Annotated in this window: 55 protein-coding genes and 3 pseudogenes; 20 read left to right on the forward strand and 38 right to left on the reverse strand. The window is 63.6% G+C overall.

Annotated features, from left to right (window positions below; all coding sequences use genetic code 11):
- The 7 genes from NOF55_RS08615 to NOF55_RS08645 form a co-directional block, all read left to right on the forward strand.
- Positions 1 to 1032: methyl-accepting chemotaxis protein (locus tag NOF55_RS08615; RefSeq protein ID WP_306410963.1), on the forward strand; the 1032-nt coding region annotated here is incomplete at its 5' end.
- On the forward strand, positions 1032 to 1505 hold the full coding sequence (locus tag NOF55_RS08620; RefSeq protein ID WP_306410964.1) for a chemotaxis protein CheW: 474 nt from the start codon (positions 1032 to 1034) through the stop codon (positions 1503 to 1505). The genes NOF55_RS08615 and NOF55_RS08620, both read left to right, overlap by 1 nt.
- Before the next feature lie 65 nt (positions 1506 to 1570).
- A complete protein-coding gene (locus NOF55_RS08625; RefSeq protein ID WP_306410965.1) occupies positions 1571 to 2977 on the forward strand; it encodes a methyl-accepting chemotaxis protein in 1407 nt (468 codons plus the stop codon).
- A gap of 50 nt (positions 2978 to 3027) precedes the next feature.
- Positions 3028 to 3471, forward strand: a complete 444-nt coding sequence (locus NOF55_RS08630; protein ID WP_306410966.1) for an antitoxin VbhA family protein — start codon at positions 3028 to 3030, stop codon at positions 3469 to 3471.
- A gap of 73 nt (positions 3472 to 3544) precedes the next feature.
- A complete protein-coding gene (locus NOF55_RS08635; RefSeq protein WP_306410967.1) occupies positions 3545 to 5047 on the forward strand; it encodes a sensor domain-containing diguanylate cyclase in 1503 nt (500 codons plus the stop codon).
- A gap of 14 nt (positions 5048 to 5061) precedes the next feature.
- On the forward strand, positions 5062 to 6024 hold the full coding sequence (locus NOF55_RS08640) for an amino acid ABC transporter substrate-binding protein (RefSeq protein ID WP_306410968.1): 963 nt from the start codon (positions 5062 to 5064) through the stop codon (positions 6022 to 6024).
- A gap of 10 nt (positions 6025 to 6034) precedes the next feature.
- Entirely contained in the window at positions 6035 to 6940 is a 906-nt protein-coding gene (locus tag NOF55_RS08645) for an amino acid ABC transporter substrate-binding protein (RefSeq protein ID WP_306410969.1), read from the forward strand.
- Between the two features lie 144 nt (positions 6941 to 7084).
- Here NOF55_RS08645 and NOF55_RS08650 read toward each other — a convergent pair whose 3' ends face one another.
- The 15 genes from NOF55_RS08650 to NOF55_RS08720 form a co-directional block, all read right to left on the reverse strand.
- Positions 7085 to 8161 carry an ABC transporter ATP-binding protein gene (locus tag NOF55_RS08650; RefSeq protein WP_306410970.1) on the reverse strand — a complete coding sequence of 359 codons (1077 nt, stop codon included), beginning with the start codon at positions 8159 to 8161 and terminating at the stop codon, positions 7085 to 7087.
- Positions 8158 to 8958 (reverse strand): ABC transporter permease, encoded by an 801-nt coding sequence (locus NOF55_RS08655; RefSeq protein WP_306410971.1) that lies wholly within the window; start codon positions 8956 to 8958, stop codon positions 8158 to 8160. The genes NOF55_RS08650 and NOF55_RS08655 overlap by 4 nt, the downstream gene beginning before the upstream one ends.
- Before the next feature lies 1 nt (position 8959).
- Entirely contained in the window at positions 8960 to 9835 is an 876-nt protein-coding gene (locus NOF55_RS08660; RefSeq protein WP_370868960.1) for an ABC transporter permease, read from the reverse strand.
- A gap of 123 nt (positions 9836 to 9958) precedes the next feature.
- Entirely contained in the window at positions 9959 to 10969 is a 1011-nt protein-coding gene (locus NOF55_RS08665; protein WP_306410972.1) for an ABC transporter substrate-binding protein, read from the reverse strand.
- Positions 10970 to 11068: 99 nt separating this feature from the next.
- Positions 11069 to 11398 carry an NIPSNAP family protein gene (locus tag NOF55_RS08670; RefSeq protein ID WP_306410973.1) on the reverse strand — a complete coding sequence of 110 codons (330 nt, stop codon included), beginning with the start codon at positions 11396 to 11398 and terminating at the stop codon, positions 11069 to 11071.
- Positions 11399 to 11402: 4 nt separating this feature from the next.
- On the reverse strand, positions 11403 to 12866 hold the full coding sequence (locus NOF55_RS08675) for an aldehyde dehydrogenase (RefSeq protein ID WP_306410974.1): 1464 nt from the start codon (positions 12864 to 12866) through the stop codon (positions 11403 to 11405).
- A gap of 6 nt (positions 12867 to 12872) precedes the next feature.
- Entirely contained in the window at positions 12873 to 13910 is a 1038-nt protein-coding gene (locus NOF55_RS08680; protein WP_306410975.1) for an LLM class flavin-dependent oxidoreductase, read from the reverse strand.
- Positions 13911 to 13916: 6 nt separating this feature from the next.
- Positions 13917 to 14843 (reverse strand): flavin reductase, encoded by a 927-nt coding sequence (locus NOF55_RS08685; RefSeq protein WP_370868973.1) that lies wholly within the window; start codon positions 14841 to 14843, stop codon positions 13917 to 13919.
- On the reverse strand, positions 14837 to 15670 hold the full coding sequence (locus NOF55_RS08690) for an alpha/beta fold hydrolase (RefSeq protein ID WP_306410977.1): 834 nt from the start codon (positions 15668 to 15670) through the stop codon (positions 14837 to 14839). The genes NOF55_RS08685 and NOF55_RS08690 overlap by 7 nt, the downstream gene beginning before the upstream one ends.
- Before the next feature lie 16 nt (positions 15671 to 15686).
- A complete protein-coding gene (locus tag NOF55_RS08695; protein WP_306410978.1) occupies positions 15687 to 16289 on the reverse strand; it encodes an amino acid synthesis family protein in 603 nt (200 codons plus the stop codon).
- 114 nt (positions 16290 to 16403) lie between these two features.
- Positions 16404 to 17582 (reverse strand): iron-containing alcohol dehydrogenase, encoded by a 1179-nt coding sequence (locus tag NOF55_RS08700; RefSeq protein WP_306410979.1) that lies wholly within the window; start codon positions 17580 to 17582, stop codon positions 16404 to 16406.
- A gap of 51 nt (positions 17583 to 17633) precedes the next feature.
- Positions 17634 to 18365, reverse strand: a complete 732-nt coding sequence (locus tag NOF55_RS08705; protein WP_306411672.1) for an amino acid ABC transporter ATP-binding protein — start codon at positions 18363 to 18365, stop codon at positions 17634 to 17636.
- 29 nt (positions 18366 to 18394) lie between these two features.
- A complete protein-coding gene (locus NOF55_RS08710) occupies positions 18395 to 19084 on the reverse strand; it encodes an amino acid ABC transporter permease (protein WP_306410980.1) in 690 nt (229 codons plus the stop codon).
- 75 nt (positions 19085 to 19159) lie between these two features.
- Positions 19160 to 20020 (reverse strand): transporter substrate-binding domain-containing protein, encoded by an 861-nt coding sequence (locus tag NOF55_RS08715; RefSeq protein ID WP_306410981.1) that lies wholly within the window; start codon positions 20018 to 20020, stop codon positions 19160 to 19162.
- A 188-nt stretch (positions 20021 to 20208) separates the two neighbouring features.
- Complete coding sequence (locus tag NOF55_RS08720; protein ID WP_306410982.1) at positions 20209 to 20904, reverse strand: GntR family transcriptional regulator; 696 nt, start codon at positions 20902 to 20904, stop codon at positions 20209 to 20211.
- Positions 20905 to 21312: 408 nt separating this feature from the next.
- Here NOF55_RS08720 and NOF55_RS08725 point away from each other — a divergent pair, with 408 nt between their 5' ends.
- The 10 genes from NOF55_RS08725 to NOF55_RS08770 all read left to right on the forward strand — a co-directional run bounded on the left by NOF55_RS08725 (position 21313) and on the right by NOF55_RS08770 (position 31986).
- Positions 21313 to 22008 (forward strand): HAD family hydrolase, encoded by a 696-nt coding sequence (locus NOF55_RS08725; protein ID WP_306410983.1) that lies wholly within the window; start codon positions 21313 to 21315, stop codon positions 22006 to 22008.
- 4 nt (positions 22009 to 22012) lie between these two features.
- On the forward strand, positions 22013 to 22972 hold the full coding sequence (locus NOF55_RS08730) for a sugar-binding transcriptional regulator (RefSeq protein ID WP_306410984.1): 960 nt from the start codon (positions 22013 to 22015) through the stop codon (positions 22970 to 22972).
- Between the two features lie 120 nt (positions 22973 to 23092).
- The gene (locus tag NOF55_RS08735; RefSeq protein ID WP_306410985.1) at positions 23093 to 24406 is read left to right on the forward strand and encodes an ABC transporter substrate-binding protein; all 1314 of its coding nucleotides are present in this window, start codon (positions 23093 to 23095) and stop codon (positions 24404 to 24406) included.
- Positions 24407 to 24624: 218 nt separating this feature from the next.
- The gene (locus tag NOF55_RS08740) at positions 24625 to 25497 is read left to right on the forward strand and encodes a carbohydrate ABC transporter permease (RefSeq protein ID WP_306410986.1); all 873 of its coding nucleotides are present in this window, start codon (positions 24625 to 24627) and stop codon (positions 25495 to 25497) included.
- A gap of 4 nt (positions 25498 to 25501) precedes the next feature.
- Positions 25502 to 26332, forward strand: coding sequence for a carbohydrate ABC transporter permease (locus tag NOF55_RS08745; RefSeq protein WP_306410987.1), 831 nt, complete (start codon positions 25502 to 25504; stop codon positions 26330 to 26332).
- 8 nt (positions 26333 to 26340) lie between these two features.
- A complete protein-coding gene (locus NOF55_RS08750; RefSeq protein ID WP_306410988.1) occupies positions 26341 to 27342 on the forward strand; it encodes an ABC transporter ATP-binding protein in 1002 nt (333 codons plus the stop codon).
- Entirely contained in the window at positions 27339 to 28115 is a 777-nt protein-coding gene (locus NOF55_RS08755) for an L-iditol 2-dehydrogenase (RefSeq protein WP_306410989.1), read from the forward strand. Before NOF55_RS08750 ends, NOF55_RS08755 begins: the two co-directional genes overlap by 4 nt.
- A 1-nt stretch (position 28116) precedes the next feature.
- The gene (locus NOF55_RS08760) at positions 28117 to 29583 is read left to right on the forward strand and encodes a mannitol dehydrogenase family protein (protein ID WP_306410990.1); all 1467 of its coding nucleotides are present in this window, start codon (positions 28117 to 28119) and stop codon (positions 29581 to 29583) included.
- 7 nt (positions 29584 to 29590) lie between these two features.
- Positions 29591 to 31042 carry a xylulokinase gene (gene xylB, locus NOF55_RS08765; RefSeq protein ID WP_306410991.1) on the forward strand — a complete coding sequence of 484 codons (1452 nt, stop codon included), beginning with the start codon at positions 29591 to 29593 and terminating at the stop codon, positions 31040 to 31042.
- A gap of 17 nt (positions 31043 to 31059) precedes the next feature.
- Positions 31060 to 31986 (forward strand): carbohydrate kinase family protein, encoded by a 927-nt coding sequence (locus NOF55_RS08770; RefSeq protein WP_306411673.1) that lies wholly within the window; start codon positions 31060 to 31062, stop codon positions 31984 to 31986.
- Here the strand turns inward: NOF55_RS08770 and NOF55_RS08775 are convergent.
- From NOF55_RS08775 to NOF55_RS08850, 16 genes and pseudogenes are all read right to left on the reverse strand, one after another.
- Positions 31983 to 32733 (reverse strand): annotated as a pseudogene (locus tag NOF55_RS08775) (integrase core domain-containing protein). The gene NOF55_RS08770 and the pseudogene NOF55_RS08775 sit on opposite strands and share 4 nt — an antisense overlap.
- Before the next feature lie 57 nt (positions 32734 to 32790).
- A complete protein-coding gene (locus NOF55_RS08780; RefSeq protein ID WP_306410992.1) occupies positions 32791 to 33600 on the reverse strand; it encodes an HpcH/HpaI aldolase/citrate lyase family protein in 810 nt (269 codons plus the stop codon).
- On the reverse strand, positions 33600 to 34466 hold the full coding sequence (locus NOF55_RS08785; protein WP_306410993.1) for an HTD2 family dehydratase: 867 nt from the start codon (positions 34464 to 34466) through the stop codon (positions 33600 to 33602). The genes NOF55_RS08780 and NOF55_RS08785 overlap by 1 nt, the downstream gene beginning before the upstream one ends.
- Before the next feature lie 2 nt (positions 34467 to 34468).
- Positions 34469 to 35662, reverse strand: a complete 1194-nt coding sequence (locus NOF55_RS08790; RefSeq protein ID WP_306410994.1) for a CaiB/BaiF CoA transferase family protein — start codon at positions 35660 to 35662, stop codon at positions 34469 to 34471.
- Positions 35659 to 36840, reverse strand: coding sequence for a CaiB/BaiF CoA transferase family protein (locus tag NOF55_RS08795; protein WP_306410995.1), 1182 nt, complete (start codon positions 36838 to 36840; stop codon positions 35659 to 35661). Before NOF55_RS08795 ends, NOF55_RS08790 begins: the two co-directional genes overlap by 4 nt.
- Before the next feature lie 26 nt (positions 36841 to 36866).
- Positions 36867 to 38087 carry an FAS1-like dehydratase domain-containing protein gene (locus NOF55_RS08800; protein ID WP_306410996.1) on the reverse strand — a complete coding sequence of 407 codons (1221 nt, stop codon included), beginning with the start codon at positions 38085 to 38087 and terminating at the stop codon, positions 36867 to 36869.
- Positions 38088 to 38474: 387 nt separating this feature from the next.
- Positions 38475 to 39053, reverse strand: a complete 579-nt coding sequence (locus NOF55_RS08805; protein ID WP_306410997.1) for a cysteine hydrolase family protein — start codon at positions 39051 to 39053, stop codon at positions 38475 to 38477.
- 78 nt (positions 39054 to 39131) lie between these two features.
- The gene (locus tag NOF55_RS08810; protein ID WP_306410998.1) at positions 39132 to 39773 is read right to left on the reverse strand and encodes a GntR family transcriptional regulator; all 642 of its coding nucleotides are present in this window, start codon (positions 39771 to 39773) and stop codon (positions 39132 to 39134) included.
- A 60-nt stretch (positions 39774 to 39833) separates the two neighbouring features.
- On the reverse strand, positions 39834 to 40667 hold the full coding sequence (locus NOF55_RS08815; protein WP_306410999.1) for an N-acyl homoserine lactonase family protein: 834 nt from the start codon (positions 40665 to 40667) through the stop codon (positions 39834 to 39836).
- A gap of 15 nt (positions 40668 to 40682) precedes the next feature.
- Positions 40683 to 41414, reverse strand: a complete 732-nt coding sequence (locus NOF55_RS08820; RefSeq protein WP_306411000.1) for an ABC transporter ATP-binding protein — start codon at positions 41412 to 41414, stop codon at positions 40683 to 40685.
- Entirely contained in the window at positions 41392 to 42189 is a 798-nt protein-coding gene (locus NOF55_RS08825) for an ABC transporter ATP-binding protein (RefSeq protein WP_306411001.1), read from the reverse strand. The genes NOF55_RS08820 and NOF55_RS08825 overlap by 23 nt, the downstream gene beginning before the upstream one ends.
- Positions 42186 to 43169, reverse strand: coding sequence for a branched-chain amino acid ABC transporter permease (locus NOF55_RS08830; protein WP_306411002.1), 984 nt, complete (start codon positions 43167 to 43169; stop codon positions 42186 to 42188). The genes NOF55_RS08825 and NOF55_RS08830 overlap by 4 nt, the downstream gene beginning before the upstream one ends.
- Positions 43162 to 44073 carry a branched-chain amino acid ABC transporter permease gene (locus tag NOF55_RS08835; RefSeq protein WP_306411003.1) on the reverse strand — a complete coding sequence of 304 codons (912 nt, stop codon included), beginning with the start codon at positions 44071 to 44073 and terminating at the stop codon, positions 43162 to 43164. Before NOF55_RS08835 ends, NOF55_RS08830 begins: the two co-directional genes overlap by 8 nt.
- Positions 44070 to 44966: an NAD(P)-dependent oxidoreductase gene (locus NOF55_RS08840; protein ID WP_306411004.1), complete on the reverse strand. Its 897-nt coding sequence runs from the start codon at positions 44964 to 44966 to the stop codon at positions 44070 to 44072. Before NOF55_RS08840 ends, NOF55_RS08835 begins: the two co-directional genes overlap by 4 nt.
- Positions 44967 to 44970: 4 nt before the next feature.
- Positions 44971 to 45720 carry an SDR family NAD(P)-dependent oxidoreductase gene (locus tag NOF55_RS08845; RefSeq protein ID WP_306411005.1) on the reverse strand — a complete coding sequence of 250 codons (750 nt, stop codon included), beginning with the start codon at positions 45718 to 45720 and terminating at the stop codon, positions 44971 to 44973.
- Between the two features lie 78 nt (positions 45721 to 45798).
- Positions 45799 to 47013: an ABC transporter substrate-binding protein gene (locus tag NOF55_RS08850; protein ID WP_306411006.1), complete on the reverse strand. Its 1215-nt coding sequence runs from the start codon at positions 47011 to 47013 to the stop codon at positions 45799 to 45801.
- 599 nt (positions 47014 to 47612) lie between these two features.
- On the opposite strand from NOF55_RS08850, the gene NOF55_RS08855 reads away from it, so the two are divergent.
- Positions 47613 to 48848, forward strand: a complete 1236-nt coding sequence (locus NOF55_RS08855) for a CaiB/BaiF CoA transferase family protein (protein WP_306411007.1) — start codon at positions 47613 to 47615, stop codon at positions 48846 to 48848.
- Between the two features lie 202 nt (positions 48849 to 49050).
- Here the strand turns inward: NOF55_RS08855 and NOF55_RS08860 are convergent.
- Positions 49051 to 49924, reverse strand: a pseudogene (locus NOF55_RS08860) (IS630 family transposase); the annotation flags it as partial.
- A gap of 256 nt (positions 49925 to 50180) precedes the next feature.
- On the opposite strand from NOF55_RS08860, the gene NOF55_RS08865 reads away from it, so the two are divergent.
- On the forward strand, positions 50181 to 50321 hold the full coding sequence (locus NOF55_RS08865; protein WP_306411008.1) for a hypothetical protein: 141 nt from the start codon (positions 50181 to 50183) through the stop codon (positions 50319 to 50321).
- Here the strand turns inward: NOF55_RS08865 and NOF55_RS08870 are convergent.
- The 5 genes and pseudogenes from NOF55_RS08870 to NOF55_RS08890 form a co-directional block, all read right to left on the reverse strand.
- Positions 50321 to 50647, reverse strand: a pseudogene (locus NOF55_RS08870) (exonuclease domain-containing protein); the annotation flags it as partial. The gene NOF55_RS08865 and the pseudogene NOF55_RS08870 sit on opposite strands and share 1 nt — an antisense overlap.
- 17 nt (positions 50648 to 50664) lie before the next feature.
- Positions 50665 to 51837, reverse strand: a complete 1173-nt coding sequence (locus NOF55_RS08875) for a Fic family protein (protein ID WP_306411009.1) — start codon at positions 51835 to 51837, stop codon at positions 50665 to 50667.
- A gap of 604 nt (positions 51838 to 52441) precedes the next feature.
- On the reverse strand, positions 52442 to 53155 hold the full coding sequence (scpB, locus tag NOF55_RS08880; protein ID WP_306411010.1) for an SMC-Scp complex subunit ScpB: 714 nt from the start codon (positions 53153 to 53155) through the stop codon (positions 52442 to 52444).
- Between the two features lie 2 nt (positions 53156 to 53157).
- Positions 53158 to 54111 carry a DUF1403 family protein gene (locus tag NOF55_RS08885; RefSeq protein WP_306411011.1) on the reverse strand — a complete coding sequence of 318 codons (954 nt, stop codon included), beginning with the start codon at positions 54109 to 54111 and terminating at the stop codon, positions 53158 to 53160.
- A 235-nt stretch (positions 54112 to 54346) separates the two neighbouring features.
- Positions 54347 to 55255, reverse strand: coding sequence for a DMT family transporter (locus NOF55_RS08890; protein WP_306411012.1), 909 nt, complete (start codon positions 55253 to 55255; stop codon positions 54347 to 54349).
- A 78-nt stretch (positions 55256 to 55333) separates the two neighbouring features.
- Between NOF55_RS08890 and NOF55_RS08895 the strand changes: the two genes are divergently transcribed.
- A complete protein-coding gene (locus tag NOF55_RS08895) occupies positions 55334 to 55786 on the forward strand; it encodes a helix-turn-helix transcriptional regulator (RefSeq protein ID WP_306411013.1) in 453 nt (150 codons plus the stop codon).
- Between the two features lie 38 nt (positions 55787 to 55824).
- Here the strand turns inward: NOF55_RS08895 and repC are convergent, their stop codons facing one another.
- Positions 55825 to 57039 (reverse strand): plasmid replication protein RepC, encoded by a 1215-nt coding sequence (gene repC, locus NOF55_RS08900; protein ID WP_306411014.1) that lies wholly within the window; start codon positions 57037 to 57039, stop codon positions 55825 to 55827.
- Positions 57040 to 57079: the final 40 nt, after the last annotated feature.

The raw sequence follows: 57079 nt of genomic DNA on the forward strand, positions 1-57079 counted from the left end.
CTGGCCGCCGGCCTTTCGAAGCTGTCCGACGGCGACGTGTCCTACCGCATCGCCCAGCCGTTTGCGGCTACGCTCGACGCCGTGCGCAACGACTTCAACGCTTCGGCGGAGAAGTTGCAGTCCGCGCTGAGCCGGGTGGCCGAGAACGCCCGCGGCATCGATGCCGGCGCCAACGAGATCAAGTCGGCGGCCGACGACCTGGCCAGGCGCACCGAGCAGCAGGCCGCCGCCGTCGAGGAGACCGCCGCAGCCCTCGAACAGATCACCACCACCGTCAAGGATTCGACCCGGCGCGCCCAGGAAGCCGGCCAGCTCGTCAGCCGCACCCGTTCCGGCGCGGAACAGTCCGGCGAGGTGGTGCGCCGCGCCGTCGTCGCGATGGAGCGCATCGAGAAGTCGTCGAGCGAGATTTCCAACATCATCGGCGTGATCGACGAGATCGCCTTCCAGACCAACCTTCTCGCGCTCAACGCGGGCGTCGAGGCGGCGCGTGCCGGCGATGCCGGCAAGGGCTTCGCTGTCGTGGCGCAGGAGGTGCGCGAGCTGGCCCAGCGTTCGGCCAATGCCGCCAAGGAGATCAAGGCGCTGATCACCGCCTCGAGCGAACAGGTGCAGGAAGGGGTGCAGCTCGTCGGCGACACCGGAAAGGCACTGGAAACGATCGTGGCGGAAGTTCAGGAGATCAACCGCCACGTCGCGGCGATCGTGGAGTCGGCGCAGGAACAGTCTTCCGGCCTCCAGCAGATCAACACCGCCGTCAACCAGATGGACCAGGACACGCAGAAGAACGCGGCGATGGTGGAAGAGACGACCGCCGCCACGCACAGCCTGACGAAGGAGGTCGCCTCGCTCAACGCGCTGCTGACGCTGTTCAGGCTGTCGTCGGGTGCGCCGCAGGCGGCGGCGCCCGTGCGCCGGGCAACGGGTGGGGAAGCCCCCGCCCCGTCGCCGGTGCGCGCGCTCGGCCGCAAGATCGCCGGCGCCTTTGCCGGCAATGCCGCCGTCCGCAAGGACGAATGGGAGGAATTCTGATGAATGCCGGCAACACCGTAACGGACGACACGCTCGAAATCATCGCCTTCATGCTGCATGAGCAGCAGTTCTGCGTGAAGACGACCTCCATCCGCGAGATTCGCGGATGGGCACCGGTGACGCCGCTGCCGCGGGCGCCGGCCGACGTCATGGGCGTGATGAACCTGCGCGGCACGGTCATCCCGATCGTCGACCTGGCGGTCAAGCTGGGCATGGCGAAGGCCGAGACCAGCGAGCGCAGCGCCATCGTCGTCACCAGCATAAAGGGGATGACGGTCGGCCTGATGGTCGACCGGGTTTCCGACATTCTCACCGTCGCCGCCGGCGAGCTTCAGCCGGTTCCCGCCGGCATCGGAACCGATACCTCCTACGCACAGGGAATCATCGCCCGAGACAAGGCCATGATCTGCTTCCTCAACCTCGAAGCCATCTTCGCAGACACCGATCCAGAAGAATGGAGCGTCGCCGCGTGACGGGCATCGGGCCCCCGGGACCGCCCGTTTCCAGTTCATCGAAATCAGCATCCAGGATCTGAAAAATGAAATTCTTCAAGGAAAAACGCTCCCTGCGCGACATCGCCTCACGGCTTATCTTCGAGCACTCGCCGGACGGCATATACGTTATGGACGGTGAGAAAATCATCGATTGCAACCACGGTGCGGAGGTTCTCATGAACCTGCCGCGCGAGAAGTTCATCGGCATTCATCCCGCTCGGCTATCGCCGGAGTTCCAGCCGGACGGGCGCTCTTCCAAAACGGCCTCCGACGAACATCTGGCCGATCTCGCACGAACCGGAATGGCCCGCTTCGAATGGCGCCACCAGCGGCCCGACGGATTCCCGCTCGACGTTCTCGTCACCCTGTTCACCGCCAAAGTCGACGGGGTCGACTTCATGATCTGCCTGTGGAGCGATATTCGCCACATTGTCGCCCTGCGGGACGCGGAAGCCAGTCACCGGAAGAAGGAGGCCGCCCGGGCGGCGGAACTGGCCGAGGTCGTCAGCATGCTCGGCGAATCCCTGCGCAAGATGGCGACCGGCGATCTCGATTGTTCGATCTCGGCGAGCTTCCCCCCGGAGTTCGAGGAACTACGCAACGATTTCAATGAAGCTGCCCATCGCCTTTCCGGCGCGATCGACCAGGTTGCGGGCAAGGCCGACGCGGTGCTTGCCGCGGCGACCGGCATCAGCCACACGACGGACGATATCTCCCGCCGGACCGAGCAGCAGGCGGCTTCCGTCGAGGAAACTGCCGCGGCCTTCACCGAACTGCGCGAAGCGGTATCGGAAACGGCACAGGCTGCGGACAGGGCCGCGACCGTGGCGACCTCGGCGCGTCATCGTGCCGAACAGTCCGGCGCCGTCGTCGAGGATTCCATTCGTGCGATGGACGACATCGTCTCCTCCTCGCGCCAGATCGGCCAGATTCTCGGCGTCATCGACGAGATCACGTTCCAGACCAACCTTCTGGCGCTGAACGCCGGCGTCGAGGCGGCGCGGGCGGGCGAGGCCGGCAAGGGCTTCGCGGTCGTCGCGCAGGAAGTGCGCGAACTGGCGCGACGCTCGGGAGAGGCTGCCAAGCAGATCAAGACCCTGATCGACAATTCGGACCGGCAGGTGCAGACCGGCGTCGTGCTGGTCGGCCAGACGGGAGAAACGCTGAAGAGCGTCATCGGCAGCCTGACCGAAATCGCCGGGCTGGTTTCGGAGATCGCCGCCTCGGCGCGGGAACAGTCGACCGCTCTCGGGGAAACGACCGCGGCGGTCAACCAGATCGACGGCACCACGCAGCACAATGCCACAATGGTGCAGGAGACCGCGTCCGCCGCCCGCGACCTCGCCGGCGAGGCGGAAGCGCTGGGGGCGCTCGCCTCGGCATTCAAGACCGGCGCCCGGGATCATTCGGCTTCCGGCTGGTCATCCGAACGGTTCAGGAACGTCGCCTGAACCAGCGATCCGCCCTCCCGCAACACATTTACACTGTCCGGAGTATCGGCATGAGCATGCAGCACCGGTTCACCCAGATCGAAGTCGTCGACAATGCCCTTTCCAATCTCAGGCTTTCCGGTCATGAGCCGGACGCCGAAACCATCGCCTTCATCTGGAAAATCGCCCGAGGCGAGGTGTCCGGCGAGGAAATCGATCGATGGAAGGCGGATGTATCCCGATGGATGAGGGACAATAACGAATCCTGCTGTGCAGGATTATCGGGAACGGCCCTGCCCGCAACCCTCGATGTCGGACCGATCATGGTCGCCGCCATATCGCGTATCCGGGAGCTGAGCGGCGAGGCAATTCCGATTCCGGGCTGCACGATTCCGGAACCGGAGGCGCTTCGGGGGCGCGCGACAAGGACGTTTCAACGACACCCGGGACCTGCCCGCCTTTGCGGCGGCGAACAGGTCCATAATCTTTTATCAAATCCGCAAAAGCAGCGTTAAACTGTTTGAAATACAGCTTCCAATCATTGTCTGAAACATCAATTCCCATAGCGCGATGCAGCAAGACGAGACCATGTCGCACCCGGAACCGGCCCTGACAACGGCGGGAATATCCTCGTCGCCGCCCCCCGGGACCGGCGGCAAGCTGAACTGGCGCCACTCCCTCCTCGGCAAGGTCGCGGTGTTCATGCTGCTGGGCGTCGTCTTCGCCTATGGTGTCGGCGCCGCCGCCGGCCTGATCATGCTGGAGCGCGGTTCGCGCGAGCAATGGCGACGGCAGGCGGAAATGAACGCCCAGATCGCCAGTTCCACCATCCGGGGCATCTACACATCCGTTTCCGTCGAAACCGATTCCTCCGGCCAGATCGTCCGCCTCGTCACCGAACGTCCGATCGGGGACGAGGATTCGGTGCTCAATACCGGCTTCGCCCCGGCCGACGTGCTGGCGCTGGCCGGCGCGCAGACCCGGCAAAATGTCTGGCTGTTCCGCTTCTCGGGCGTGGACGGTTTCGTCGCCATCGCCGACTCCCTTGCAACCGCAAGGGGCAGTTCCCTCGAGTACGGCGAGCCTGAAGCCATGCGGCCGGCGGCGCTGAAGGACTTTTTCGTCGGTTTCGCACGCATCGGCGGCGAAGAGCATTTCGTCAGCTCCCTGCCGGTCGTCACGCCCGACGGGGAACTGCTCGGCGCGGTGGTATCCAGCATCGGGCAGACCGCAGAACTCCACCGGATGCGGGACTCGCTCGTGCAGAACTCGCTGCTGGCGCTTCTTGCCGTTCTGGTCGCAACGGCCGTCCTCGTCACGGCGCTGATGCGCAGGCTGTTCCGGCCGGTTCCGGTACTGATCCAGGCTCTGACGCGGATCGCCCACAACGACACGGGGGCCATCACGCCCTTCCGCAACCGGCAGGACGAGATCGGCCGTCTGGCGGCCGCCATCGAGACGCTTCGCGAGGCCGTCGTCGAGCGTGAGCACCTGCGGCAGGTCAAGGAAGCGGCGATGCACCTGGAACACATGGCCCATCACGACACGCTGACCGGCCTGCCCAACCGCGCCTTCCTCAACAAGGCGCTCGACAAGGCCATGCAACTGCTGCCCACCGGCCGGCAGGTCAACTTCATGCTTTTCGACCTCGACCGCTTCAAGGCGGTGAACGACAGCTTCGGTCACGCGACCGGCGATGCGCTTCTCGTCGCGGTCGGCAACCGGATCACGCTGCTGCTCGGTCCCGAAGACATCGCCAGCCGGCTCGGCGGAGACGAGTTCGCCATCGTCCAGCAGGTTTCGCGCGATGCGGCCACGGAAGCGCGCCGTCTGGCAGGACGCATCGTGGAGGAGATCGGCACGCCCTTCGCGATCGAGGGCCGGGCGCTGAGCATCGGAGCAAGCGTCGGGATAGCCTGCGCTCCCGCCGACGGGAACACCTCCCACGACCTGCTGACCAATGCCGACGTGGCTCTTTACGCAGCCAAGGACGCCGGCCGCGGCAATTTCGTTTTTTACCGGAACGGCATGACCATGAGGAAGGGTTCTGCGCGGCCCGGCTTCAGCCGGCGTACCGGACCGTCTTTCTGAAGGAGTGGATCGAGATGCTGACAAGGATTTCCAGTCTTCGTATTGTTCTTGAACGCCTTCGGGGCCGGATCATTCCGGGGCGACCGTCGCGGGCCGGAACGGTCGCCTTCTCTTCCATCCTGCTGGCGGCGCTCCTGCCTTCGGCAGGTGCGGCCGCGGCCGACACGCTGGCCAAGATCGCCGCAACCGGAACGATCGTCATCGGCCATCGACAGAACGAGCTGCCCTTCTCCTATGTCGTGGACGACAACGTCGTCGGCTATTCCACGGACATCTGTCTCAGGATCGTCGAGGGCATCCAGCGAGAACTGCGGCTCGACAGCATCGAGATCGTCTATATGCCGGCGACGACGGCCACACGGTTCATCCTCATCGGCAATGGCAGCGTCGACATGGAATGTGCGGCGACAACCAACAACGCCGAGCGACGCCAGCTTGCCGAATTCTCCTATCCGCATTTCGTGACGGCGACGCGGTTCGTCTCCAAGAAGAAGGACGGCATGGACACCATTGCCGATCTTGCGGGCCGCAGCGTCGTTTCGACAACCGGGACGGTCAACATCGAACAGCTAAACGAGCTGAACCGGACGCGGAACCTGAACATTTCCGTCATCCTGAGCCGCGGTCACAAGGAAGCCTTCGAAATGGTGGCAGCCGGAAGCGCCTCCGCTTTCGTCATGGACGACATCCTGCTCGCCGGCCTCGTGGCTTCATCGCCGACACCTTCCGATTTCACCATCTCCAGCGAGACGCTGAGCCGGCCCGAACCCTACGGCATCCTGATGCCGCCGGGCGATCTCGCCTTCAAGGACCTCGTGAACCGGGAGATGCGCCGGATCTTCGAAAGCGGCGAAATCAACGCGATCTACGAGAAATGGTTCATGCAGCCCGTTCCGCCGACCGGACAGAACCTCAACCTTCCCATGTCGGCGGACCTGAAAGCCGCTTTCGCGAATCCGCAGGAATATGAGGATTGAGGAGATGACGATGCGTTCTTTCAACGCCCTTCGCCGGACCCTTCTCGGACTTGCCGCCTTCGTCCTGGCGGCGGTCGGTGCCGGCGCGCCCCAAGCCCAGGCCGAAGCGCCCGCCTCGACGCTCGACCGCATCAAGCAGACCGGCGTGCTGCGGATCGGCTATGGAGACACGCCGCCCTTCTCCTATCGTCACACGGACGGAACGGTGATGGGCTATTCGATCGATCTGTGCAAAAAGGTCGCGGAGGATCTGGGCTCCACACTCGCCCTCCCCCATGTCGAAATCGAATACGTTGCCCGCACACCCAGCAACCGGGTGCAAATGCTCAACAACGGCGAAATCGACATCGAATGCAACGCCAGCACGAACACGGAGGAGAGACGGCGCAGCGTCGCTTTCGCGGCCAGCCATTTCTTCGTTTCCACCCGCTACGTATCCCTCGCGAAGAACAGGTTCCACACCATAGACGACCTCGCCGGCAGAAGCGTCAGCGTCACGCTCGGCACTGTCAATGTAGCACATATCACGGCGGTCAACCGCGAAAGAAAACTGAATCTTTCCCTCATGCGGGCGGATTCGCTGCGGGCGGCGTTCGACCTCGTCACGCAGGAACGGGTGTCCGCCTTCGCAATGGACGATATCCTTCTGAGCGCCATGATCGCCGAATCGGACGATCCTCATGCCTACGCGCTTTCCGAAGAGACGCTGACCGATCCCGAACCCTACGGGTTCATGATGCGTCTCGGGGACCGGGATTTCGAGGAAGCCGTCAACGCGGCGCTGGAGCGGATCTACCGAAGCCCCGAAATGCCGGCGATCTACGACCGGTGGTTCAACCAGCCGATCCCGGGAAGGAACATCCATCTCCAGCTTCCGATGAGCGATGCGCTGAAACAGGCCTTCTCCGGAAAGTGACAACCGAAGCGCCCCAGCCTGCAAACCGCTTTCCCCGACGTCGCCCAGCAGGTCGTTGCCAGGTTTCACCAGCCGATAATTTTGCGCCATTGCCCTGTCCGCCAGAGGGGTGGCGGGCTGTCCGGAACGGTCACGATCGCTCTTTCAGGCAGCGAAGACGTGAGCCGCGCCGGCCTCGAAACTCAGCCAGACCGGCATGCCGCGCTCGATACCGGAGACGGCTTCGTGACCGAAGGGAACGCGCACGGAAACCGGTGTGCGATCGGCAATGCGGGTTGCGACGAGGATGTTGTTGCCGAGAAAGGTGATGTCCTCGACCGTGGCCGCAAGCGCCCTTTCCTTCTTCTCCCGGGAAAGCGAGATGCGTTCGGGGCGGAGCATGAGTTCAACGCCGGCGCGTTCGCCGGCCGTCCCGTGCAGAGGCACGTCCGACACGGTCAGGTCGTTGCCGAGCGAAACGTCCGCCCGCCCGTTGCGGGAGGCCAGAAGCCGGCAGGCGATGAAATCGCTGTCGCCGACGAACTCGGCCACGAAGCGGGTCGCCGGGTTGGAATAGAGCTCTTCGCCCGTGCCGATCTGGTCGATCACCCCCCTGGAGAACACCGCGATGCGGTCAGAAAGACGCAAGGCCTCCTCCTGATCGTGGGTGACGTAGAGGATCGTCACTTCCGTCTGCTGGTGAATGCGGCGGATCTCGTGCTGGATTTCCTCCCGCAGCTTCTTGTCGAGCGCCGAAAGCGGCTCGTCCATCAGCAGGACCGGCGGATCGTAGGCCAGCGCACGGGCAAGCGCCACCCGCTGCTGCTGGCCGCCCGACATCTGCGCCGGACTGCGATCCTCGAAGCCTTCGAGCCGCACCAGGGAGAGCATTCTGCGCACCTGCCCGGTGATATCGGCCTTGGACCAGCCGCGCACCTTGAGCGGAAAGGCGACGTTTTCGCCGACCGAAAGATGCGGGAAGAGCGTATAGCGCTGGAAAACCATGCCGATATTGCGCCGGTGCGACGGCGTATCCAGAATGGTCCGGCCCTCGAGCAGGATATCGCCTCCCGTCGGCCGTTCGAAGCCGGCGAGGATGTAGAGCGTCGTGCTCTTGCCGGAGCCGGACGGCCCGAGGAAGGTCATGAATTCGCCGCGGCCGACAGTGAGCCTGACGTCGTGGACGGCGACGACCGGGCCGTATTCCTTGCGGATGTTACAGATTTCGAGAAACGGCGTCATGCTTTCAGTCCTTTCTTGAGGGCCGCGGCAAGCAGCATCAGGATCAGCGTGATGAGGATGAGCAGCGTCGAGGCGGCGGCGATCACCGGCGTCAGATCCTGGCGCAGCGTCGCCCAGATCTTCACCGGCAGCGTCTGGAGCGTCGGGCTGGCCATGAAGATCGCCAGCACCACCTCGTCCCACGAGGTGAGGAAGGAGAAGATGGCAGCGGAAAACAGGCCGTGGCTGATGCAGGGCAGCGTCACCAGCATCTTCGCCTTGAGCGGCGAGGCGCCGCACAGCACGGCGGCATCCTCGATGGACTTGTCGAACCCCTCCAGAGCGCCGGTCAAGACCAGAATGGAGAACGGCAGGGCGACGAGCAGGTGGGCGATGACGAAACCCGTCGTCGTTCCCGCAAGGCCGATCTTCAGGAAGAAGGCGTAGAGCGCCACCGCCAGCACCACCACCGGCAGGATCATCGGCGTCATGAACAGCGCCCGCATGGTATTGCGGCCGAGGAACGACCCGCGCACCAGCCCGAAGGAGGCGACGAGGCCGATCGCGACCGAGAGAACGGTGACGATGAGGGCGATGCGGAAGCTGGTCCAGGCGGCCTCCAGCCAGCGCGGATCGGCAAACAGCGCGCCATACCAATCCAGCGTCCAGGAGGGCGGCGGAAAGATCAGCCATTGCGACGAGCCGAAGGAGAGCGCCGCAATGAAGAGGATCGGCAGAAGCAGGAAGGCGCAGGTCAGCGTCGTGACGACGATCAGGAACCATTTCCAGCTTCCGAGCGTGCTGAAATTCAGGAGCATGTCAGTTCCTCCCGTTGCCGGCGGCGCCGAACAGGCGAAGCTGGAGGGCGTAAAGGCTGAGTGTGACGACGAGCAGGACGAGTGCGGCGGCACCGCCCATGCCCCAGTTGACCAGCGACTGGACGAATTGCGCTATGAGTTCGGCGAGCATCATGTTGGCGGTGCCGCCGAGAAGCGCCGGGGTGACGAAATAGCCGAGCGACATGACGAAGACCATGAGTGCGCCGGAGACCATACCCGGCATGGCAAGCGGCAGGAGAACGCCGGTGAAGGCCTGCCGGCGGCTCGCGCCGCACAGCGCCGCGGCCTGAAGGATCATCGGGTCGATCTTGCGGATGACGCCGTAGAGCGGAATGATGATGAAGGGCAGCATGATGTAGGTCATGCCGATGGTGACGCCGACGAGGTTGTTGACCATCGCGAGCGGCGTGTCGATGAGGCCAAGGTTCATCAGCGTCTTGTTGATGGCGCCGGTGCGCTGGAGAAGGACCATCCAGGCATAGGTCCTGGCCAGAAGATTGGTCCACATGGAAAGCAGTACGATGCCGAACACGATATTGGCGGCCCGCCGCGGCATGATCGCCAGCGCCCAGGCAACGGGAAAGCCGACGAGAAGAGAGATGACCGTGACCAGCGCCGACACGAAGAACGTGTTGAAGAAGATCTTCAGATAGGTCGAACTGCCGAGAAGCTCCACATAGTTCTGGAGGCCGGTCACGGGTTCGGTGAAGCTGCGCGTCAGAAGCGCTGCGACGGGCAGAACGAAGAAGACGAGAACGAGAACCAGCGCCGGGAGCGTGGCCCCGAGACCGACCGGCAGGGACCGGCGTTTTCGAACGGTCGCAATGTCCCTCTGGGGCTCCGATGAAGCGATCATGGCCGACACCTCGGATTTCTCCTGTTTTCAGGGCGAATGCGCGCCCGACCGCCCATTAGGGCGGAAAGGCCGCAGGACGCGCCGGGCCGGAAGCAATGTCCGGCCCGGCGCGTCCCGCCTGTGTTACCTGGCCTGCCAGGCGTACCAGCGCTCGCCGATCTCGTCGCGGTGCCTGGCCCAGTAGGCCATGTCCGCATTGACCTGGGAAGCGGTCTGCTGGTCCGGCAGCGTCTTGGCGACGGCCGGGTCCATCAGCTCGGGAGACTTGAGGTTGGTCGGCGCGTAGCCCGTGCCGGCCGCCATTTCCGCCTGCCCTTCCGGCGAGACGGCGAAGGCGATGAACTTCATGGCCGCCTCCTTGTTCTTCGCACCCTTCGGCACGACGAGCGCATCGGCGGCGGTGATGTTCTCGGCCCAGGAGGTTTCGACATTGACGCCGGTCGCCGCCAGCGCCGTCAGGCGGCCGTTCCAGAACGAACCGAACGGCGCTTCGGCGGAAGCGAGCAGTTGCTGCGACTGCGCGCCGCCCGACCACCAGACGATATCGGCCTTGATCGTGTCGAGCTTCTTGAAGGCACGGTCGAGATCGAGCGGGTAAAGCGCGTCGGCGGCGACACCGTCGGCGAGCAGCGCAGCCTCGATCACGCCCGGCGCGGACCACTTGTAGAAGGTGCGCTTGCCGGGAAACGTCGCCGTGTCGAACAGGTCGGCCCAGCTTGCGGGGCAGGCCTTCACGGCGTCCCTGTTGCAGCCGATCACGAAGGAATAATAGAATGAGCCGACGGAATAATCGGTGACGAAGCGCGGATCCAGCGAGGCCTTGTCGATGACGGAAAAGTCGAGCTTTTCGAGCAGGCCGTTCTCGCCGGCCTGGATGGCGTAATCGCCCTCGACATCGACGACATCCCAGGTCACGCTTCCGGCCTCGACCATCGCCTTGATCTTGCCGTAGTCGGTCGGGCCGTCCTGGAGGATGTCGATGCCCGCCGTGGCGGTGAACTTGTCGGCCCAGGCGCTCTTCTGAACATCCTGGGTGGTGCCGCCCCAGCTCGTGAAGACGAGATCGGCGGAAAGGCCCGGTCCGGAAACTCCCAGAAACACGGCGAGCGATGCGATGACGGTTTTGGTTTTCATGTTCAGTTCCCTTGTTTTTTGCTGACGCTGTTTCCACTGCGCATTTTCAAGGGCAACCGGGAAACCTCTTCCGGGCTTCTTGGGTCCGGCGCCGCATTCTCACTGGCCCGCCCTGCCTCCTTCGTCGAAGAAGGGAGCGGGCTTCATGATCTTGTTTTCGGCCACTTCGATCAGATCGCGAATCCGGGGCAGGAAGGCTTGCCAGGCCGGATCGGCGGCCAGCCGGGCGCGACGCGCCTCGCGGTCGTCGAGGCTTTCATAGGCCCAGATGTGGACGATCTCGTTGATCGGCCCGATCTCGGAGAAGAAGTAGCCGACGAGCTTGCCCAGATGCGTCTTCTGGATCGCGATGCCCTCCTCCCCCACGGCCGTGAGGTAGCCGGGAATCGTGCCGTTCTTCAGCCGGTAGGTGCGGATCTCATAGAACATGGGCTCACCGCATCACGAAGGGGTCGGGGAAAGGCGCATCCGACGTATCGAGCCAGACGGTCTTGGTGCGGGTGTAGTCGAGCACGGCCGCCATGCCGCCCTCGCGGCCTTGGCCGGAAAGCCCGAATCCGCCGAAGGGCGCGATCGGCGAGACGGCACGATAGGTATTCAGCCAGACGATCCCGGCGCGGATCGCCCGGCTCATGCGATGGCCACGCGCCAGATTCTGCGTGAAGACGCCGGAGGCAAGCCCGAAGCGGGTATCGTTGGCGAGCCGCAGCGCCTCCGCCTCCGTCTCGAAGGAGACGACCGAAAGAACCGGTCCGAAAAACTCCTGTTCGAGCGAGGGAGAGGCGATATCGTCGCAATCGAGAATGGTCGGCGGATAATAGTTGCCCGGTCCTTCGGGGCGAACGCCGCCGGTGACGAGCCTCGCGCCGGCCGCCACCGAAGCCTGGACCAGCCGGTCGGCATGATCCTGCTGGCGGCGGGTGGCGAGCGGGCCGACTTCCGTCGCCATGTCGAGCGGACTTCCGATCCTGATGGCCTCGGCCTTGACCTTCAGCCGCGCCAGGAAATCGTCCTTGATCGAGCGTTCGACGATGAGGCGCGAGCCGGCGACGCAGGACTGTCCGGTGGCCGCGAAAATGCCGGCCACCTGTGCATTGACGGCGCTTTCGATATCCGCATCGGCAAAGACGACGAAGGGCGACTTGCCGCCGAGTTCCAGCGAGGTGGAGGCAAGGTTCTCCGCCGAATTGCGCACCACGTGCCGCGCCGATTCCGGCCCGCCGGTGAAGGCGATATGCGCCACGTTCCGATGGCCGGTGAGCGCAGCGCCGCAGGTGGCGCCGAAGCCGGTGACGACGTTGACGACGCCCGGCGGGAAGCCGGCCTCATGGACGAGTCGGGCGAATTCGAGCAGCGGCGCCGGCCCGTCCTCCGAGGCTTTCAGCACCAGCGTGCAGCCGGCGGCGAGCGCCGGCCCGACCTTGACGGCAGACAGGAAAAGCTGGCTGTTCCACGGCACGACCAGCGCGACCACGCCGACCGGTTCCCGGCGGAGCCATACGTCCATGTCCGGCTTGTCGATCGGCAGGAAGGAACCTTCGATCTTGTCGGCAAGACCGGCATAATATCGGTAGTAATTGGCGACATAGGCGATCTGCGTGGAGGTCTCACGGATGATCTTGCCGGTATCGCGGGTTTCGAGCTCGGCCAGCACCTTCGCATTGGCGGCCACGAGATCGGCAAGCCTGTAGAGAAGCTGGCCGCGCTGCGTGGCGGTCATTTTCGCCCAGGGCCCTTCGTGCAGGGCCCGGTGCGCGGCATCGACCGCCTTGTCCACCGCCGCCTCGCGCGCCTCCGGCATCACGGCCCATGCTTCACCGGTCGCCGGGTCGAGGCTCTCGAATCCGCCGTCTCCGTCCTCGAAGGTTCCATCGATATAAAGCTGGAAGCGCTGCATGATCCCTTACCCCTCGAATGCCGGCATGACGTCGCGAATGAAGCGCTCGAGCGACGCTTTCTTGCGTTCGAAACTCATGCCCGTGTCGATCCAGAAGGCATATTCGTCGTAGCCCATGTCTTCATAGGCCTTCAGGCTGGCGATCACCGCGTCGGCCGTGCCGATGGGCAGGTTCGTCTTCATCACCTCGGGCGACAGGTTGGCGTTGGCGGCCATGTCTTCCTCGCTCAGACGCTCGATGAGCCCCTGATGGATAGGGCGCTCGTTCTTGAACCAGGCAAAGAAATAATTGTAGTAAACGCTGATTTCCCTGGCCGCCTGCTCGATATCCGCGGCATCCGAGGCGACATAGGCGTGCTGCAGCAGCATGATCTTCGGGCGCGCCACATCCGGCGCTTTTTCGCACGCGGCATTGAAGCGGCCCATCAGGCTCTCGATCTCCGGAGCGCCGTTCCACAGCGGCGTCACCTGCACATTGCAGCCGTTCGCGACCGCGAATTCGTGCGAGTTCGGATCGCGCGCCGCCACCCACAGCGGAATGTTCTCCTGCAACGGCTTCGGTGCGGACGTGGTGGAAGGAAACTTCCAGAATTCGCCGTCATGGGCGTAGTCGCCGGCCCAGATGCCCTTCACGGCGGGAAGGAGTTCACGCATGCGCTGGCCGGCGCCCCACGGGTCGAGACCGGGAAGCAGGCGTTCGTATTCGAAAGAGTAGGCACCGCGCGCGATGCCGAGTTCGAGACGGCCATCGGCGATGATGTCGGTCATCGCCGCCTCGCCTGCGAGCTTGATCGGATGCCAGAACGGCGCGATCACCGTTCCGACGCCGAGGCGCGCCGTCTTCGTGCGGCGGGCCAGATCGGCGATGTTGACGAAGGGATTCGGGGCGATGGTGAAATCCATGCCATGATGCTCGCCCGTCCAGATGCCGTGCATGCCGCCCTCGTCGGCGATCTCGCACAGTTGAACGAACTCGTCATAGAGTTCCTTGTGCGTCTGGCTGGCATCCAGCCGTTCCATGTGGACGAAAAGCGAAATCTTCATGGCCTTCTATGCCTTTCTGGCAATCGCGTGAACACGCCCGCTGGTTTCGTTGCCGAAATAGACGCCGAAATTGCCCTGCAGGCTTTCCGATGAAAACCGGGTGACGATGTCGGCCGTCGCCGGACTGTCGAAGGATTGGGCGGCGAGACTTCCGAGGGGAATGAAAGCCCCGCCGCCGGGCGCGCCCTCGCCGGCGAAGGCGCGGTAGACGATATGCTGGCGACCGTCCTTCTGGTCTTCATAGACGGAGTAGAGGAAGCCGATGGTGATCGGCAGGCCCGTGAGTTTTTCCAGCGCGGCCTGAAGCGCCCCGAGCGGCTCGCCACCCTCGACATCGCATCCCGGCAGGATTTTCCGCTCGTCGCCGAACAGCAGGATGGCCCCGTCGCGTTCGATGACCGCGCTCAGCCGAAGACGGCCCTCCGTTGCGGCGGAGACCGCCTTCTCCGCCAGGGTCGGCACGAAATATCCGCCCCGCACATAGCCGAGACCGTTGCGGTCACTGTTTTCGAACGCCTCGATCCGGCCGAGAAGGATCGCGTGATCGCCGGCTTCGATGACCTGCCGGAGGCTGCAATCGAACCACGCCGCCGTTCCGGCGAGCACCGGCGAGCCACAGGGCCCCGCGCTCCAGTCGATGCTCACGAACCGGTCCTCGCAAGGCCGGGCGAAGGTGTTCGAGACGTCCTTCTGGGTATCGGCGAGGATGTTGACCGCAAAACCGCGCGCCGTCGTCACGGTTTCGAAGTTGCGGGACGTGCGCGCCAGACAGACGAGCAACAGCGGCGGATCGAGCGACACGGAGGTGAAGGAGTTGGCGGTGAAGCCGAGCGGCCTGCCCTCCTCGTCCATCGTCGTGACGACGGTGACGCCGGTGGCAAAGGCCCCGAAGGCGGAACGCAGGGCACGTGGATCGAAAGGCCGGGTCATGATGCGGGCTCCGGAGTTGCCAGCCATTCGCGCAGCAAGGCATTGACGGCTTCAGCGGCGGTCAGATTGACCATGTGCCGGTGCCCCTGAATGATGCGCGCCACACCGCGGGGGGTAAGCGCCGCCATCTGACGGGCCATGTCCGGTGTCGAATTCGGATCGCCGCTGCCGGTGAGAAACAGCGCCGGGCATTTCACCCCGGCCCATTCATGGGCATAGGTCGCGTCACCGCCGGCAAAAGCGCCGTAGGCCGTGGCGTAGGCCTGCCGGTCCATGCCGCTCAGCCAGGCGCGGGTCAACGCGCGCGGCTTCCGGCTCGCCTCGCCGTCATCGAACCAGCGCTGCACCGGACCGTCCACATCGATGCCGTGCGCCTCGATCGAGGCCGCGCGGGCAAGAACCGCCTTCTTCGCTGCGGTGTCGCGGCAGAAGACGCCATTCAGGAGAGCGACGCGGCGAATGCGCTCCGGAAAGACGGCGACCGCACCACCCGAAACCAGCGCTCCCATCGAGTGTCCCGCGACGTTCACACGGTCGAGGGACAGCACATCGAGAAACGCGCCGAACCAGGCGACGAAGGCGACAAGATCGCTGCCGGGAGGCAACGGCGCGCTCTGGCCGTGACCGGGCATATCGACGGCAATCACCCGATGCGTGGCGCCGAACACCTCGATCTGCGGCGCCCATGCCTCCAGACGCATGCCGACACCGTGGATGAGAACGAGCGGCTCGCCCTTGCCGCATTCGTGATACGCCGCGCCGTTCGCGGCAATGCGACGCTCGAAGACCGGGATCGGGACGGTCTGGTCCGGCAAGGTGGCGACCGCCATTGTCCGCTCCATCGCCTTAAACGCCAGCGGGATTGGCGACGTCCTGACCGAGATCCTTCAGATCCTGGTAGCGGTCGCCGATGCGGTGGTGCGGGCGTCCGCCCACGGAAGCGCCGAGACCGACGACAATCTCGTCGGCAGCGGGTGCATCGGGAATGGAGGTCTGGATCGTCAGGTAATGGGAGCGGCGGCCCTCGTCGTTCTTGTCCATGAGCGGGATCATGATGGCCGTGTTCGCCGGCCCGCGCGTGTTGGTGAAGGCAAGGTAGGACTTCGCGCCGACGGCGGTGCGGTAATGATTGCCGAAGCGCAGCGTGTGGATCAGCGCCGAGGCATGCTCGACCTCACCATCGAGACCGACGACGGCAACCTTGCCATAGGCTTCCACCGCCTCGCCGGAGCCGACCGCATCGATGATCATTCCGGTCAGAAGCTCGCCGAGAACGGGAGCGGCAGCGTGGATTTCCGGCTTCAGATTCTCGACGAAACCCTGTCCGGCCCAGGGGTTCTTCACGACCGCGAAGGCGCAGAAAAGCTTCAGGGGAACAGGCGCGGTCTTGCCTCCCTCCATGAGCGTTGTTTCCACCTGAAGCAGCGTCTTGCGAATCTGGATGGGCATGAGCGTTCTCTCCATTATTTTGTCTTATGGTATGCCATAGTATTCCTCTGTCAAGCATCGATATGCCGCCTGGCCCGAACGATGAAAGGCAGAATAATTTCAGATACTTGTTTCTTAGAATCCGTCTGTACGGCCGTCATAGGCGAGTTCGTACAGACGCGCCATTTCCGCTTCGCTCGGCACACGGGGATTGTTGGCCGGCGTTCCGGAAGCAAGTCCCTGCCGGACCATTTCCGGTAAAAGATCGAAGTAGCGCACCCTGTCGACGCCGTATTCCTCGAGGGTCGGCACCTGGAGCCGATCGTTCAGGCCAATGAATGCGTCCACCAGCTTGCTGCTGGCGGCCTCGTCGCTGTCTGCTGCATCTGCGTAACCGAGCGCATGCGCGGCAGCGGCGTATTCCCGCATGGCGAAACCGCGGGAAAATCGCGTCACGAGTGGCAGGACCATCGCGTTCGACATTCCATGCGGAACGTGGAAGAAGGCGCCAATCGGCCGGCTGAGTCCGTGAATCAGGGCCGTTGACGTATTCGAGACGGCAAGACCCGCATGGGTCGCGCCGAGCATCATCGCCTCCCGCGCGTCCCGGTCGTCCGGATTGTTCGCTACTTTTTCCAGGTTCGCCCCGATCAGCTTCAGGGCAGACAGCGCCAGCGCCTCGGCATGTGCGTTGCCGTTGCGGTTGACCAGAGCCTCGAGCGCATGGGTCAGGGCATCGATGCCGGTATCGACAGTCACGCGATACGGGCAAGTCAACGTCAGTTCATAGTCGACGATGGCCGCAACGGGCAGCGCGGCGGTTCCGAGAATGAGCATCTTCTCGCTCGCTGTCGTATCCGTGACGACCGCGGCCCTTGTCACTTCCGATCCCGTCCCGGACGTCGTCGGAACCGCGATGACGGGCATCGCCGCGAAGTCGACGATCCGCGGAACCTTGAGCCGTCTCAAATCCTCTCCGCTCGTCGCAACGATCGCCCCGGCCTTGGCGGTATCCATCGCGCTGCCGCCGCCAAGCGCGACGAGGCAATCGTGGCCGCCACCGGACACGCGCTTCACCAGGGCCGTGACGGAGATATCCGTCGGATCCTCCACGACCTCGGAAAAAACCGCGGCATCGATGCCGTCTTTTTCGAGCACCTGCAAAAGCACACCGGCGTGGCCGAGTTTCTGCATGACCGGATCGCAAACCAGTAGCGGACGGCACACACCCAGGGACTTCAATAGGGAAGGCAGCCTGAAGCGGCTGCCGCCACCAATGAGCATTTCACGAGGCATTAAGACACGGTTTATCATTACGGGTCTCCGCCGATTCATCTTGGTTGTCGTGGGCAGGCGGCCGAAAGCCTAATGCGCCAGGATTTTCGACAGGAACGAGCGCGCGCGCTCCGTCCTGGGACTGGTGAAGAAACTGTCGCCCTCACCGATCTCGACGATCTCGCCCCTATCCATGAAAACGATGCGATCCGCCACCTTTCGGGCGAAGCCCATCTCATGCGTCACGACCATCATCGTCATGCCCTCCTGCGCAAGCGAAACCATGACATCGAGAACTTCGTTGATCATTTCCGGATCGAGCGCAGACGTCGGCTCATCGAAAAGCATGGCGACCGGGTCCATCGCCAGTGCCCGGGCGATCGCCACACGCTGCTGCTGGCCACCGGACAACTGGCCCGGATATTTCTTCGCCTGCTCCGTCAGGCCCACACGATCGAGCAGGGCGTTCGCCTTGGCGTGCGCCTCGGCCGTCGAGCGCCCCAGAACCTTTTCCTGCCCGATGCACAGGTTCTCGAGGATCGTCATATGCGGGAACAACTCGAAATGCTGGAAAACCATGCCGACCCGGGAGCGCAACTTCGGCATATCGGTCTTCGGGTCCGTCACCTCGACACCGTTGACGATGATGATGCCGTTGCCGACCGTCTCAAGGGCGTTAACGCATTTGATCAGCGTCGACTTGCCCGACCCGGACGGCCCGCAGATCACCACGACCTCGCCCTTGGCGACATTGAGGTTGCAGTTGGTGAGAACCTGGAAATGGGGCCCGTACCATTTGTTGACGGAATGAAGCTCGATCATGCTGCTTGTCTGAGACATCGGACCGCTCCCTAGTGTGCGTCAGCCGACATGGAGCCGTAAGCCTTGCCGAACCGCCGCTCGATGCGGCGCTGGATAAGCTCCCAGGCGGTCGTCATGGCGAGATAATAAAGGGCCGCGACCATGAACAGTTCCAGGACGAGAAACTTCTCCTGGATGAGGACTTGCGTGCGGCGCAAAAGCTCTTCCATCGAGATGATGGAAGCGATCGAAGTCGTCTTGAGAACGCCGTTCACGGAGTTGCCGAGCGGCGGGATGATAATGCGGAACGCCTGTGGCGCAACGATGTAGCGCATGACCTGCGCCTCGGTCATGCCGATGGCGCGGGCGGCGTTGATCTGGCCCTTGGGAACGGCGGAAATGCCCGCCCGGACAATCTCGGACAGATAGGCAGCCTCGCAGAGCGACAGACCGATCAGAGTGGATTGCAGAACCGTGAGCTTGATTCCGATCTGCGGCAGGCCGGTGTAGATGATGATAAGCTGAACCAGAAGCGGAGTGCCGCGAAAGATCCAGGTGTAGAAATACGCCGGGCCGGAAAGGAACCGGTATCTGGACATCCGCATCACCGCGATGACGAAACCCATTGCCAGCCCCGCCGTCATGGCGAACACCGTCAGGCCGAGCGTGACCAGCGCGCCCTCGAAAAGATAATAGTTCGTCAAATACTCGAAGAAACCTTCCCAGTTCCAACCCCTCACGGCTTTCTCCAGTTCATGCGGGGACCGTCGCGGCAGAAGAGCCACGCCACGATCAACGTTCAGATTTTAGAGATTTCAGCCTTCAGGGCCGAGAACGGCGAGATCACCGGGCGCTATACTCACGCCATAGCCGCCCATTAACGTCTGGAGCGTGCCGTCAGCATTCATTTCCTTCATGGCCTCGGAAACGGCGTCGGCCACGTCCTTGCTGCCGAAAGAAAGCGAACCCGGGGTGGGATACATGCCCGAAAGCGCGTGCGTGAATTCACCGCGATCCTGATACTGTTTGGCAACCGGATCAATCGAGACCGCAGCCTCCACCTGCCCGGCACGCAATGCCTGATAAACGGTTGCGTAGTTGTCGAACAGGTTGATGTTCATCGGCGCCAGCCCGCGCTTCTTGAAGTCCTCGTTCAATTCCTTGATTTTTCGCTCGGCATAACCGCCGATATCGGTGCTGACGGTCTTGCCGGCCAGATCGTCCACCTTGGTGATGGGATCGGAGGCGCCGACAGACGTGGAAATGCTGATCGCGAGATTTTCATAAGGTATCATGAAAAGAATTTTGCGGCGTTCGGCAGTCACGAAAAGCCCGGCATTGATCATGTCCCAGCGACCGCCCTGCAAACCCGGCACCATCGTTGCGTATTCGGTGCTGATATATTCAGGCTTCAGGCAGAGGCGCTTGGCGATCTCGTATCCGAGTTCGATGCGAAGTCCCTTGAGAACACCCTGTTGATCGGCATAGGCCATCGGCGGCAGGGTCGGGCTGGTGGCCATGACCAGATGACCGGCCTTGATGAGATGGTCGTCGGCAATTTTCGGCGTGCAGTCCTGGGCAACGGCAACACCGGCAAGCAGGGCCATCGCGACTCCCCCCAGGTAAGCCTGGGCACGCGCAACCGAACATTTCCGGGACTTCAGGTTCCAGTTCATTTCTACGCTCCGCTCTTTTATATTATTCATTATGGCATACCATCACACTAAACGAATTATGATGTCAATAAGCGGCCATTCCGATTTTTCAAGCGGTTGTAATATATGCCTAATTAGAACATTCGGAAGAAAATGCGACGTCCGGAGGAAGAGGCCGCACATTCGATCCGGACGTGGTCGGCAATGCGTTATTCGACTGATTTTTGAGCGATAAGAACGGCTTCGGCGATTGCGCTCGCGCTCGCAACGTGATCGAGGGCGGCTTTGTAGGCGGCCTCTCCATCACCTTGCCGGATCGCCTCGACAATCTTTTCCATCTGCGCCGGACCTTCGATATCGCGGTTCTTCGTCTTGATCGTCATCGAACGAAGATGATTGATCCGCACTGTCAGGAGATTGACGACACCCCATGCGACGGACCGGTCGACCTTGCTGAACAAGGTCTGGTAGAAGGACGACGTATGCGCGAGCACGCCGGGCATATCCTTGGCGACGTAACTCTTCCGAATGCCTTTCAACGAGGTCTCCAGAGCCTCGACAATCGCCGGATCGCGACGCTCCGCACAAAGGCGCGCCGCCATTCCCTCCAGTGCGCCGCGAATTTCATAAATCTGCTTCGCCTCGTCGAGATCGAGCCGCGCAACGATCGGGCCCTTGTTGGGCAGATTGTCGACGAGACCTTCGGATTCGAGATGCCGCAAAACCTCGCGCACGATCGTCCGGCTGACGCCAAGTTGCGCGCACAGGTCGCGTTCGACCAGACGCTCCCCCGGTCGGAAATAGCCGTCCACGATCGCATCGCGCACCTTGTCGAGAGCAAGTTCCCTCAGTGTTTTTGTTGGGCGCTCAACGCGAATGGCGGTTCCCCGCGAAGCAGCAGTCATGGCATCACCTCGTTAGGCGCATCCCGCTTTCGCGACGCATTGGCGAACTGAAAAACGGGAAACGGCTTTCTATATTATGGCGTACCAAGTTTAAATAGCTACGGACTGCTCTTTAAGCAACACCGGCATTGGCAGTCCCGGGATTTCACAATTCTTCGATGAAGATACCTCTGGCGGGAGATATTCATCGTCGGAGCGTCCTGACCACAGCAGCATTCGCTGCTACGCTATGTCCGTGCCCTTGAATGTTCAGGAGCCTCGTCGTTCGATTTTCGCGTCAAGCATGCCGGGCGCTCTTGGGAAAGGCAGGGCCGGCGTTGATGGCTCGCAGCGCGATTTCCGTTCTTTGCGATGGAATGACAGACGCCTTTCGGGTACCAACTCGGGAAAACGTGGAATGATGGAGGCATGGCGTTGCACGGTATCGGACTGGTGATCTTCGATTGCGACGGCGTTCTGGTGGATAGCGAGGTCATCGCCACCCGCACGCTGGTCGCCGAACTGGAAAAGGTCGGCGTTTCCATCGACGACGCCTATGTCGCCACGCATTTCCTCGGGCGCAGCTATCGCATCGCCGTGGACCGGATCAGGGCCGATTTCGGCATCACCCTGCCGGAGGGCTTCGAAGCCGAGTACCGCGCCCGTCTGGTCGAGGCGTTCCGCGCAGGCCTGACCGTCATGCCGCATGTGCGCGAGGTGATCGCGCAGCTTGCCGTGCCCTATTGCCTCGCCACCAGCTCCAGCCCCGAACGGCTCAGGCATTCGCTCTCCATCACCGGGCTCGACACGCTTTTCGCCGACCGCGCGACCACCGCCTCGGAAGTGGCGCGCGGCAAGCCCGCGCCGGATATTTTTCTGCACGCGGCCTCGAAATTCGCCGTCGCGCCCGAGCGTTGCCTCGTCATCGAGGATTCCGAGCCCGGCATCCAGGGCGGACTGGCGGCGGGCATGCAGGTCTGGCGCTTCACGGGCGGCAGCCATCTGGCCGGAATGGATCTTCCCGCCGGTCCCGACGCGACGCCGCACCGGGTGCTTGCCTCCTTTGCGGATTTCTTCCGGCTCGTTCCGGACCTGAGGCGGCAGACGACGGAAATCGGCAGGTAAGACGATGGCCAGGGCGACCGAGACCGAAAACGACCTTTCCCCCCGCGATCTTGCCGCGCGCGCCGCGTGGCTCTCCTTCGTCGGCGGGCTGACGCAGGACCAGATCGCCGGCGAACTCGGCATTTCCCGCCAGCGGGTGCAACGGCTCGTGGCACGCGCCGCCTCGGAAGGGCTGATACGGGTGCGCATCGACCATCCGATCGCCAATTGTCTGGAACTGGAGCGCCGGCTGAAGGCCCGTTTCGGGCTCGCCTCGGCCTGGGTCTCGCCGGATGCCGGCAAGGGAAGCGATCCGCTCGGCGGCCTTGCGGCGTTCGCGGCCCCGGTCATCGAACGCATCTTCCTTGGCGAAAGGATACGCACCATCGCCGTCGGCACCGGGCGCACGCTGCGCATGGTGGTGGAGCACATGCAGTCCATCGACGGCTCGCATCACAAGCTGGTGTCGCTGATCGGCAATGTCGCGCCGGACGGTTCCGCCTCCTTCTACGAAGTGATCATGCGCCTTGCCGAAAAGACGGCCGCGCCGCACTACCAGATGTCCATTCCCGTCGTCGCCCGCTCGCCGGAAGAACTGGAGCTTTTCCGCAGTCTGCCGCATGTGCGGGCAACGCGGGCGCTGGCCACCGCCGCCGATCTCGCCATCGTGGGCATCGGCCAGATGGGTCCCGACGCGCCGCTTCTGGTCGACGGCTTCATCACGCCGGCGGAACAGGCGGAACTGGCCGCCGCCGGCGCGGTCGGGGAGATGCTCGGCAATATCTTCGACCGCGATGGCGTCTATCTCGACCACCCGATCAACAGCCGCATCGTCGGCGTGCGCGTGCCGACCAAGGGCATGTCCGTGCTGTGCATCGCCGGGGGCGCCACCAAATTGCCGCCGCTCCGCGCAGCGCTGACCGGAAAGCTGCTTTCGGGACTGATTACCGACGAAACCACCGCCAGGGCCCTCCTGTCCCCCTGACCAGACCCCGGACGCTGCCTCACGCGGAGTTGTGAGAAACGCCCTTGACAATCTACCCGTCTGGATGCGAGTAATTATTCATAGCGTGAGCAATTGCTCAATTCTCTGGGAGGAGAAATCATGAAACAGGTTATTCGCGCTCTGATGGGCGCGTGCGCTCTTTCGGCGCTTTCCACTGCCGCTTTCGCCGAGACCACGATCACCGTCGCGACCGTCAACAACGGCGACATGATCCGCATGCAGGGTCTCATGAGCGACTTCAACGAAAAGCATCCGGACATCAAGGTTCAGTGGGTCACGCTCGAAGAGAACGTTCTTCGCCAGCGCGTGACGCAGGACATCGCCACCAGGGGCGGCCAGTTCGACGTCATGACCATCGGCACCTACGAGGTTCCGATCTGGGGCCAGCGCGGCTGGCTGACCGACCTCAGCGACCTGCCGGACAGCTATGACATCAACGATATCCTGCCCGCCATCCGCAACGGCCTGACCATCGAGGGCAAGCTCTACGCCGCACCGTTCTACGGCGAATCCTCGATGGTGATGTACCGCACCGACCTCATGCAGGAGGCCGGGCTGGAAATGCCCGACGCGCCGACCTGGGACTTCATCAAGGACGCCGCCGCCAAGATGACGGACAAGAGCAAGGAGCAGTACGGCATATGCCTGCGCGGCAAGGCCGGCTGGGGCGAGAACATGGCCTTCCTGACCGCGATGGCCAACTCCTACGGTGCCCGCTGGTTCGATGAGAACTGGCAGCCGCAATTCGACGGCGAGGCCTGGAAGGCGACGCTGACCGACTATCTCGACCTGATGAACAATTACGGTCCGCCCGGCGCGTCCTCGAACGGCTTCAACGAAAACCTCGCCCTCTTCCAGTCGGGCAAGTGCGGCATGTGGATCGACGCCACCGTCGCGGCCTCCTTCGTGACCAACCCGAACGATTCGAGGGTGGCCGACAAGGTGGGCTTCGCGCTGGCTCCGGACAAGGGCCTCGGCAAGCGCGGCAACTGGCTCTGGGCCTGGAACCTCGGCATTCCGGCGGGCACGCAGAAGGCGGATGCCGCCAAGACCTTCGTGGAATGGGCTACCTCCAAGGAATATCTCGCTCTCGTCGCCGAAAAGGAAGGCTGGGCGAACGTGCCTCCGGGCACCCGCACCTCGCTCTACGAGAATCCCGAATACGCCAAGGTGCCCTTCGCCCGGATGACGCTGGAATCCATCAACGCGGCCGATCCGACCAAGCCGACCGTCGATCCGGTGCCTTATGTCGGCGTGCAGTTCGTCGCCATTCCCGAATTCCAGGGCATCGGCACGGCGGTCGGCCAGCAGTTCTCGGCGGCGCTTGCCGGCCAGGTCACGGCGGAACAGGCGCTCCAAAGCGCGCAGACGCTGACCGTGCGCGAAATGACGAGGGCCGGTTACATCAAGTAACCCCCTCGCCTCTCGCCGGCGCTCACCCTCTCGGGCGCCGGCGTTTTCGCCGGAACCGCCTCGGACTGGCCGCCTCTCCTTCGTCATGCCCGAGGATGATGGAGCAGGGAAGCTGCGGCCTGTACCGTCCGCCCGGGTCCGGCCCGTTTTCACTCGCCGGGCAATTCCGTTCGTAAACCCATCTTCCCGGAACTGCCCCTGAAAGCCGAGGCAAACTTATGGCGACGAAGCATTCCCGCACCGCAGCCAGGCTGATGATTTCGCCCGCAGTTCTCCTGCTTCTGGGCTGGATGATCGTGCCGCTCGCGATGACGCTCTACTTCTCCTTCCAGCGCTACAACCTGCTCATGCCGGGCATGGAAGAGTGGGCGGGACTGTCGAACTACCAGTTCTTCCTGACCGACCCGGCCTTCTTCGACGCGCTGAGGAATACGCTGCTGCTCGTCGGCGGCGTGCTGGCGATCACCGTCATCGGCGGCATTCTGCTGGCGCTACTGCTCGACCAGCCCTTCTTCGGGCAGGGCGCGGTGCGCATTCTCGTGATCGCGCCCTTCTTCGTCATGCCGACGGTTTCCGCGCTGGTGTGGAAGAACATGTTCCTCAATCCGGTGAACGGCCTGTTCGCCCACGCCGCGAAATTCCTCGGGCTCCAGCCCTACGATTTCCTCGCACGGGCTCCGCTCGCCTCCATTATCGGAATCGTCAGCTGGCAATGGCTGCCGTTCGCGACGCTGATCCTTCTGACGGCGCTGCAATCGCTCGATCAGGAACAGCTCGAAGCCGCCGAGATGGACGGTGCAGGCCCGCTGTCGCGCTTTTACCACATCATGCTGCCGCATCTCGCCCGCGCCATCACCGTGGTGATCCTCATCCAGACGATCTTCCTGCTTTCGGTCTTCGCGGAAATCCTCGTCACCACCAATGGCGGCCCGGGCACGGCATCCACCAACCTGACCTTCCTGATCTACGCCCAGTCTCTTCTGCAATTCGATGTCGGCGGCGGTTCGGCGGGCGGCGTGGTCGCCATCGTGCTCGCCAACATCGTCGCGATCTTCCTGATGCGGATGATCGGCAAGAACCTGGAGACCTGAGCCAATGGCGCGCACCGTCAAGACCAGAACCAAACTCGTCGTCACGGTCCTCGCATGGGCCGTGGGGCTGGCGATCTTCTTCCCGATCCTCTGGACCGTGCTGACCAGCTTCAAGACGGAGGCCGACGCCATCGCCGACCCTCCTCTCTTCCTGAACTTCCACTGGACGCTGGAGAACTACATCACGGTGCAGGAGCGCTCGAACTATTTCCGCCACTTCATGAATTCGGTGGTGATCTCGCTCGGCTCCACGCTGCTCGGCCTCCTGATCGCCATTCCGGCCGCCTGGGCGATGGCCTTCGTGCCGGGCAAGCAAACCAAGAACCTCCTGATGTGGATGCTTTCCACCAAGATGCTGCCGCCGGTCGGCGTTCTCGTGCCGCTCTATCTCCTCTTCCGCGATACCGGCCTTCTGGATACGCGCGTCGGCCTCGTCATCGTGCTGACGCTGATCAACCTGCCGATCATCGTCTGGATGCTCTACACCTATTTCCGCGAGATTCCGGGCGAGATCCTCGAAGCCGCCCGCATGGACGGCGCAAGCCTGAGAGCGGAAATCCTTTACGTGCTGACGCCGATGGCGGTGCCCGGCATCGCCTCCACGCTTCTGCTCAACATCATCCTGGCCTGGAACGAGGCCTTCTGGACGCTGAACCTCACGGCCGCGAATGCCGCGCCGCTGACGGCTTTCATAGCAAGCTATTCAAGTCCCGAAGGACTGTTCTACGCCAAGCTCAGCGCTGCCTCGACGATGGCGATCGCGCCGATCCTGATCATGGGCTGGTTCAGCCAGAAACAACTCGTCCGCGGCCTGACCTTCGGCGCGGTGAAGTGAGGTAAGACATGGGAAGCATCACTCTCGAAAAGGTTCACAAGACCTATGGCAATGTCGAGGTCATTCCGTCCATCGACCTGACCATAGACGACGGCGAGTTCGTCGTCTTCGTCGGCCCCTCCGGCTGCGGCAAGTCCACGCTGCTGCGCCTCATCGCCGGGCTGGAGGACGTGACGGACGGCGCGATCCGCATCGACGGCGGGGATGTGACGGAGGTGCCGCCGGCCAGGCGCGGGCTGGCTATGGTGTTCCAGTCCTATGCGCTCTACCCGCACATGTCGGTGCGCAGGAACATCGCCTTTCCGCTGAAGATGGCGGGCACGGATACGGCGGAAATCGACCGCCGCGTCGAGGCGGCCGCCAACGTGCTGAACCTGACGCCTTATCTCGACCGCCGCCCGGGCCAGCTTTCCGGTGGCCAGCGCCAGCGCGTCGCCATCGGCCGGGCCATCGTCCGCGAGCCCAAGGCCTTCCTGTTCGACGAGCCGCTTTCGAACCTCGATGCCGCGTTGCGCGTCAACATGCGCCTGGAAATCTCCGAGCTGCACCAGAGCCTCAAGACCACGATGATCTACGTGACCCACGATCAGGTCGAGGCCATGACGATGGCCGACAAGATCGTCGTGCTTCAGGCTGGCAGGATCGAACAGGTCGGCTCGCCACTGGAGCTTTACCGCACGCCGGTGAACCGTTTCGTCGCCGGCTTCATCGGCAGCCCGAAGATGAATTTCGTGGAAGGCGAGGAAGCCGCCCGCCACGGCGCGCACGCCATCGGCATCCGCCCCGAACATATCGCGCTATCGAAAGAAACGGGCCTGTGGAAAGGCGTGGTCGGCGTTTCCGAACATCTCGGCTCGGATACGTTCTGTTACGTCCATGTGGAAGGCGTGGGCACGATCAATGTCCGCACCTCCGGCGAGGTCGCCGTCAGCCACGGTGACACCGTCTGGCTGACGCCGGCCGAAGCCAATATCCACCGTTTCGACAGGCAAGGAGCGGTCATCCGATGAGTGGTCGTCTGGAAGGTAAAACGGCGCTGATCACCGGCGCGGCGCGCGGCATCGGTTTTGCCTTCGCCCGGGCCTATGCGGCGGAGGGCGCACGGGTGGCGATCGCGGATATCGACAGGGATCGCGCTCGCGCCGCCGCCGCGGAAATCGGCGACAACGCCATTGCCGTCGAAATGGACGTGACCCGGCAGGAAAGCATCGACAGGGCGGTGTCCGAAACCGTGGAAAGGCTCGGGCGCATCGATATCCTGATCAACAACGCGGCGCTGTTCACCGCCGCGCCCATCGTGGAGATCGGGCGCGGGGATTACGAGCGGGTGTTTTCGATCAACGTCGCCGGCGTGCTCTTCACCATGCAGGCCGTAGCCCGCCACATGATCGCGCGCGGCGGCGGCGGCAAGATCATCAATATGGCCTCGCAGGCCGGCCGGCGCGGCGAGCCGCTGGTCGCCGTCTATTGCGCCACGAAGGCGGCGGTCATCAGCCTCACCCAGTCGGCCGGGCTGGACCTGATCGGGCACGGCATCAACGTCAACGCCATCGCGCCCGGCGTGGTCGACGGCGAGCACTGGGACGGCGTCGACGCCTTCTTCGCGAAGTACGAGAACAAGGCCCCCGGCCAGAAGAAGCGGGAGGTGGGCGAGGCCGTGCCTTTCGGGCGCATGGGCCGCGCCGATGACCTGACCGGCATGGCGATTTTCCTCGCCACCCCGGACGCCGATTACATCGTCGCCCAGACCTACAATGTCGACGGCGGAAACTGGATGAGCTGACATGAAACTCTCGAACGCAACGCTCACGGACCTCCCCTCCTCCGTCAGGGTACCGACCTACGACCGCTCGAAGCTGACGCCCGGCATCGTCCATATCGGGCTCGGCAATTTCCACCGTGCCCATCAGGCCTGGTATCTGCACCGCCTGTTCGAGCTGGGCCTCAATCCCGATTGGGCCATTGTCGGCGCGGGCGTGCGCCCGTATGACGAGACGCAGCGGCTGAAGATGAAGGCGCAGGATTACCTGACGACGCTGATCGAGCTCGACCCTTCCGGAAAATCGGCGGAGGTGAGCGGCTCGATGATCGACTATGTGCCGGTCGTCGAGGGCAACGGGCTGCTGATCGAAAGAATGGCCGACCCGGCCATCCGCATCGTGGCGCTGACCGTCACCGAGGGCGGTTACTATATCGACCCGGCCACCAAGGGCTTCGCCGCCGACCATCCGGATATCGTCCACGACGCCGCCAATCCCGAAACGCCCCGCACCGCCTTCGGGGCCATCGTCGCGGCGCTGAGGCTGCGCCGGGATCGCGGCATCGGCCCCTTCACCGGGCTGTGCTGCGACAATCTTCTGGGCAACGGCCTCGTTCTGCGCCAGACGGTGCTTTCGCTTGCGAGGCTTTCCGATCCGGTCCTCGCCGAATGGATCGATACGCATTGCACCTTTCCGAACTCGATGGTGGATTGCATCGTGCCCGCCACCGGGCCGAAGGAACTGGCGCTGGCGCGGGAATTCGGCGTGGACGACGCCGTGCCGGTGACGCACGAGAACTTCCGCCAATGGGTGATCGAGGACAATTTCTGCGCCGGCCGCCCGGACTGGGACAGGGCGGGCGCGACCTTCTCGGATCGGGTGCATGATTTCGAGGTGATGAAGATCCGCATCCTGAACGGCGGCCACCAGGTGATTTCGGATGTCGGCGAAGTGCTCGGCATCGAGACGATTTCCGGCTGCATGGAGCATCCGCAGGTGCGTGCGCTGTTTCGCAAGGTGGAGCTTGAGGAGATCGTGCCGCATGTGCAGCCGGTTCCGGGCTTCACGCCCGGCGAATATGTGAAGCTGATCGACCGGCGCTTTTCCAATACCGCCATTGCCGATACGACGCGCCGGGTCGCCTTCGACGGATCGAGCCGCCACCCCGGCTTCGTCGTGCCGTCGATCCGCGACGGGCTGAAGGCGGGAACGCCGGTGGAGGGGCTGGCGCTGGTCTCCGCCGCCTGGGCACGCTATTGTGTCGGCGTGCGCGAGAACGGCACGGTCGTCGAGCCGAACGATCCCCTCTGGGCGGATCTCACGGACAAGGCGAAGGCGGCGAAGGACGATCCGCGCGTGTGGCTGGAAATGCGGTCCTTCTACGGTGATCTGGCCGATGAGCCGCGTTTCGCCGACGCTTTTGTCAGGTGGCTGTCCCTCATTCATGTGAAGGGCATGGAAGCCGCGCTCGACGCCTATCTCGCGGAGTAGAGCCTTCATGACCTATCTCGGCATCGACCTCGGCACTTCGGGCCTCAGGGCCTTGCTGATCGACGACAAGGGCGCGGCCATCGGTTCCGCCGAGAGCCATTATTCCGTGTCGCATCCGCGGTCCGGCTGGTCGGAGCAGGACCCGGCGGCGTGGATCACCGCCCTCGAGGCGGCGGTTGCGACGTTGAAGGCCGCACACCCGGAATTTTCCCGGCTGCAAGGCATCGGCGTTGCCGGGCACATGCACGGCGCGACGCTCCTCGACACATCGGGCGCGGTCATCCGGCCCTGTATTCTGTGGAACGACACCCGCAGCCACGCGGAGGCCGCCCTTCTCGACGCGGCGCCGCGTGTGCGGGCGCTTTCCGGCAACATCGTCTTCCCGGGCTTCACCGCGCCGAAGCTGGAATGGGTGCGGACGCATGAACCGGAAAACCATGCCCGCGTCGCCAGGGTGCTCCTGCCCGCCGCCTATCTGAACTTCTACCTGACCGGCCGTTTCGTCGCGGATCTGTCGGACAGTGCCGGCACGTCCTGGCTCGATGTCGGCGCACGGCGCTGGTCGGAGGAACTTCTGGAAGCCGGGCACATGCGTCTCGACCAGATGCCCGATCTGGTCGAAGGCTGCGAGGCGGCGGGAACGCTGCGCCCCGATCTCGCGGCCCGGTGGGGCGTCGGCTCCGGGGTCGTCGTGGCCGGCGGCGCAGGCGACAATGCAGCGGCCGCCTGCGGCATCGGCGCGCTTTCGGAAGGCCAGGGTTTCGTTTCGCTCGGCACGTCCGGTGTGCTGCTGGCCGCCCGGGACGGTTATCGCCCTGCCCCGGAGACGGCGCTGCACACCTTCTGCCATGCCGTGCCGGGTCGCTGGTACCAGATGGGCGTGATGTTGTCGGCCACCGACAGTCTCAACTGGCTTGCGCGCATCACCGGCCGCAAGCCCGCGGAACTGACCGAAAGGCTCGACGGTCCCCTTCTCCCGCCGGGCCGCGTGCGTTTCCTGCCCTATCTCTCCGGGGAACGCACGCCCCATAACGATGCGGAAATCCGCGGCAGCCTGACGGGACTGGGCGCCGACACCACGGTGGAGGACCTGACCCGGGCGGTGCTGGAAGGCGTCGCCTTCGGTCTGCGCGATTCCGCCGAGGCGCTGCGGGCGACGGGCGCGCGGCTCGACCGTCTCTTCGTCATCGGCGGCGGCGCGGCCTCCCGCTACTGGGTGGAACTGATCGCCACGGTGCTCGGCACGGCGCTGGTCCTGCCGCGGGCGGGCGAATTCGGGGCCGCGCTGGGTGCGGCGCGGCTCGGGCTCACCGCGGCGACGGGCGCCTTGCCGGAGACCGTCATGACGCCGCCCGAAACCGCAATCGAAATTGCCCCCGACACGGCCCTTGCAGGCGCTTTCGACACGGCTTATGGCAAGTTCCGGGCGGCTTATCCCGCCATCCGCGAAACCCAGTGAACGACGAGGTCCGAGCGATGATTCTGTGCTGCGGCGAAGCCCTGATCGACATGATCCCGATGCCGACCGTCTCCGGCGCCGACGGCTTCGTTCCGCATACGGGCGGCGCCGTCTTCAATACGGCGATCGCGCTCGGCCGGCTCGGTGTCGATGCCGGCATGGTCACGGGGCTTTCCACCGACCTGTTCGGCCGGAAGCTGGCGGAAGCCCTGCGCGCCAGCCATGTGGATACGTCGCGCGTCATCCTGTCCGACAGGCCCACGACGATGGCCTTCGTCCACCTGGTGGACGGACAGGCCACCTACACCTTCTATGATGAGAATTCCGCCGGCCGCATGATCCTTCCGGAGGATCTGCCGCCCGTTTCCGGCGAGGCGGCCGCGCTTTATTTCGGCGGCATCAGCCTTGCCGTCGAACCGGGAGCCGAAACCTACGCCGCCCTTCTCGCGCGGGATGGCGCGTCGCGGACCGTGATGCTCGATCCCAATATCCGCCCGGGCTTCATCAAGGATATCGCGCTCTACCGCGACAGGCTCTGGCGGATGCTGGCCGCCACCGACATCGTGAAGGTTTCGGACGACGATCTCGCCTGGCTGTTTCCGGGCGGCGATCCGCTGCGGGTCAAGGCCGGGCAATTGCGTCTCGCCGGCGCCGCCATCGTCATCGTCACCCACGGCGATGAGGGTGCGACCGCCTATTTCGGCGAGGACGCCGAAGTGAGCGTGCCGGCGCTGAAGGTCGCGGTGGTCGATACGGTCGGCGCGGGCGACACGTTCAATGCCGGCGTGCTGGCCAGCCTCGACCGCCAGGGCCGGCTTTCCAAATCCGCCGTGGCGGCGCTGACCGCCGAGCCGCTCACCGAGGCGCTGACCTTCGGAGCGAAGGTCGCAGCCGCCACGGTGTCGCGCGCCGGCGCAAACCCGCCCTGGGCACACGAATTCTAGGTGTTCAGTTCCAGGATTTGATGGATCGGATTCAGGGTGAATCTCTTTGGCTGCGAAGTCCAGACATTGCAGATGAATTCATGAGGTGTGGGAGCTCTGAGGGTCTTGAGTCGGCGGGCGAAATTGTATGCCGAGACGAAATTTCTGACATGACTGCGGAGCTGGTCGTGGCTGTCGCAGTGATAACGTTTGACGGTTGCCTCCTTGATTGTCCGGTTCATCCGCTCGACCTGGCCGTTCGTCCAGGGATGCTTGGGTTTGGTCAGCCTGGCTCGATGCCGTGTCGCCAGTGTGCCCGGTCGAACGGATGTCCCCGGAACCGTGCGGTTGGTCCGTTGCGGTTCTTCGGGATGTCTGCGAAGGCCTTGAACGTCTTCCTCGATGGCTTGTCGCCATCCACATCCGGCAGTCTTGAAATCCCATGACGCTGCAGGCATCGATGCAATGACGATCGCGTCAGATGCGGGATTGTCGGCTGAAGAGCGTAGAGGCAATCGTCCGGCGCCAGTAGCGTGTGCCGCCCAAACGCAATGATAATCGCCTCTCTTCTTCACTGAGAACGGTTGAACGCGGCTCCTTCGGTCCGGTCTTGAGATCCTCGACCGTTGCCCGCTTGCGCCACTTCAGAACCGTCTTCGGATTGATGCCATATCTGCGGCTCAGTTCCGCGGTCGAAGCTTTCGACCGCTGTATTGCAGCTCGGATTGCGGGCGTGGACGTGGCGCGGTCGTGGCCTATCTGGCCCATAGTGCTTCCTTCCATTCGGCGGAAAAGATCACACCATCAAACTCCGGGATCAAACACCTAACGGTCGAATGCGGATGCGGAGACCAAGATTGCCCTGGCCTGATCCACCAAGGGTTTATCGACCATCTTCTTATCCAGTTGCACCACGCTGCCCCGGCTCTCCCCGACCGCGGCCATGATGCGGCGCGCCCATGCCAGTTCATCGGCGGAGGGCGCGAAGGCGGCGTTCACCGGACCGACCTGCCGGGGATGGATGCAGAGCTTCGCCGAAAAGCCGAGATTGCGCGCCCGCGCCACGTCCGCCGCCAGGGCCTCCTCATCGTCCAGCGCCACCGTCACGCCGTCGATGGGCGGCGCGAGGCCGGCATGGCGCGAGGCGAGCGCAATCTCGAACCGGGCCGGATCGAAGGTCGCACTCGGCCCGGGCATGCGCGCATCGACGCCGAAATCGAGATGCCCGAAGGCGAGGCGCGTCACCGAAGCCGAAGCTGCCACGGCGTGGATATCCACGAGACCGGCCACCGTTTCGACGAGCGCAACAAGCGGACGATCCGCCAGAATGGCGCCGACACGGGCGAGGCTTCCCGGTTCCGCCTTCGGCACCATGATTTCCGCAGCCGGAAAGGCGGCTAGCGCGGCAAGATCCGCATCGAACCACGGCGTGTCGGCACCGTTGATGCGCACGACGCCGGCACCGCCCGATGCGAACCATGCGCGGACATGGGCGCGCGCGCCCTCCTTGGCGTCCGGCCCCACCGCATCCTCGAGGTCGAGGACGATGCGATGCGCACCGGAGCCGGCAGCCCTGGCGAAACGCTCGGGCCGGTCGCCCGGCACGAACAGATAGCTGTGCGGCACGGCCGTCATCACGCCTCGTCCCCTGTCGCGAAACGGGCCTCGGCACGCATGGCGAGTTCGCCCTCAAGCCCGCGCGCCCAGAGCGAAAGCCCTTCCGGGCTTTCCGCCGCCTCGATCCTAAACGCCCGGTCGACGAACAGCGGCGCGACGGCGCGAAACTCGAACCGCCGCAGGGTCCCGTCCGGTCGGGCCCGGCCGGCAAGGCCCTGCAAAAGCGTGGCGATCAGCGGCCCGTGAACGACGAGATCGCGATAGCCCTCCTCCTGGCGGGCATAGGGCTGGTCGTAGTGAATGCGGTGCCCGTTCGAGGTGAGCGCGGAATAGCGGAAGAGAAGCACGGGGTCCGGGACGATCCTCTCGGACCAGACCGGGTTTTCAGGCGCGGGAACGGATCGCGGCGCCGCCGCATCCGGCGCGGCGGGAGCACGATAGACGATGTCCTGTTCCTCCTCCACCGCAACGATGCCCTCGTGGGAGATCATGTGGCGCACGGTGACGAAGACCAGCCGGCCGCTGCCACCGGTCTTTTCGACGACGTAGGCAATCTCGCTTTCACGCCTCACTCGGGCGCCGACCGGGATTGCGGCGCGATAGGTCAGCCGCCCGCCCGCCCACATGCGACGTGGCAACCCGGTTTCCGGAAGAAAGCCGCCACGCTGCGGATGACCGTCCGGTCCCAGCCGGCTGCGGCGCACGAACGGATTGAAGAACATCCAGTGCCAGCCGGGCGGCAGTTCCCTGCCCTCCCCCGGCAGCGTCTCGATATCGAGCGTCGCCGCCAGCGCATCGACCTTATCGGCGGCGATGACGATCTCGGCATGCTCGCGGCGGCCGATGGCCGTGGCGGGATCACCCGCCGTCCCTGTCGTTTCCACGTTCAATGGATCACCTCCTCCTCGACCAGCGCCTCGTATTCCCGGCGACCGAGGCCGAGCAGTTCGCCGTAGACATACTCCTCATGCTCCCCGAGACGCGGCGTGCCTCGCACGATACCGATATCGTCGCAGCCGGAAAAGCGCGCCGGGAACCCGACCGCCGCACGGCGGCGTTCGTCGTCCTCGCAAACCTCGACGATTGCACCCCGCGCCCTCAGATGCGGATCGCGGACCAGATCGCCGGTGTTCCACGACACGTGCGCCGGCACACCGGCAGCCTGGAGCGCGGTCGCCGCCGCCTCGGCGTTCTGCCGCGCCGACCATTCCGCGACGATCGCGTCGAGTGCCGCGCGTTCGGCATGGCGCGCCTCGGGCGTCGCGAAACGCGGATCGCGCGCCAGTTCCGGCCGGCCGATCACCGACAGAAATGCCAGCCACTCGGCCTCGGCGCCAACGGCAATGCTGAGCCAGCGATCGGGCACATCGGTGGCGTAGAGGCCGTGCGGCGCACGCCGGTAGTCGTCGTTGCCCATGCGACCGAGCCGCGCCCCGGCCGCAACCGCCATCATCGCCTCGCCGATCAGCGAGGAAGCCACCTCGCGGGCGGCGACATCCACATGCGTTCCCTCCCCCGTCCGGCGACGGCGATGCAGCGCCGCGATCGTGGCGAGGGCGGCATTGAGGCCGACGGAATGGTCCATGACATGGCGCATCTCCACGGGCGGACCATCGCCGTAGCCGGTGAGATAGCCGAGGCCACCCCAGGCGCCGAACAGCGGCGCATATCCGGCGAAATGCGAGTCCGGCCCCGTCTGGCCCGAGGAGGAAACCGATACCATCACGATGTCCGGCCTGACCGCCTTCAACGCGTCGTAGCCGAGGTCGAGGCGGTCCATCACGCCGCTGCGGAAGCTTTCCGCCGCCACATCCGATAGACCGACCAGCCGCCTGGCCAGATCGACGCCCCGGGGCTTCTTGAGATTGAGACGCACGGACAGCTTGTTGGAGGCGACCTGATCGAAACTCGCCGGGCCTTTTCGCCCGTAGACCGTATGGGGCTTGCGGAAAATATCCGGCCGCAGGGCGCTTTCGATCTTGATGCATTCGGCGCCCAGTTGCGAAAGCATGTGCGTGCAGAACGGCCCGGCCGCGTGCACGGTGAAATCGGCGATGCGGATTCCCTGCAATGGCTTCACGCGTGTTCCCTCTGGCTCTGGCCCGCCACGACGGGATGGGCGCGGTCGAGAAGATGCTGGTCGGCACCGGCCTCGCTCGGCCAATCGCGCACCGGCAGGGGATGAGGGCCGAAGCGGAAGGGGCCGGTCTGCATCCGGCTCGTGCCACCGCCGGGAACGGCGATTTCGGCGAACAGGCCGCGTGCCTGCTCGTGGCGGCCGGCAAGCACCTGTTCGGGCGCGTTGTAGCGCGCCATCGGCACGCCCAGTTTCTGGGCCCCCGCCACCAGTTCATCGACGTCGTGATCCAGCGCCCAGGCACGGATGCGGGCGTTGAGAGCGTCCCCCCGCGCGCTGCGTTCGGCGGGATCGGCAAGGGCCGGATCGGTCGCCCAGTCCGGTCGGCCAAGCAGCTCCACCAGCCCGTGCCATTGCCGCTCCTCGAGCGTCAGCAGCTCGACATAGCCGTCGCGGCAGGCGATGACGCCACCATAGCGGAAGGAGCGGCTGGCGCGATGCTCCAGCGACCCGTCACCGTAGCGCTGGACGGTGAAGGCGCCGACGGCAACGGTTGCGTCCTGTGCCGACACATCGACGAACTGTCCCTTCCCCGACCAAAGGGCCGCGAGACCGGCAAGTGCTGCGGCGATGCCGCCCTGCATTTCGGCGAAATGGCCGGCGATCTTCAGCGGCGGGCGGTCGGGAAAGAGATCGGCCGAAAGGCCGTTCGGCAGGAGGAAGCCCTCGCCGCTGGCGTGCATGACGTTCAGTTCGCTGCCTTTCCAGCCGGCCTTCGGCCCGAAGGCGCCGAAGGGCAGCACCGAGAGGTGGACGAGACGCGGATGGCGCGCCGCAATCCGGGCGGGGTCGAGCCCGAGCGCGGCACGGCGCATCACCGGCGTATCGTCGATCAGCATATCCATGCCGGAAAGCAGCCGGTCGCAATCGGCCCGGCCGCAATCTGCGGCAAGATCGCAGATGACGCTGCGCTTGCCCGCCGCCAGATAGGCGAAAAGCGCGCTTTCCGTCGAATCCGGCCCGAGGAAGGGCGGTTCGCGCCGGAGCGGCGAAGCGCCCGGCGGTTCGACCATGACCACGTCCGCCCCCATCGCCGCCAGAAGACGTCCGGCATAGGCGGCCGCCACGCCGCTTGCGATTTCGGCAACCCTGATGCCCTGAAGGGGGAGGTCCGTGTTCATGATCGTTGCGCTCCGTTGCCGCCGCCTCAGCGCACGACGGGCAGTTTCAGGTCGAGGTTCGCGCCATCGAAGAAGACGCGGATCTCGGGATCGCGGCTCGGCAGGATGACGGTGGCAAGGCCCGGCGTGGTGATTTCGCCGCGCTGGTTTTCGCCCCACAGCTCGATATCCACCAGCGCATGGCCGTCCTCGACGTATTTGCGTGACACCTTGCCCTTGCACCAGGTGCTGTCGCCCATCGTGTTGAACCGGCGCATTTCGGTGCGCACGCGCTTCAGGAAGCCGGCGTCGCCCATCCAGTTGGTCACGAGCGAGCACATCCAGGACGAGCGCTGCGGACCGTAGTCGTAAACGCCCGGCACACCCACCTCCCGGGCCGTGGATTCACGGTGGTGGCCGATGCCTGTGTATTCGATGCCGCCGCCCGCTTCCGGATTGCGGAAGAAATGGCCCGGATGCTTGATCGCCGCCTTGAACACGACGCCGTGCGTGTGGCCGCGGCCGCAGCCGACGAGGAAGCCCATCGTATCCATCAGCGACAGGGGGCCACGGACGATCGGATCGAGCATCTCGCCCTCGGTGACGTCTTCCCAGTAGCGCACGTTGGCGCCGCGGATGCGGGCCTCCTCACGCAGGATCGCCTCGTCGATCTGATCGTATTCCTCCCGGGTGTATTCGTGGGTCTTGATATCGTTGTACTTGCCGGCCTCGCGGGCCGCCTTGCGCTCGTGACGGGTGCAGGTGCCGAGCGCCCGGGCGACCAGTTCGCCGCGCTGGTTGGAATAGCTTGCCTCGACATATTGCAGAACGAGACGGCCGGAGAACTTGCTTTCCTTCTCCTCGACGCCGACCACGCGCTCGATGGCGCTGATCCGGTCGCCCGGACGGATGTGGCGGAACAGTTCCCAGTCGTTGCCGGCATAGAAACCGTGAACGCCCGGCAGGCCCCAGCGGGTGCGACCGACCCAGCCGAAGGCCATCGGGAACATCGGATGCGCAACCTGCCCGCCGTAGCGGCTGTTGCGCCCGTATTCCTGCTCGCGGTAGAGCGGGTTCAGATCGCCGATGCCGTTGCACCAGTTGCGCAGCGTATCGCTCGTGGCGTCCTGGAGATAGGGACCTTCGGGGCGCAGTTGCAGGCCGATCATCTGGCGGGCGGCGGCAACCGCCTCGTCGGTGATCTTGCCCTCGGCGGGCGCGCCGCCGACATCCTGCGTGGCGGTGTCGATAAGTTCAGCGGTGGTCAAGGGATCTTCCTCCAGTTCGATTGCATCTGCTGCCGCGCCGTTCAGGGCGCCTCCCGGTTCCGAAACGGAGGCGGCCGATCTCCGGGACACTCCCCCGCATTCGCCGCCTCCCGAACCCGCCCGCCCGGCGCGGACGCCATTGCCCGGGCGGGACGGGTTCCAAGGTCCGTCACCAGACCTTTCGTCAAATAATGCATTTTATATTATAATCGTCAATCTGCTTTTTGTGACCAGGAATATGAAATCTTCACATTCTCATAAAATTTCATGAATTTCCAACGCATTGACAGGCAAAAACTTAGATTGAACACCGACCAGTCTCGCCGGATTATAATGGATAATGCATTATTATTCCGCGCGGATGTTGCCCGCATGCCTGCCGACGGATCAGAACACGACGTCGGCCGCCGTGGAGATTCCGGCGAAGCGGCGCAGGCCGGCAAGCGCGAAATCATGTTCGTCATCGCTCGCACCGGCGCAGCAATCCTCGAGCAGCACGCATTCGAAATCGCGATCGTGACCCTCCCGCACCGCCGCGGACACGACACCGTTGGTCGAAACGCCGCAGAGCACCAGCCGCGTTATGCCTTGCGCACTGAGCAGCGGCGCAAGCGTCGTGCCGTAGAACGGGCTGACGCGGTGTTTGACGATATCGGCATCGCCCGCGCGGGGGGCGAAATCCGAAAACACCTCCGTCCCCCAGTGGCCGAGCTTGAAGATGCCGTTATCGCGGGCGCGGGAAAAGACCGGCGATCCCGGCGGGCATTCGCGGTAATCCGGCGAGAAGCCGACCCGCACGTAACCGATCATGACACCGGCGGCGCGGGCGCGCTCGATGGCGAGCGCGGTGTTGGCATAGACGTTGCGCTCGCGGCAGCGCGGCACATAGGTCTGGCCTCCCGCTCCATCCGGGTGCACCAGATCGTTGATCATGTCCATGACGAGAAGAATGCTGTCGGAAGGCATGGGCTGCTCCTTTGTTATGCCTGGTCCCGGATGCGGATCGCTGCCGGAACCGGGCCCCACGGAGCGCCGGGTTCCGGCCTAGCCGGTATATTCCGCCTTGAATTCGTCCCAGCCGGCGCGGATGTGGACGCGCAGGGCCGAAAGCAGGGCCGCCTCGTCGCGAGCGATGATCGCGGCCAGCATCTCCCGATGCTCGCTCGATGCCCTCTCGATGCGGTTTTCCAGCTTGTTGATCAGATCGAAGGGATAGCGCGCCCACAGGATACGCACGAAACGCAGCGTTTCCGGCAGGTCGGCCGCCATGTAGATGGTCTCGTGGAAGCGATAGTTGACGACACGCACCGCATCCCGGTCGCCCTTGGCAGCGGCGGTCTCGATCTCGCCCTGGAGTTCGCGCAGTTCCCGGATGGTTTCCGGCGTCAGGCGGCGGATGGCGGCCAGCGCCAGCTTCGATTCCAGCGTGACGCGCAGATCGACGATCTCCTCCGTCGCATTCATGTCGAAGGGCGCCACGACCGCGCCGCGATGGGAGGAGCCGAGCACGAACCCCTCGGCCTCCAGAAGCTTGATCGCCTCGCGGACGGGTGTGATGCTGGTGCCGATCATCTCGGCCAGTTCGGCCTGCTTCAGCTTGGACCCCCGCGGAAAACGGCCCGAAATAATGCCTTCCCGCAGGTAGTCGGCAACGCGTTCTTCTTTCGTCTGATGCCTCAAGTCCATGCCTTTCCTGCACAAAGTTCATCAGGAAATAAACCGGAGAATGGTGCATAATGCAATCTTTCATCGCGGCCTCCCCTCACGCGGCGAAGGCGGCAGGTCGAGCCGCACCACCTTTCCCTGTAGGTCCGGGGAGGCCGGCGGATAGAGGGAGACGATACGCGGATCGTGCGCGGGCACCACGTGGTCGTCGCTGTCGGCCAGTTCGCGGATGCGGTCATGGGCCGCGATCATGTCGGAGAGATTGAAGGCGACCGCGAAGGGCACGCCGCGCTCGTACTCCTCGAAATAATGCAGGGCGTCCGAGGCGAGCACGACATAGCCCCGCGCGGTACGCACCCGCACGATCTCCTGGCCGGCGCAATGTCCGCCCACCCAGTGGACCGACACGCCATCGGCGATTTCCCGGTCGCGGCCATGCAGTTCCAGCCGTCCGGCATGAAGAAGATGCACGAGGCGGGCGATCTCGTCCGGCTCGTAGGCCCGGCGGAACCACCATTTCTCCATCCACGGTCCGGTGACATAGGCCATCTCCTCCGCCTGCATGTAGAAGCGAGCGTTGGGAAAAGCATCGAGATGGCCGATATGGTCGTAATGGGCATGCGTGACGATCAGCGTGTCCACGGCGGCCGGATCGACGCCAAGCATCTTCAGCCCGTCCACGGGATGGATGAGAATGTCGTGGCCGTGATGCGCCGCCTTGTCCGGGTCCATGCCGGTGTCGACGACGATGACGCGGTCGTCGCATTTCAGGAACCAGCAGTAGAAGTCGAGCGTTAACGGTTCGTCGGGCTTCGCTTCGAGAATATAATTCTGCCCGCGCCTGCGGCGTGGATTGACGCCGTAGCGGATGCCGTAGATTTCATATTCCGCCGTTGCGGCCGAGGCTGCATTCATCGCCCTTGTCCTTGCCTATTCCGCCGCGGCCGCGCCCAGATAGGCGTCGATCGCCTCCTGCCGCGCCGCCTTGTCGCGCAACTCGCCCACGGCGCGATGGCCGACGATGCGGCCGCCGCGCAGGAAATGGATCTCGTCGCTGAGGCGCATGGTCATGGCGAGGTTCTGCTCGACCAGCACGATGGCCAGATTGCTTTCGCGGCGGATCGCCGACAGACGCTCGAACACGCGACGGACCAGAAGCGGCGCCAGTCCCAGCGACGGTTCGTCAAGCAGCAGCAGGCGTGGGCCGGCCATCAGGCCGCGGCCGATGGCGAGCATCTGCTGTTCGCCGCCGCTCATGCGCCAGGCCGGGCCGTCGGCCCTGTCGGCGATTTCCGGAAACAGGTCGAGCACCATCGCCATGCGCTCGCGCCGCTCGGCAGCGCTCGCCTGATAACCGCCGAGAACGAGGTTTTCCCGCACGGTGAGATTGCCGACGACGGCGCGGCCTTCCGGCACGTAGACGATGCCGCGCCGCACCCGTTCGCGGGCGGGCAGGCCGTCGAGTTTCTCACCGTCGAAAACGACGCTTCCCGTACAGGGAATGAGACCGGCAATCGCCTTCATGCTGGAGGACTTGCCCGCACCGTTGGCGCCGAGCAGGGCGACGACCGCCCGTTCCGCCACATCGAACTCGATACGCTCGACCGCCTGGGCCTTCGCGCCGTAGAAAACCGAAAGGTCACTGACCGTGAGCAGGCTCATCTTCGTCGCTCCCCAGATAGATGCTGATCACCTGCGGATCGCGGCGGATTGCCTCCGGCGTGCCGCAGGCCACGCGCTCTCCGAAATTCAGGACGTAGATTCGGTCGCAGATCGACATGACGAGATCCATGTCGTGCTCCACCACCACCATGACGAGGTCAGGCGAGGACAGCGCCTTGAGCGCCCGCGTCAGTTCACGCGTCTCGGCATTGTTGAGCCCCGCCGCCGGTTCGTCGAGCAGCAGCACGCGCGGCCGTCCGACGACGGCGCGGGCGATCTCCACGAGGCGCTGCATGCCGGGCGGCAATTGTCCCGGCAAAAGGTCCGCGGCGTCTCCAAGGCCGAAATCGGCCAGCGCCCGCACCGCCGCCGCGCGCATATCCTCCCGCTCGCGACGGCCACGCGGAAGGGGCAGGAAAGCATCGAGCCATCCCGCGTGATAATTGCGCGCCAGCCCCATCATGACGTTTTCGGCAACCGTCAGATCCGGGCAGAGCGCCACCGTCTGGAAGCTGCGCACGATGCCCTTGTGCGCCCGCGCCGAGGGCGAAAGTCCGTCGAGCGGCTCGCCGGCATAGGCGATGGAGCCGCCCTGCGGTCGATAGGCCCCGGTGAGGCAATTGAAAAGGCTGGTCTTTCCAGCGCCGTTCGGTCCGATCAGCCCGGTGATCTCGCCGGCGCGGAATTCCACATCCAGACCTTTCAGCACTTTCAGGCCGCCGAAAGACAGGGAAATGCCGTGTCCTTCGAGAAGGGCGTGTCCTGCCTCCATCATCGTGCCTCCCTCAGGCGCTTGAAGGTCTCGCGCAGCTTCGGCGCGTAATGGACCATCAGGATGACGGCGATCAGCGCCGTGCCGTAGAACACCGGAATCCATGCGCCGGAACCCGACATGACCTGTGGAACGAGCGTCAGGAAAGCGCCGCCCGCCAGAGCGCGCGGCAGGCTCAGGCCGTAGAAGCTGACGACGGAGCCGACCAGCAGGAAGATCGCCGACCAGAGCGTGAAACCGCTCGGCGAGACCGTCGAGCTTGCGAAGGCGAGCGTCGCGCCGGACAGGGCGGCGATGCCACAGCTGATGGCCATGACGCTGATGCGCGCCCAGACGCGGCGGGTGCCGAACGCATCGGCCGCCGCCGGATGCGAGCGGGCGAGAAGCAGCGCCATGCCCTGACGCGACCGGCGCAGCCGCGCCACCGCCCAGGCGGCCACCACCAGCGCCAGAAGCGCCAGATAATAGCGCTGCATTCCGATGGCGATGCCGGGCAGAGCGGGTTTCGAAACGTAAAGCCCCTCGAAACCGCCGGTGAACCCGTCGGCATTGTTGACGATTTCCGGCAGGGCCAGTGCGAGCGCCATCGTGGAGACGGCGAGATAGATGCCCGACAGATTGCGCGACGGCCAGGCGAAGCAGATGCCGAGCAGCACGCCGAGCACCACCGCCAGGGGCACGCTCAACAGAAACGGAATGCCGAGCCGGGTTTCCAGGATGGCGACCGTATAGGCGCCAACGGCGGCGAAGAAGCTGTGGCCGATGGAAACCTCCCCGCCATAGCGGACGAGGACGCTGACGGAAAGCACGCCGATGGAGTTGGCGAAGCACACGCCGAGCGTGAAGAGCCAGGAACCGCTGAAGAACAGCGGCAGCAGGGCCAGCGCGGTGGTGACGGCGACCGTCGGCGTAAGCCAGACGGGCAATCCGACGCGATGGCTCAGCGAAAGGCGGCGGGACGGGGTGAGAAGGGTGTCAGACACGGGAGCCTCCCACTTTCAGCAATATGCCGTTCGGGAAAATGTTGAGCGCCATCAGGATGACGACCAGAAGGAAGGTGCTCGAAAATTCCGGCGAGACGTAGAAGGTGAACAGGTTCATGAAGATGCCGATCAGGATGCCGCCGACGAGGCAGCCCGGCAGGCTGGAAAAGCCGCCGAGAACCGCCGCGGCAAAGGCCTGAAGCATGAAGGTGGCGACCGTCGTCGCGCTGAGGAAGGTGGTCGGAACGATGAGCAGCGCACCGATGACGCCGAGCACCGCCGCCACGACCCAGGCGAAGAGATGGACGGAGCGCAGGTTCAGGCCGCAGACCTCCGCTGCAAACGGGCTTTCCGACATGGCCCGGAAAGCGACGCCCAGCTTGGTGTGGTCGATGACGAAGAACAGCGCGCCGATGGTGACGACGGCCACGGCCAGCACCGTGAGGTCGTAGCTGGTGACGTGCAGGCCGAGCACCGACGTGCTGAACCGCGGCAGCGGCAGGTCGAGGCTGACGATATCGGCCCCGAAGACCAGCAGCGTCACGCCCTGCACGATGAGCCCGACGCCGAGCGTGGCGATGGTCGCCGTAAGGTCGGATTCCAGCACCACCGGAGCCAGCACGGCGTAGCTGAGAAAGGCGATCGTCATGGCGGCGATCACCGCCAGCAGCACGGCCGTGCCCCAGGAAAGCTGGAGCATGTAGCCGCTCGACAGGCCATAGACCAGAAAGGCCGCAAGCCCGGCGACGTTGCCGTGGGCGAAGTTCACGACTTTCGAGCACTTGAAGATCATCACCAGCCCGAGCGCACCGAGCGCATAGAGACAGCCGGTGATCATGCCCGACCAGATCAGCGGAAAGAGGTCGCGCGCCAGCGCGCCGGCCATGTCGGCGAAACCGTTCATGACGGGTCCTCCGCCATGATTCCATCCTCGACGAGGCGGATGACACCGGGGAAATAACGCCCGCCGAGACCGTGCTCGACGGCTTTCTCGTAATAGCGACGCACGGTCTCGGCAGCCTTCAGGGGCACGCCGGTTTCCTGCGCGAGCTGGAACACATAGTCGATGTCCTTCAGCACATATTCCGGCGGGAAGGAGCGTTCGGGAAAGTCGCGCGGCAGCATGGCCTTGCGGGCATGGTTGCGCAGCACGAAACTGTCGCCGGAGCCCCTGGAAACCGCATCCAGCAGAATTTCCGGGGAGACGCCTGCCCTTTCGCCCAGCACCATCATTTCCGCGATGGTGACGACGTTTTCGAAGACCAGCATGTTGTTGACCAGCTTGAGCACCTGGCCCGAACCGATGTCGCCGCCATGCGTGATGTCGGTGGCGATGTGGGAAAGCAACGGACGAATGCGCTCGAAGACGGAGGCATGCGCGCCGACCATGATGGCGAGTTCGCCGCGCTGCGCCGCCTCGCGCGTGCGGGCGACCGGCGCGTCGGCGAAGGCAATGTCCCTTTGCGCCAGAAACGAGCCGACCTTGCGGGCCACCGCGACCGGCGTGGTGGAAAGATCGACGATTACCGCGCCCGGACGGACCTGAGCGGCGATCTCCGCCGTCACCGCCTCGACCTGCAGGCCGCCCGGCAGCGACAGGAAGATCGCATCGCTCTCCGCCGCCAGCGCCGCCGCCGTTTCGGCCGGCTCTGCCCCCGCCTCCGCCACCGCCGCAACGGCCGCCGCGTTCATGTCGAAGGCGAGAACGCGACCTTGGTGTTTCAGCGCCATGTTGCGGCACATCGGGCCGCCCATGACCCCGAGTCCGATAAATCCAATGGTTTCCGTGCCAGTCATCGCATCAATCCATCAACATGCCGCCGTTCACGTCGAGAACGGTTCCGGTAATCCAGTTCGAAGCAGGGGATGTCAGGAAAAGGATCGCCTGCGCGATATCTTCCGGCTGGCCGAAGCGTCCCAGCGGAACATTGCCGTTGGCAGACGGCGCCGCGCGCTGCGTGACCTTTTCCCACATGGGCGTTTCGACCGGGCCGGGGGCGACGACGCTGGCATAGACGCCGTGGGGCGCACCGGCCTTGGCCACCCATTTCATCAGCCCGTGCACCGCCGACTTGGCGGCGACATAGGACGGGCCGGACGCAACCCCGCCGATCTTGGCGGCGATGGAGCCGAGCGCTACCATCTTGCCGTAGCCCTGGGCCTTCATGATCGGGAAGATCTCGCGCACCGGGTTGACCACGCCCATGAGATTGACGTCGAGAATGGAGCGCCATTCCTCGTCGGTCGACTCCTCGAGCGGGCAGTGCGAAATCGTGCCGGCGCACAGGACCAGCGTATCGATACGGCCGAATTCCTTCAGCACATCCGCCACCAGCGTCCTTGTCGCCTCCTGCGAGGTGACGTCGTAGGAACGGCAATGGATATGTCCGTCGTCGAAATTCGCAAGTCCCGCGATATCGGTCGCGACGACGGTCGCGCCCGCCTCGGCCAGAGCCTGCGTCGTGGCCCGGCCGATGCCGCCGCCGGCGCCGGTCACGAGCACGACACGGTCATCGAGACGCGCGGGCGCGCTGATCGGTATAAAGGTCATTCCATCCTCCTCCCGGATTGAAGACTGAGATTGGAGTGCCCGTCCGCCTCCCCGCGGACAGGCACCTAAATGCGCATCTTACTGCATGGCGGCGTCGAAGACGACGGGCGGATAAGGCCGGAACTCGCGAACCAGTTCGAACTTTCCATCACCCGCCCGAATGATCCCTTCCTGCCGGGTGCCGCGATGATCGCCCTTGTTGAAGGTGACGCCGCGGGCACCGCCGATGGCGGCATCCTGAAGCGTTTCCAGAGACGCCATCAGGTTCTCGCGGGTCAGCGGCTCGCCGCTGTCGAGGAGAGCCTCGAAGGCCTTGCCGAACAGCGCCGCGTTACTCCAGCCGTTCAGGCCGAAGACGCCAACCGGATCATTCGGGTAATATTTGCCGACAGCCTCGCGATAGGCGACGATTTCGGGCTCGGAACTGGAGACGGGAAGCAGCCAGGACGAGAAATAGGTGCCGTCCAGAAGGTCGCCCGCCAACTTGTAGGTCGAGGGATCAGCCGTGAAGAACGGCGCGAACCATTCCACCTTCAAGCCCTGCTGGTCGGCCGCCTTCAGCGCCGCCGCAAGGTTGGCGTTGGAGCCGAACAGGATCACCGCCTCGGCGCCGGAATTGGCGACACGGCGCATATGCGGGCTGAAGCTGGTGGTCTTGACATCGAAGGAGACAGACTCGGCGGGCTGCACCCCGACCTCGGCCATATAGGCGTCGAAGCCGCGCTTGGCGGACTTGCCCAGTTCGTCGTTCTCCCAGAGAAGCGCGATTTTCTTCAGGCCGAGGTCCTTGAGCGCGTATTCGGCATTCGCCGCCGCCGACCAGCCGTAGTCGGGCAGGAGCGGAAACACGTTCGGCTCAACGAAGAAGGCACTGGCCCCGCCGATCGGACCGATCAGCGGCAGGCCGACCTCCCGGGAATAGGGGATGGCGGCGACATTGGTTGCGGTGCCGACCGAAGCCGCCAGCGCGAAGACGCCCTTGTCTTCTACGAGCTGGCGCGTGACGGCCACGGACCGGGCCGGATCGTAGCCGTCGTCATAGGTAACGTAGTTGATCTTCCAGCCCTTGATGCCCCCCGTCTCGTTGACATGGCGGAAATAGGATTCCGCCGCATGCGTCAGGATGGAGTAGAATGGAACGGGCCCGGTGACAGGCGTGAACGCACCGACCGTCACTTCCTTCTTTTCGGCGTCGATGCCGAGCTGTGCGGCACCGGCCGGTGCCGCCGCACCGACAAAAAGCGCCAGCACGGGCGCAATGAACTTGGATTTGCAGATTCCAAAATCCGGCATTGTTTCGATCCTCCCCATCGAATGCAGCCAATTTCCAGTACGGACCTCAGACTATGGTCGAAGATGCGGATGGTCAAATAAAAAATGCATTCTGCATCATGTTTGCCAGTCCACATCCGGCTCTTCTCGCGGAACGCATCGCCAGCCGAACGGATGAACGGCCATTGCGACAATCGCTGCCCCCTGCCCCGCGCGGCGGACATGAAACACTGTCCGCCAACAGGCTGTTCGCGCCATCCTCGCCGCACGCACCACCGGCGAAAGCGGCGCGAAGGTGACTGACGACAACAGGAAATCATCGCTATAATACATTGTATATAATCAATATTTCCCTTTTTATCAGGACAACATTCCAGGCCTTTGAAAAGTGTCCTCCACTCCCTTGCAAACGGTGCGGCGCGAACAAGGGCATGGCCCTTCCCTCTCCCATCGAACCGCCATGCAACAACATTGCAAGCCGGAATTCTTCGCCTCAAATCTCCTGTCCCATCAAAATCGCGGATTGACGCATCGGTTTCGATAAACAATATATTGTGCATTATTTATCGCGATCTTGATCGCAATCCTGCTGGTGCAGGAACGGAAAGGAAGAATGCGACGTGACACAGGCTGGAATTCTCACGAACCGGAAGGTTCTCGAATTGGGCAGCATGATCGCCGCGCCGTTCGCCACCCACATTCTGAGTCAACTGGGAGCGGAGGTCATCAAGATCGAGCCTCCGGGGGGAGAAACGACGCGCAAGCTGGTGCGCGGCGGACCGAGCGGAACCTACATCGCCTACAATCGCGGGAAACGAAGCCTTTGCCTGGATATCGGCTCCGACGAAGGCCGGGACATCTTCCGCCGCCTGCTGGCAGACGCGGACGTCGTCCTGCACAATCTGTCGCCCAGCGCGGCACGCAAGCTGAATGTCACCTACGACGACTGTGTGGCCGTCAACCCGGACATCGTCTACTGCCATATCAAGGGTTACGGCGAGGGCCCGCTTGCCGAGGAGATCGCCTCCAACCCGATCGCCGAGGCGGCGACCGGCGTCATGTTCGCCAACCGGGTCGACGGACGCCCGTCGCGGCTCGGCCCGTCCTATCACGACCAGTTTGCCGGCGCCTACGCCGTCATCGGCGTTCTGGCGGCGTTGCTCGACCCGGCGTCTCCGCCCAGCCGCCGCCGCATCGAATTCGGATTGTACGAGACCGGCCTTCATATCGCCGCGCGCGAACTGGTCGGCGTGCAGCTGAAATGCCAGCTCACAGGCAAACCCGAGCAGGAGCCCTCGCCCGAATTCAGCATGCCCGGCTACGGCGCCTATGAGACGGCCGACGGGCGCTGGATCTATCTCGTGATGCTGACGGACGAACACTGGCGGCGGTTCTGCCAGGCCACGGCGGTCACACCGTCGCCCGAGTTCGCAACCCTTCGCCAGCGCCGGCGCCAGCGCCCGGAGGTCGAGGAGATCGTCGCGAAGGCGGTCCATACGAAGACCTATGACGAACTGGCCGAGCACCTTTCCGCGGCCGGAATGGGCTTTACCGAAGTCCTGTCCGCCGATCGGGTTCTCGACGCGCCGCAGGCCCGGGTCCCAGGCAAATATTCCGAGCTGGGCTTCGCCGATCTCAATTTCGCCTCGCCCGACTTCCCCTTGCCGGGCATCACCGGCGAGGCGGTTTCCCGCCTGCCGCCGCCGCTACTGGGGGAACACACCTGTGAGCTTCTCGCAGCGGCTGGGTGCGATCCAGACCGGATTTCCGCTCTCCTCCATAAAGGCACCGCCATCGAGGCCAATATGAACGAGGATTTATGGTCCCGCTCCAGCCTTACCAAGACGGAGGTCTGATTTCGCGCCACCGGACCGGCTCCAAAAACACCTGGCGCATCCGGCCTACACTCGCTCGAAGCCGTGTTGCCGCTCGCTTCGGTAAAAGAATCTCAATGATCCTCCAATCCGCGCCAACTCTACATGCGCTCCGGTCGATCACACCGACGAGTTCGGGCTTGATCTGAGGCTGTTCGTCAGCAGCACCGGCAGAGAAACTGTAGGATTTGAAGACCCGGTTTGATAGCCAGTCCTCGCGCATGAAGTGCCAGAGGTTTTCGACCGGGTTCAACTCCGGCGACTTCGGCGGCAATGGCAGGATGGTGATGTTTTCGGGCACGACGAGATTGTTGGACATATGCCAGCCCGCCTGATCCATGATGAGGATGGCGTGCGCGCCATCATCGACATGACGGGCGATTTCGGCCAGATGCCGGGTCATTGCGTAGGTGTCACACCATGGCATGACCAGCGCCGCCGCCTTGCTGAGCTTCGGGCAGATTGCGCCGAAGATGTAGGCCGACCTTGTGCGCTGATCGTGCGGTGCTGAAGGTCGTGTTCCGCGCCTGGCCCAACGGCGTGTGATCTTGTTCTTTTGCCCGATACGGGCCTCGTCCTCGAACCAGATCTCTATCCGTTTTCCTCGGGCTGCTCCAGCGGCAATCTCTGCCACCGCGGCGGGGAGGTTTTTTAAAGTCCTCAATGGCTTGAGGGTCTTGAGCGTGATGTTTGGGCCGGACTGCCAGCTTGCGATAGCCCATGGCCCGCACCTCACGGCTCAGCGTCTGCTCGCTGACGGAAACACGGAATTCTTCCCACAGCCATTGCGCCAGATCACATAGACGCCAGCGAACAACATCGTCGAGATAGGGTGTCGGCCCGCGCTCCATGGCCTGCGCCAAGGCTGTGCGCTGCTGATCGTTCAACCGAGACTGCTGGCCAGGAGCCTTGCCATTGATGAGGCCTTGGGGGCCGCGCTCGTTGAAGCGCAACACCCAGTCCCGAACAATCTGCAGCGTCACGTTGCCGAGACGGGCGGCATCTGACCGCGAGCCCCCGTCATAGATCGAGGCGAGTGCCAACAAGCGCCGCACTCGGCATTTCCATGACAATCGCCACTCTGCTCATCATGAAGATCAAAGCAAAAACCGACGTTTGGGACGAATTTCAGACGCTACTCCAACGCTACCGGGCCTTGGCAAGTGAGCGACACCGCGCCGAACAACCGTCGCAGCAGACCGCATTGCCGCCGTCGTCGCCGACCCCGGTCACGTTCCCAATGAATTCGCGGGCATCACACCGATCGACACCCGCGGGACAATCTACCCGGGCCTCATCGAGCTCCATAACCACTTGAGCTACAATTTCCTGCCGCTTTGGAGCGTCCCGAAAACCTACACCAACCGAAATCAGTGGCGGGAGCACGAACCCGACTACAAGATTTCGATCTCCCTCCCCTCCAACGTCATCGGCGGCAACGTCGATGTCGACTAGACGTCCGTGACATCGCCGATGTTTCCGGTTTCGTCGAAGCTGAAGGCGACGATCCCTATCTCGATGATTTCGTCCTTGCGGGCATTAAGGCCTGTCGTCTCCGTATCGACAATGGCGCCACGTAATGGAAAGCCGGGCCGCGGCTCATCCGCGATGGTGCGAGCCACGAGTTTCCGCAGAACGCGATAGCGGCCTGTTTCTTCAAGCCGGCGGACCATATCGATCTCATCCTGAGCTCCTTGCACGCCGTTGTTGGGGGCAGACTGAACCTTCGTTTCGGGCTCCCTCGCCTCCCCCGTACCAAACAGGTCGAACTGCTGTTTCATGCCGATGACCTCATTGACTAGCGGACCGCGGGGTAGAGGCGTGGAAGCCAGCGCTCGATAATATCGACGGGGAAGCCGAGGCGAACTTTGCCCTTGGCCGTATCCGATTTGAGGACACCGATATGTAGCAAACTCGACAGTACCGTCCGTGCCTGCCGCTCCTGATAGCCCGTCAGCCCCTGGATCTGCGATCGGAAAAACTCCCCGCTGATGACGGCTTCACGCAAGAGCGGCCAGCTTCCCTTTGGAAGCCGCTGCATCTGAACCTCCTCGTTACACCAGACTTCGATGCGGTTCAGCAATTCCTCCGGCTTGAGAAGCTCCTCCATGAACGTGACCTGGTCCAGGCAGCACGACAGGAAGAATGAGGTAAACTCAGTCAGCCCGGCTTGCGTCAGGTTACCCCGTCCATCCAAATCACCGCGCCTTGGCTGATCGGCCTGGGACAGTAGGCGTTTGTAATCCGAGACATTTCTTGCAAGACCTCGTGAAACAGACCACAGTTCTGAACCGATCCCGAGATCGCGCAGAAGGGCGTGCGAAAACAGCCGTGAGACACGCCCGTTGCCATCAAAGAATGGATGGATCCATGCTAGACGATGGTGAGAGGCGCCGACGCCAATGATCCGCTGTAGCTTGGAAAGCATCTTCAAGCCGTAGCCTTCAACGAACCGCCCAAGGAGCGGCTCAATCATGTCGGGCTCTGGGGCGATATGCTCCCCTACTTTGACATGCCGCGTCCTGAGCTGGCCGGGGGTCATTCGAATTACTTCGCCCGTATCGGGATTCCGGACAATCAGCAGGTCCGCAGGCAACCGCCCGCAGAACTCCCCATGAAGCCAGCAGATTCCGTCGATAGACAGCACGGGAAACGGCATGTCTCCTCGATCGACGAGTTGCTGCACCTCGATGTGGGCGCGAGCCTCAAGCTGAAGGTTGCGCTTCTCCGGTTCGCCGGAAAAGTCGCCTAACATGGCCCGGTCGATATCGATCGGGAGGGTATTGTGCCCCTCTATCAGATTTGAGTAGTAGCAGTTCATCGAGCGCACCAGATCGCCGATAGAAGCCCGCATAAGTGGGTGCAGGCGCGCAGCGAAACGGCTGGCCGCCGACGTCAGCTCGATCGTCAAATCTTCCAGATCTCGATTGCTGTCGGGAAGAAGGGGCTCAATGCTTGCGAGCGTTACCATTTTTTGCCGGTTCCCATGCCTCTAAATTCACAATTAAGAACATAGTGGTAGGCACGGAGCGATGCAATCAATTTGCCGGTCTTATTGTCGATCTTGTTCACGCTGGATATCTTGCCACCTCCCCCAAGGCTTGGGGCGCACCGAAGGCATCTGCGGCCGTGGAAAATTTCAATTCGACGTACGAAGTTTCGTACCCGTTTCGCGCCAGATGGGCCAATGGCGCGCACCGGTTTTTATAGTACATCGCATGAATTTTCACGGACGGCGATTTGCGATGGTTTAGCCACTACGTGCTGCTAAGGCTTTGCACGAGGGTTTGTATCAGCACATGCTCGGCAGCATCAACCGGCCGTACACCAGCGGTCGAAATTTCAAGAGCAAGCGCCTCAGCGAACAGCTGCTCAGAGAGACCGAGGGTTAGTTTGGTGTCCATGTGTTTCAAGCATTAGCAGTCATCTTGTATCTGTAGCTTGCCACGCTCACGCGCACCAGAGCTTACGCCTCGCATCCGGCACCTCAAGATGCTTGTATTTCCCGCCCGAAAACTAGGCCAATCCAGCGCATGCGGGCGCGGACCGTCTCGGCAGGCGAATTACGCAGATCCCTACTCAGTGGAGATCGCTTCTCCCTCCGCTCGTACTTCGACAAAGCTGGTTTCATCTTGTTCAGCGCGTTTTATCAACAGCCCAGCATCCTCCAGTGCCTCGATGTCGGGCAGATCGCGCAGCGTCTCCATACCAAACGCGGTGAGGAAGTGTTTCGTCGTGACATAGGTATAGGGTGCGCCCGGCGTCGGGCTGCGTGGGCCGGAGGCGAGGAAGTTGGCATTGCGCAGGCTGGCGATGGTGTCGCGGCTGACCTCCTTGCCGAAGATTTTTGACAGGTCGCCGCGGGTGATCGGCTGGAAGTAGGCAATCGCCATCAGCACCATGGCCTCGAAGTCGGACAGCGCCGGCGCTGCACTCCGCGTCGGCGCCTGCGACGCCCGGATCGAAACGGCGAAACGCGAATGCGTTCGGTGCTGCCAGCCGCCGGCGGCGAACACGATCTCATAGGGCCGGTCACGCAATTCCGCGCGCAGGTCATCGATCAAGAGGTCGACGCTGCAGTCCTTGCTGACGACACGGGCCAGCGTCTCGCGGCCGACGGGCTCGGCCGCGGCAAAGATCACCGCCTCGACGCGCAACATCCATTCCCGCCAGCGCAGCTCCGGCGGCAAATCCACCAGCTCCCGATCCAGGAGATATTCATCTCCGGCCTTCGCTTGCCCAGTGCGCCTTTTGCCATGCGGTGGTTTGACTGCGTCCGGTTCAGCCATTGTCATAGTCCATAGATCCGGAACGAGCTTCGGCCGGACAGTTCCCGCACGGCGCCAAAGCCTTCCAGCCGGTCGAACAGCCGGGTCGCCGCCCAGCGCGAGAGAGAGGTGCCGGGCGCCGAGGCGGCCACGGCATCCTCGTCGAGCAGGGCCTGGATGACGGCGCCAGCGCCCTTGGTGCGAACCTTTGGCGCGACGGCGCGCAGCGTCTCGGCGCGGCGGGCGATGCCACTGGCGGTGCGCAGGGCCGCGCTCGTTGCCTCCGTGAGGGCAAGGCAGACAGCACGGGCAAAGGCCGGTTCACCCGGGCGCACGCGGCCCCTGCCCCCAAGCGTCTTGAAGGCCGGCCCATAGCGTTCGGCCATCAGCAGCGGCACGGCAAAATCCCATTTCAGCAGCGCGGCGATCAGCAGGTCGGCCAGCATCCAGGCGAGCGGCTCGGTATCCGGCCGCGCGGCATGCATGGCCGTGACCAGGTCCGCCGCGGCGAAAGGCGCCGGGCGGCCCGATTGTAGCGCGTCGTCGGCGTGGTCGACGGCCGCGGTGAGGCGATCGTCCCAGGCAAGCCCCAGAAGATCGGCAAGCTCAGCCACTGCCTTGGAGGAGAAGGCGGGTTTTCGGGTGGAAACCCTTTTGTAGACCAAAAACACTTTTCCAGCCGGGCCAGGATCGTCGCCAGCCGCGGTGAGCAAAACGGCATCGCGCAGCGCTGCCTCATCCTCGCTGCGCCCCATCAGCCTGACCGCGACGGCGGCACATTTCAGGGCCTGACGGGAGCGCCAGCAGCCGGCCCATGGGGGCGCGGAACGAACGAGATCGTCCAGCGATTTCAAGGCAATGCCGGCGGCGAAGGCGGCGGCAAGCGCGTCCGGCTCGCGGCCACGCGGCAGGGCCCAGCCGGGCAAGGCGGCGATGAACATCGGAGCGGAAACGGGGGAGGCGACGGGCGAATCCATACCGACAGCCTACAATAACTGTGCGGTTTATGCTATAAATTTCACAAAAATCCGCACCGCTTGTCGCAAGCATAAAACGACCGATAATATTGCATTATCGTTTGTTTATCTCATTATAAAGAAAATACCTCTGTCGTCGCGCAAAACCTCGAAAATCACGCTCAGGAAAACTCCGCTCCATCCCTCGGCAACTGAGGTTTATGACAAGGTTCGTTGGTAAAGCCCCTCCCCCACTTCACTGCTCACGCTCCCGGCTAAGTTCACCCAGAGCACCTAACCGGTCATCCTGACCCGCCGGGACGTCAACGGGATTTCGTTTCCGCCCTGATTTCACAAGAATGTCGAGAACGACCGCTCCCATGACGAGGCTACCTCCGATCCAGGTGGCCAACGCGGGCGTCTCCCCGAAGGCCAGCCAGACCCAAAGGGGAGCGAGCGGATTTTCGATACTGGCTATGAGGGCCGAGCGCGTCGCCGAGATCAGCCGCGTTCCGGCCGTCATCAACAGAAGGCCAAGGCCGAATTGAGCGGTTCCGAACAGTATCAGATCGAACATACTCGCCGCCGGGACCTGTGTGGGCTGAGAAAACGGCAAGACCACGAAAGCGCAGAGAAAGGCGGAAAGGCACGCTGCCGGAAGCATGGACACGTGCCTGTTCTCGCGGATAATGATCATCATGGCAGCATAGGAGAGCGCCGTGATCATCGCGAAGGCATAACCCGCCAGATATCCCCCCGAGGCATGTGGATTGACGATGATCGTCACGCCCGCAAGTGCGATGAAGCTGGCGCCCCATGTGCTCCAGCCTTCCCGTTCCCCCATGAAGACGAGCGCCATGAGGGCGGTCATGAAGGGGATCGCAGCACCGATCGTCATGACATCGGCAACCGGAGCCAATCGCAGCGCATGGATGAAGCAGATCGTCACCCATAAGCCGATCGCCCGGATTGTTTCCCGAAGATCTTTCCCGTGACTCCAGAGGAGATAGGCTGCGATGAAGAAGCCCCCGAAGATTCCCCGCCAGAACAAGACTGTCCAGACATCCAGCGCAATCAGCCGGGTAAAATAGCCGGACAGGCTATAGGCAACCGCCGAGCCGATAATCAGCACCGTTCCAAGCCATGTGTTCCTGTTGTCTTGCATCGCAAAGCCCCCTTGCATTCGAGGCTTTGTACAGCGATGCTCCTGACATCGTTTTGTCAGGAGTGTTGAGGGCCCTTCTTGCGCCGTGCCGACCGTCTCTTCGATATCATCCAGGCGCTGCGGGGCAAATCGCGGCCGACGACGGCGGCTATGCTGGCGCAAAAATTGGAAGTGACAACACGGACCATCTACCGGGACATCGCGACGCTGCAAGCGCGCCGCATCCCGATCGAGGGCGAACCGGGGCTCGGTTATATGCTGCGCAAGGGGTTCGACCTTCCACCCCTGATGTTCACGGTCGAGGAGATCGAAGCCATTGCGGTCGGCGTCAATCTGGTTCACCGCATTCGCGATCCGAAGTTGCAGGAAGCCGCCGAAAGCGTGCTGAGCAAGCTGCGCGGGGATTATCGGCACTTCCGGGCCGATCGCATTGTGAAATCCGACGTTCTCGATGAACGATTTGCATCGGACAGCAACGCCATGATGGCCGAGTGGATGGCCAAGCGTTTAAACGTGGCGCAGAAACCCTGAATCGGATCGTATTTAATACGCCTCATCGCCGGCAGCACTCACGACACCTGTCGCTCTTGCCCGGCATTGGCCTTCATCAGCGCCATCAGCATCGGGCCGAGGGAGAATTCACCACGCTCCGCCCGACGGGTGAGATCGCGTAGATAACCGCCGGGCGAATGGATGTGCCCTGCCCTTTCGAGAATGCAGGCAATCGCCGTCGCCGCATTTTCCGGCCCCATGACCGCACACGCCTCCTGATAGGCCGAAGGACTGACCCCGAGCGTCGAGCGAACGACCACTGCCGCCGCCATGAGATCACGCCAGTCCAATAATGTACCGTCCGCACCGTAATCGCTGATCTGCGGGCACGCCCTGAGCACCATACCCAATGGGAATGGCTTGGGCGGCATGTTCACCGGCTGAGATTCGACTGCTGACGTTGCGCCCTGCTCTGTTTCAGAGCTTGGTTCAGATTCATGGATGGGTTTGGTATTTGAATTCTGTATGTGCTGACGGATACCGTTATCATTGCCGTCGTTTTTTTGTGTTTCTAGCTGCATTTCCAACGTGTTGAGCACTTCATCGTGCAGCATGGCCAACGTATCCAGGACAGATTCCAGTTCTTCGCGGGCCTTGGCATGCCGCATCGTCGCGACGGTGGCGATATAATGGGCCTCAATCATTTCCCAGTCACCCTCGGCCCCCTCTTCCATCGCAGCCGAAATCATCTTCCGCAAGTCACGGCGCAGGATGGTGATCTTTTCGCGCAGGATCCGCATCCGCATCCGTTCCTCGGCAACCTGCTGCGCCAGCCCTGCAAGTTCCTCCGCTCTGGCAAGCAATGGCGCCAGGCTGAACCCGTAAGCATCGTCGATGGCACCCTCGGCGGTCTTGCGGGCATAACGCTTGCCGTTCGGGCTATCCTTCCGGTGGATCAGCCCGGCCTTGACGAGAAGCGCCAGATTTTCGCGCAAGGTCGTTCCAGCAATCCCATTGGCGCGGGCACTGAGCTGCGCATTGGACGGAAAGACCACCAGGTTGCCATCCGATGAAAGCTGTGTATCGGGGTGAAAGGTCAAAAGCGCGTTCAGCACGGCCAGTGCCCGATCCTTGAGACCGAGCAGGGTTCGGGCATCGCAGGCGTCGCGAAAGATCTTCCACTTGTCGGCCGATTTGCCCGCAGGCATCTCCGCCGCTTCAAGCTGCCTTCTGATCAGGGCAAGCGTCATCGGCCGCCGCCCGAAGGGCGTCGTCACATTCCCGGTCTGCATTTTCTTCACCTTTCTGCCGGCAAAAGAAAACAGTTCACCC

It is taken from the genome of Ectorhizobium quercum, from assembly GCF_026552795.1.
Classification (GTDB): Bacteria; Pseudomonadota; Alphaproteobacteria; order Rhizobiales; family Rhizobiaceae; genus Ectorhizobium; species Ectorhizobium quercum.

Excerpts from the sequence above, each read along its gene's own strand:
- NOF55_RS08690 (WP_306410977.1), bottom strand. The coding sequence starts at position 15,670 with ATGGCGGTCGCCACCTTGCCGGACCAGACCGTCCCGATCCCGGTCTTC.
- NOF55_RS08825 (WP_306411001.1), bottom strand. The coding sequence starts at position 42,189 with ATGATGGAGGCAGGACACGCCCTTCTCGAAGGACACGGCATTTCCCTG.
- NOF55_RS08745 (WP_306410987.1), top strand. The coding sequence starts at position 25,502 with ATGGCGCGCACCGTCAAGACCAGAACCAAACTCGTCGTCACGGTCCTC.
- NOF55_RS08620 (WP_306410964.1), top strand. The coding sequence starts at position 1,032 with ATGAATGCCGGCAACACCGTAACGGACGACACGCTCGAAATCATCGCC.
- NOF55_RS08670 (WP_306410973.1), bottom strand. The coding sequence starts at position 11,398 with ATGTTCTATGAGATCCGCACCTACCGGCTGAAGAACGGCACGATTCCC.
- NOF55_RS08755 (WP_306410989.1), top strand. The coding sequence starts at position 27,339 with ATGAGTGGTCGTCTGGAAGGTAAAACGGCGCTGATCACCGGCGCGGCG.
- NOF55_RS08665 (WP_306410972.1), bottom strand. The coding sequence starts at position 10,969 with ATGAAAACCAAAACCGTCATCGCATCGCTCGCCGTGTTTCTGGGAGTT.
- NOF55_RS08650 (WP_306410970.1), bottom strand. The coding sequence starts at position 8,161 with ATGACGCCGTTTCTCGAAATCTGTAACATCCGCAAGGAATACGGCCCG.
- NOF55_RS08760 (WP_306410990.1), top strand. The coding sequence starts at position 28,117 with ATGAAACTCTCGAACGCAACGCTCACGGACCTCCCCTCCTCCGTCAGG.
- NOF55_RS08815 (WP_306410999.1), bottom strand. The coding sequence starts at position 40,667 with ATGAATGCAGCCTCGGCCGCAACGGCGGAATATGAAATCTACGGCATC.
- NOF55_RS08820 (WP_306411000.1), bottom strand. The coding sequence starts at position 41,414 with ATGAGCCTGCTCACGGTCAGTGACCTTTCGGTTTTCTACGGCGCGAAG.
- repC (WP_306411014.1), bottom strand. The coding sequence starts at position 57,039 with ATGCAGACCGGGAATGTGACGACGCCCTTCGGGCGGCGGCCGATGACG.
- NOF55_RS08780 (WP_306410992.1), bottom strand. The coding sequence starts at position 33,600 with ATGACGGCCGTGCCGCACAGCTATCTGTTCGTGCCGGGCGACCGGCCC.
- NOF55_RS08750 (WP_306410988.1), top strand. The coding sequence starts at position 26,341 with ATGGGAAGCATCACTCTCGAAAAGGTTCACAAGACCTATGGCAATGTC.
- NOF55_RS08640 (WP_306410968.1), top strand. The coding sequence starts at position 5,062 with ATGCTGACAAGGATTTCCAGTCTTCGTATTGTTCTTGAACGCCTTCGG.
- NOF55_RS08850 (WP_306411006.1), bottom strand. The coding sequence starts at position 47,013 with ATGCCGGATTTTGGAATCTGCAAATCCAAGTTCATTGCGCCCGTGCTG.
- scpB (WP_306411010.1), bottom strand. The coding sequence starts at position 53,155 with ATGGCTGAACCGGACGCAGTCAAACCACCGCATGGCAAAAGGCGCACT.
- NOF55_RS08655 (WP_306410971.1), bottom strand. The coding sequence starts at position 8,958 with ATGCTCCTGAATTTCAGCACGCTCGGAAGCTGGAAATGGTTCCTGATC.
- NOF55_RS08890 (WP_306411012.1), bottom strand. The coding sequence starts at position 55,255 with ATGCAAGACAACAGGAACACATGGCTTGGAACGGTGCTGATTATCGGC.
- NOF55_RS08770 (WP_306411673.1), top strand. The coding sequence starts at position 31,060 with ATGATTCTGTGCTGCGGCGAAGCCCTGATCGACATGATCCCGATGCCG.
- NOF55_RS08885 (WP_306411011.1), bottom strand. The coding sequence starts at position 54,111 with ATGGATTCGCCCGTCGCCTCCCCCGTTTCCGCTCCGATGTTCATCGCC.
- NOF55_RS08630 (WP_306410966.1), top strand. The coding sequence starts at position 3,028 with ATGAGCATGCAGCACCGGTTCACCCAGATCGAAGTCGTCGACAATGCC.
- NOF55_RS08635 (WP_306410967.1), top strand. The coding sequence starts at position 3,545 with ATGTCGCACCCGGAACCGGCCCTGACAACGGCGGGAATATCCTCGTCG.
- NOF55_RS08675 (WP_306410974.1), bottom strand. The coding sequence starts at position 12,866 with ATGCAGCGCTTCCAGCTTTATATCGATGGAACCTTCGAGGACGGAGAC.
- NOF55_RS08660 (WP_370868960.1), bottom strand. The coding sequence starts at position 9,835 with ATGATCGCTTCATCGGAGCCCCAGAGGGACATTGCGACCGTTCGAAAA.
- NOF55_RS08840 (WP_306411004.1), bottom strand. The coding sequence starts at position 44,966 with ATGACTGGCACGGAAACCATTGGATTTATCGGACTCGGGGTCATGGGC.
- NOF55_RS08810 (WP_306410998.1), bottom strand. The coding sequence starts at position 39,773 with ATGGACTTGAGGCATCAGACGAAAGAAGAACGCGTTGCCGACTACCTG.
- NOF55_RS08645 (WP_306410969.1), top strand. The coding sequence starts at position 6,035 with ATGCGTTCTTTCAACGCCCTTCGCCGGACCCTTCTCGGACTTGCCGCC.
- NOF55_RS08705 (WP_306411672.1), bottom strand. The coding sequence starts at position 18,365 with ATGATCGAGCTTCATTCCGTCAACAAATGGTACGGGCCCCATTTCCAG.
- NOF55_RS08715 (WP_306410981.1), bottom strand. The coding sequence starts at position 20,020 with ATGAACTGGAACCTGAAGTCCCGGAAATGTTCGGTTGCGCGTGCCCAG.
- NOF55_RS08720 (WP_306410982.1), bottom strand. The coding sequence starts at position 20,904 with ATGACTGCTGCTTCGCGGGGAACCGCCATTCGCGTTGAGCGCCCAACA.
- NOF55_RS08700 (WP_306410979.1), bottom strand. The coding sequence starts at position 17,582 with ATGATAAACCGTGTCTTAATGCCTCGTGAAATGCTCATTGGTGGCGGC.
- NOF55_RS08740 (WP_306410986.1), top strand. The coding sequence starts at position 24,625 with ATGGCGACGAAGCATTCCCGCACCGCAGCCAGGCTGATGATTTCGCCC.
- NOF55_RS08625 (WP_306410965.1), top strand. The coding sequence starts at position 1,571 with ATGAAATTCTTCAAGGAAAAACGCTCCCTGCGCGACATCGCCTCACGG.
- NOF55_RS08795 (WP_306410995.1), bottom strand. The coding sequence starts at position 36,840 with ATGAACACGGACCTCCCCCTTCAGGGCATCAGGGTTGCCGAAATCGCA.
- NOF55_RS08875 (WP_306411009.1), bottom strand. The coding sequence starts at position 51,837 with ATGGTAACGCTCGCAAGCATTGAGCCCCTTCTTCCCGACAGCAATCGA.
- NOF55_RS08735 (WP_306410985.1), top strand. The coding sequence starts at position 23,093 with ATGAAACAGGTTATTCGCGCTCTGATGGGCGCGTGCGCTCTTTCGGCG.
- NOF55_RS08805 (WP_306410997.1), bottom strand. The coding sequence starts at position 39,053 with ATGCCTTCCGACAGCATTCTTCTCGTCATGGACATGATCAACGATCTG.
- NOF55_RS08835 (WP_306411003.1), bottom strand. The coding sequence starts at position 44,073 with ATGAACGGTTTCGCCGACATGGCCGGCGCGCTGGCGCGCGACCTCTTT.
- NOF55_RS08845 (WP_306411005.1), bottom strand. The coding sequence starts at position 45,720 with ATGACCTTTATACCGATCAGCGCGCCCGCGCGTCTCGATGACCGTGTC.
- NOF55_RS08695 (WP_306410978.1), bottom strand. The coding sequence starts at position 16,289 with ATGCCCATCCAGATTCGCAAGACGCTGCTTCAGGTGGAAACAACGCTC.
- NOF55_RS08725 (WP_306410983.1), top strand. The coding sequence starts at position 21,313 with ATGGCGTTGCACGGTATCGGACTGGTGATCTTCGATTGCGACGGCGTT.
- NOF55_RS08730 (WP_306410984.1), top strand. The coding sequence starts at position 22,013 with ATGGCCAGGGCGACCGAGACCGAAAACGACCTTTCCCCCCGCGATCTT.
- xylB (WP_306410991.1), top strand. The coding sequence starts at position 29,591 with ATGACCTATCTCGGCATCGACCTCGGCACTTCGGGCCTCAGGGCCTTG.
- NOF55_RS08680 (WP_306410975.1), bottom strand. The coding sequence starts at position 13,910 with ATGAAGATTTCGCTTTTCGTCCACATGGAACGGCTGGATGCCAGCCAG.